Origin of the sequence: Bacteroides intestinalis (assembly GCF_003464595.1) — a bacterium.
Lineage (GTDB): Bacteria > Bacteroidota > Bacteroidia > Bacteroidales > Bacteroidaceae > Bacteroides > Bacteroides intestinalis_A.
Map to the genome: position 1 here is coordinate 115,344 of NZ_QRZF01000011.1, position 57,671 is coordinate 173,014.

51 protein-coding genes (2 of these 51 cut by a window edge) are annotated in these 57,671 nt (G+C 45.0%); 34 read left to right on the forward strand and 17 right to left on the reverse strand.

Going from position 1 to position 57,671, the window contains the following annotated elements:
- From DWW10_RS16015 to DWW10_RS16030, 5 genes are all read left to right on the forward strand, one after another.
- Positions 1 to 1,722: the 3' portion of an AAA family ATPase gene (locus DWW10_RS16015; protein WP_118421826.1), read on the forward strand. 93 nt of this gene lie to the left of the window's left edge; the window shows 1,722 of its 1,815 coding nt (coding positions 94–1,815); the start codon falls outside the window, past its left edge; the stop codon is at positions 1,720 to 1,722.
- A 54-nt stretch (positions 1,723 to 1,776) separates the two neighbouring features.
- Positions 1,777 to 2,022, forward strand: coding sequence for a DUF4248 domain-containing protein (locus tag DWW10_RS16020; RefSeq protein WP_118421827.1), 246 nt, complete (start codon positions 1,777 to 1,779; stop codon positions 2,020 to 2,022).
- A 162-nt stretch (positions 2,023 to 2,184) separates the two neighbouring features.
- Positions 2,185 to 2,700 carry an HU family DNA-binding protein gene (locus DWW10_RS16025; RefSeq protein WP_118421828.1) on the forward strand — a complete coding sequence of 172 codons (516 nt, stop codon included), beginning with the start codon at positions 2,185 to 2,187 and terminating at the stop codon, positions 2,698 to 2,700.
- 103 nt (positions 2,701 to 2,803) lie between these two features.
- Positions 2,804 to 2,899 carry a smalltalk protein gene (locus DWW10_RS26085; RefSeq protein ID WP_149934701.1) on the forward strand — a complete coding sequence of 32 codons (96 nt, stop codon included), beginning with the start codon at positions 2,804 to 2,806 and terminating at the stop codon, positions 2,897 to 2,899.
- Positions 2,900 to 2,904: 5 nt separating this feature from the next.
- Positions 2,905 to 3,348, forward strand: coding sequence for an N-acetylmuramoyl-L-alanine amidase (locus DWW10_RS16030; protein WP_118421829.1), 444 nt, complete (start codon positions 2,905 to 2,907; stop codon positions 3,346 to 3,348).
- 613 nt (positions 3,349 to 3,961) lie between these two features.
- Here the strand turns inward: DWW10_RS16030 and DWW10_RS16035 are convergent.
- The gene (locus DWW10_RS16035; RefSeq protein WP_118421830.1) at positions 3,962 to 4,456 is read right to left on the reverse strand and encodes a hypothetical protein; all 495 of its coding nucleotides are present in this window, start codon (positions 4,454 to 4,456) and stop codon (positions 3,962 to 3,964) included.
- 253 nt (positions 4,457 to 4,709) lie between these two features.
- On the opposite strand from DWW10_RS16035, the gene DWW10_RS16040 reads away from it, so the two are divergent.
- From DWW10_RS16040 to DWW10_RS16070, 7 genes are all read left to right on the forward strand, one after another.
- A complete protein-coding gene (locus DWW10_RS16040) occupies positions 4,710 to 4,973 on the forward strand; it encodes a hypothetical protein (protein WP_118421831.1) in 264 nt (87 codons plus the stop codon).
- 1 nt (position 4,974) lies between these two features.
- Positions 4,975 to 5,181: a hypothetical protein gene (locus DWW10_RS16045; RefSeq protein ID WP_118421832.1), complete on the forward strand. Its 207-nt coding sequence runs from the start codon at positions 4,975 to 4,977 to the stop codon at positions 5,179 to 5,181.
- A gap of 18 nt (positions 5,182 to 5,199) precedes the next feature.
- The gene (locus DWW10_RS16050; RefSeq protein WP_118421833.1) at positions 5,200 to 7,299 is read left to right on the forward strand and encodes a DDE-type integrase/transposase/recombinase; all 2,100 of its coding nucleotides are present in this window, start codon (positions 5,200 to 5,202) and stop codon (positions 7,297 to 7,299) included.
- 78 nt (positions 7,300 to 7,377) lie between these two features.
- Entirely contained in the window at positions 7,378 to 8,271 is an 894-nt protein-coding gene (locus tag DWW10_RS16055; protein ID WP_118421834.1) for an AAA family ATPase, read from the forward strand.
- Positions 8,268 to 8,927: a P-loop NTPase family protein gene (locus DWW10_RS16060; RefSeq protein WP_118421835.1), complete on the forward strand. Its 660-nt coding sequence runs from the start codon at positions 8,268 to 8,270 to the stop codon at positions 8,925 to 8,927. The genes DWW10_RS16055 and DWW10_RS16060 overlap by 4 nt, the downstream gene beginning before the upstream one ends.
- 24 nt (positions 8,928 to 8,951) lie before the next feature.
- The gene (locus DWW10_RS16065; protein ID WP_118421836.1) at positions 8,952 to 9,248 is read left to right on the forward strand and encodes a hypothetical protein; all 297 of its coding nucleotides are present in this window, start codon (positions 8,952 to 8,954) and stop codon (positions 9,246 to 9,248) included.
- Between the two features lie 146 nt (positions 9,249 to 9,394).
- On the forward strand, positions 9,395 to 9,631 hold the full coding sequence (locus DWW10_RS16070) for a hypothetical protein (protein ID WP_118421837.1): 237 nt from the start codon (positions 9,395 to 9,397) through the stop codon (positions 9,629 to 9,631).
- On the opposite strand, the gene DWW10_RS16075 is transcribed toward DWW10_RS16070, so the two are convergent.
- Positions 9,618 to 10,076, reverse strand: coding sequence for a hypothetical protein (locus DWW10_RS16075; RefSeq protein ID WP_118421838.1), 459 nt, complete (start codon positions 10,074 to 10,076; stop codon positions 9,618 to 9,620). The genes DWW10_RS16070 and DWW10_RS16075 overlap by 14 nt on opposite strands.
- Before the next feature lie 265 nt (positions 10,077 to 10,341).
- Here DWW10_RS16075 and DWW10_RS16080 point away from each other — a divergent pair, with 265 nt between their 5' ends.
- From DWW10_RS16080 to DWW10_RS16135, 11 genes are all read left to right on the forward strand, one after another.
- Entirely contained in the window at positions 10,342 to 10,737 is a 396-nt protein-coding gene (locus DWW10_RS16080; RefSeq protein WP_118421839.1) for a structural protein P5, read from the forward strand.
- A complete protein-coding gene (locus DWW10_RS16085) occupies positions 10,722 to 11,237 on the forward strand; it encodes a hypothetical protein (RefSeq protein ID WP_259320496.1) in 516 nt (171 codons plus the stop codon). The genes DWW10_RS16080 and DWW10_RS16085 overlap by 16 nt, the downstream gene beginning before the upstream one ends.
- Positions 11,238 to 11,530: 293 nt before the next feature.
- The gene (locus tag DWW10_RS16095; RefSeq protein ID WP_118421841.1) at positions 11,531 to 12,031 is read left to right on the forward strand and encodes a hypothetical protein; all 501 of its coding nucleotides are present in this window, start codon (positions 11,531 to 11,533) and stop codon (positions 12,029 to 12,031) included.
- Positions 12,031 to 12,516 (forward strand): hypothetical protein, encoded by a 486-nt coding sequence (locus DWW10_RS16100; protein WP_118421842.1) that lies wholly within the window; start codon positions 12,031 to 12,033, stop codon positions 12,514 to 12,516. Before DWW10_RS16095 ends, DWW10_RS16100 begins: the two co-directional genes overlap by 1 nt.
- A gap of 334 nt (positions 12,517 to 12,850) precedes the next feature.
- Entirely contained in the window at positions 12,851 to 15,937 is a 3,087-nt protein-coding gene (locus DWW10_RS16105; protein WP_147350473.1) for a hypothetical protein, read from the forward strand.
- A gap of 2 nt (positions 15,938 to 15,939) precedes the next feature.
- A complete protein-coding gene (locus DWW10_RS16110; protein WP_118421844.1) occupies positions 15,940 to 16,407 on the forward strand; it encodes a hypothetical protein in 468 nt (155 codons plus the stop codon).
- A gap of 17 nt (positions 16,408 to 16,424) precedes the next feature.
- Positions 16,425 to 18,659, forward strand: coding sequence for a hypothetical protein (locus tag DWW10_RS16115; RefSeq protein ID WP_118421845.1), 2,235 nt, complete (start codon positions 16,425 to 16,427; stop codon positions 18,657 to 18,659).
- A 2-nt stretch (positions 18,660 to 18,661) separates the two neighbouring features.
- A complete protein-coding gene (locus DWW10_RS16120; protein ID WP_118421846.1) occupies positions 18,662 to 21,106 on the forward strand; it encodes an SDR family oxidoreductase in 2,445 nt (814 codons plus the stop codon).
- A gap of 4 nt (positions 21,107 to 21,110) precedes the next feature.
- Positions 21,111 to 21,386, forward strand: a complete 276-nt coding sequence (locus tag DWW10_RS16125; protein ID WP_118421847.1) for a hypothetical protein — start codon at positions 21,111 to 21,113, stop codon at positions 21,384 to 21,386.
- A gap of 1 nt (position 21,387) precedes the next feature.
- Positions 21,388 to 21,606 carry a hypothetical protein gene (locus tag DWW10_RS16130; RefSeq protein ID WP_118421848.1) on the forward strand — a complete coding sequence of 73 codons (219 nt, stop codon included), beginning with the start codon at positions 21,388 to 21,390 and terminating at the stop codon, positions 21,604 to 21,606.
- Between the two features lie 5 nt (positions 21,607 to 21,611).
- Positions 21,612 to 26,885, forward strand: coding sequence for a leucine-rich repeat domain-containing protein (locus DWW10_RS16135; protein WP_118421849.1), 5,274 nt, complete (start codon positions 21,612 to 21,614; stop codon positions 26,883 to 26,885).
- Here DWW10_RS16135 and DWW10_RS16140 read toward each other — a convergent pair.
- The 6 genes from DWW10_RS16140 to DWW10_RS16165 all read right to left on the reverse strand — a co-directional run bounded on the left by DWW10_RS16140 (position 26,880) and on the right by DWW10_RS16165 (position 34,920).
- Complete coding sequence (locus DWW10_RS16140; RefSeq protein ID WP_118421850.1) at positions 26,880 to 27,665, reverse strand: leucine-rich repeat domain-containing protein; 786 nt, start codon at positions 27,663 to 27,665, stop codon at positions 26,880 to 26,882. The genes DWW10_RS16135 and DWW10_RS16140 overlap by 6 nt on opposite strands.
- 392 nt (positions 27,666 to 28,057) lie before the next feature.
- Positions 28,058 to 29,230 (reverse strand): glycosyltransferase family 2 protein, encoded by a 1,173-nt coding sequence (locus tag DWW10_RS16145; protein ID WP_118421851.1) that lies wholly within the window; start codon positions 29,228 to 29,230, stop codon positions 28,058 to 28,060.
- Between the two features lie 508 nt (positions 29,231 to 29,738).
- Entirely contained in the window at positions 29,739 to 30,842 is a 1,104-nt protein-coding gene (locus DWW10_RS16150) for a cytochrome-c peroxidase (protein ID WP_118421852.1), read from the reverse strand.
- Positions 30,843 to 30,952: 110 nt separating this feature from the next.
- Entirely contained in the window at positions 30,953 to 32,878 is a 1,926-nt protein-coding gene (locus DWW10_RS16155; protein WP_118421853.1) for an LruC domain-containing protein, read from the reverse strand.
- Positions 32,879 to 33,207: 329 nt separating this feature from the next.
- Positions 33,208 to 33,876: a bifunctional 4-hydroxy-2-oxoglutarate aldolase/2-dehydro-3-deoxy-phosphogluconate aldolase gene (locus tag DWW10_RS16160; RefSeq protein WP_009127171.1), complete on the reverse strand. Its 669-nt coding sequence runs from the start codon at positions 33,874 to 33,876 to the stop codon at positions 33,208 to 33,210.
- Positions 33,877 to 33,894: 18 nt separating this feature from the next.
- Positions 33,895 to 34,920 carry a sugar kinase gene (locus DWW10_RS16165; RefSeq protein WP_007662276.1) on the reverse strand — a complete coding sequence of 342 codons (1,026 nt, stop codon included), beginning with the start codon at positions 34,918 to 34,920 and terminating at the stop codon, positions 33,895 to 33,897.
- 257 nt (positions 34,921 to 35,177) lie between these two features.
- Here DWW10_RS16165 and DWW10_RS16170 point away from each other — a divergent pair, with 257 nt between their 5' ends.
- The 11 genes from DWW10_RS16170 (at position 35,178) to DWW10_RS16220 (ending at position 47,151) form a co-directional block, all read left to right on the forward strand.
- Complete coding sequence (locus DWW10_RS16170; RefSeq protein WP_118421854.1) at positions 35,178 to 36,236, forward strand: LacI family DNA-binding transcriptional regulator; 1,059 nt, start codon at positions 35,178 to 35,180, stop codon at positions 36,234 to 36,236.
- 11 nt (positions 36,237 to 36,247) lie between these two features.
- Positions 36,248 to 37,738 carry a UxaA family hydrolase gene (locus DWW10_RS16175; protein WP_022391767.1) on the forward strand — a complete coding sequence of 497 codons (1,491 nt, stop codon included), beginning with the start codon at positions 36,248 to 36,250 and terminating at the stop codon, positions 37,736 to 37,738.
- 386 nt (positions 37,739 to 38,124) lie between these two features.
- The gene (locus DWW10_RS16180; RefSeq protein WP_022391613.1) at positions 38,125 to 39,432 is read left to right on the forward strand and encodes a Na+/H+ antiporter NhaC family protein; all 1,308 of its coding nucleotides are present in this window, start codon (positions 38,125 to 38,127) and stop codon (positions 39,430 to 39,432) included.
- Between the two features lie 229 nt (positions 39,433 to 39,661).
- Positions 39,662 to 39,907, forward strand: a complete 246-nt coding sequence (locus tag DWW10_RS16185; RefSeq protein WP_007662267.1) for an RNA recognition motif domain-containing protein — start codon at positions 39,662 to 39,664, stop codon at positions 39,905 to 39,907.
- A gap of 166 nt (positions 39,908 to 40,073) precedes the next feature.
- Positions 40,074 to 40,628 (forward strand): 30S ribosomal protein S16, encoded by a 555-nt coding sequence (locus DWW10_RS16190; protein WP_022391612.1) that lies wholly within the window; start codon positions 40,074 to 40,076, stop codon positions 40,626 to 40,628.
- Between the two features lie 123 nt (positions 40,629 to 40,751).
- Complete coding sequence (locus DWW10_RS16195; RefSeq protein WP_022391611.1) at positions 40,752 to 41,846, forward strand: TlpA disulfide reductase family protein; 1,095 nt, start codon at positions 40,752 to 40,754, stop codon at positions 41,844 to 41,846.
- A 306-nt stretch (positions 41,847 to 42,152) separates the two neighbouring features.
- Positions 42,153 to 44,360: an anaerobic ribonucleoside triphosphate reductase gene (locus DWW10_RS16200; protein ID WP_118421855.1), complete on the forward strand. Its 2,208-nt coding sequence runs from the start codon at positions 42,153 to 42,155 to the stop codon at positions 44,358 to 44,360.
- Between the two features lie 106 nt (positions 44,361 to 44,466).
- Positions 44,467 to 44,976, forward strand: coding sequence for an anaerobic ribonucleoside-triphosphate reductase activating protein (gene nrdG, locus DWW10_RS16205; protein WP_022391339.1), 510 nt, complete (start codon positions 44,467 to 44,469; stop codon positions 44,974 to 44,976).
- A 162-nt stretch (positions 44,977 to 45,138) separates the two neighbouring features.
- A complete protein-coding gene (locus DWW10_RS16210; protein WP_007662252.1) occupies positions 45,139 to 45,906 on the forward strand; it encodes a threonine/serine exporter family protein in 768 nt (255 codons plus the stop codon).
- Positions 45,903 to 46,397 carry a threonine/serine exporter family protein gene (locus DWW10_RS16215; RefSeq protein WP_022391340.1) on the forward strand — a complete coding sequence of 165 codons (495 nt, stop codon included), beginning with the start codon at positions 45,903 to 45,905 and terminating at the stop codon, positions 46,395 to 46,397. Before DWW10_RS16210 ends, DWW10_RS16215 begins: the two co-directional genes overlap by 4 nt.
- A 31-nt stretch (positions 46,398 to 46,428) precedes the next feature.
- Complete coding sequence (locus DWW10_RS16220) at positions 46,429 to 47,151, forward strand: DUF6064 family protein (RefSeq protein WP_007662247.1); 723 nt, start codon at positions 46,429 to 46,431, stop codon at positions 47,149 to 47,151.
- A gap of 53 nt (positions 47,152 to 47,204) precedes the next feature.
- Here the strand turns inward: DWW10_RS16220 and gpmA are convergent, their stop codons facing one another.
- The 9 genes from gpmA to DWW10_RS16265 form a co-directional block, all read right to left on the reverse strand.
- Positions 47,205 to 47,948 carry a 2,3-diphosphoglycerate-dependent phosphoglycerate mutase gene (gpmA, locus tag DWW10_RS16225; RefSeq protein WP_118223189.1) on the reverse strand — a complete coding sequence of 248 codons (744 nt, stop codon included), beginning with the start codon at positions 47,946 to 47,948 and terminating at the stop codon, positions 47,205 to 47,207.
- Between the two features lie 73 nt (positions 47,949 to 48,021).
- Entirely contained in the window at positions 48,022 to 48,684 is a 663-nt protein-coding gene (locus tag DWW10_RS16230; protein WP_118421856.1) for a hypothetical protein, read from the reverse strand.
- Positions 48,685 to 48,780: 96 nt separating this feature from the next.
- Entirely contained in the window at positions 48,781 to 51,345 is a 2,565-nt protein-coding gene (locus tag DWW10_RS16235) for a glycosyltransferase family 1 protein (protein WP_118487132.1), read from the reverse strand.
- 37 nt (positions 51,346 to 51,382) lie between these two features.
- Positions 51,383 to 53,044, reverse strand: coding sequence for a glycogen/starch synthase (locus tag DWW10_RS16240; RefSeq protein ID WP_118223186.1), 1,662 nt, complete (start codon positions 53,042 to 53,044; stop codon positions 51,383 to 51,385).
- Between the two features lie 316 nt (positions 53,045 to 53,360).
- The gene (locus tag DWW10_RS16245) at positions 53,361 to 53,825 is read right to left on the reverse strand and encodes a V-type ATP synthase subunit K (RefSeq protein WP_007213461.1); all 465 of its coding nucleotides are present in this window, start codon (positions 53,823 to 53,825) and stop codon (positions 53,361 to 53,363) included.
- Positions 53,826 to 53,867: 42 nt separating this feature from the next.
- The gene (locus tag DWW10_RS16250; protein ID WP_022391974.1) at positions 53,868 to 55,673 is read right to left on the reverse strand and encodes a V-type ATP synthase subunit I; all 1,806 of its coding nucleotides are present in this window, start codon (positions 55,671 to 55,673) and stop codon (positions 53,868 to 53,870) included.
- On the reverse strand, positions 55,670 to 56,275 hold the full coding sequence (locus DWW10_RS16255; protein ID WP_007213463.1) for a V-type ATP synthase subunit D: 606 nt from the start codon (positions 56,273 to 56,275) through the stop codon (positions 55,670 to 55,672). Before DWW10_RS16255 ends, DWW10_RS16250 begins: the two co-directional genes overlap by 4 nt.
- A gap of 70 nt (positions 56,276 to 56,345) precedes the next feature.
- Positions 56,346 to 56,702 (reverse strand): four helix bundle protein, encoded by a 357-nt coding sequence (locus tag DWW10_RS16260; RefSeq protein WP_118421858.1) that lies wholly within the window; start codon positions 56,700 to 56,702, stop codon positions 56,346 to 56,348.
- A 30-nt stretch (positions 56,703 to 56,732) separates the two neighbouring features.
- Positions 56,733 to 57,671: the 3' portion of a V-type ATP synthase subunit B gene (locus DWW10_RS16265; RefSeq protein ID WP_022391716.1), read on the reverse strand. Its footprint extends 384 nt past the window's final position; 939 of the gene's 1,323 nt are visible here — the last part of the coding sequence; its start codon lies off the right edge, out of view — the gene reads right to left on this strand; it ends in the stop codon at positions 56,733 to 56,735.

Sequence of the window (57,671 nt, forward strand, 5' to 3'; positions counted from 1 at the left end):
CACAAAGGAGACAAATCGCTCTCCGTCAACCTGAGCGAAGGAGTATGCTACTGCCATCACTGTGGCTACAAACTCTACGTGCCCGACGATGCCGAAGAACGCCAACGTCAACAACGCCAGGAACAACGCCGGAAAGCCAGCCAACTGCCCTCGCACTTCCGCCGCCCCACATTCGACCCCGCAAAAGCAAAGTTGAGTGAAAAGCTGGAAAAATACTGGACGCAAAAACGCTGTCTCGCCCAGCACCTGCTCGCCGAACTGCGCATCACTGAAGAATGCATCAAACTACCGGGTAGCAATGAAATAGAGAATTGCCTCTGCTTCAATTACTTCGAGAACGGTGTACTCATCAACACCAAATACCGCAGTGCACTGAAACACTTCAAAATGGTGACTGGCGCCGAACTTATTCCCTACAATATCGACGCCATTGCCGACACTCCGGAGTGCATTATCACCGAAGGCGAATTTGATGCCTGCGCCTTCATGAGTGCCGGGCGGAAAGACGTCATCTCCGTGCCCGCCGGTGCACAGAGCAACCTCACATGGATGGACAGGTTCGTGGAGACGCACTTCGAACCAAAGAAAGTGATTTACATCGCTGCCGACGAGGACGGAGCCGGACAATCGCTACGCCATGAACTCGTCCGCCGCCTGGGAGCGGAACGTTGCCGCCTGGTACACTTCGGTCCCGGATGCAAGGACGCCAATGAACATTTAGTTCTTTATGGCGCTCAAAGTCTTCTCATCACTCTGGCACAAGCCGAAGAAATTCCGCTGGAAGGCGTATTCACCGCCGAGGACTACCGGGAAGACCTGCGTGCGCTCTTTGAGAACGGACTGTGCCGCGGTGCCGATACGGGGTGGGAAAACTTTGATGCGAACTGCACTTTCGAAACGGGGCGGAACGTAGTGGTATCGGGAATGGCGGGACACGGGAAATCCGAATTCGTCGACGAACTTGTCCTGCGTCTCTGCCTGCGCCATGAGTGGAAGATAGCCTACTTCAGCCCCGAAAACTTGCCGGTCAATTACCATCACGCCAAGCTGATTGAAAAGTTGACCGGACTGCAATTCGGACCCGGTCCGGGCATGACGGAAGAACTGTACAACCACGCCGTGAACTGGCTGACAACCAACGTGACGCACATCTTGCCGGGCACCGAGGCCTACACCATCGACCACATCCTGGAGAAAGCCCGCCAACTGGTGTACCGCCGCGGAGTGCGCATCCTCGTCATCGACCCGCTGAACCGCCTGGACCAGCAATTGGAGCCGGGACAGACGGAACTGATGTACATCACCGCGCTGCTGGGCAAGCTGGGACGCTTCGCCGCGCAACATAAATGTCTGGTCATTCTCGTGGCGCACCCGCGCAAGATGAACCGCAACACCGCCACCGGAGAACTGCGCCGGGTGGAGATGAACGACATCAACGGTTCGGCCAACTTCGGAAATATGTCCGACTACTGTCTCTGCGTGAACCGCGACGATGCCAAGCAACTCGTCACCGTCTACATCGACAAAGTCCGTTTCAAGCACTTGGGTAGCGGTTATACCCATGCCAAGTTCGTCTACAACCGCATCAACGGACGCTACTGGCCTTGCGAGGAAGACATTGTGCACGGACCGGACGGCGACAAACCGGGACCGGTAAACACCAAATTCGACAACGAAAATTGGTTAAAAAACAATCCCGATCAAGGTTGTTTATTCGATTAAAAATCAGTATATTTGTACATATTTTAAAGCAGTAAATAACCTAAACTTTAACGCATGAAAGAAGAAGATGATTCACGCCTTGACGCCCACTTCCCGATACGCACTTACGGGAAAGGCGAACTGGCGATGTGCTACATTCGCGGGGTGTGCCAGCATACCGCTGTCAAGCAATTCAACGAATGGATACGCACAGCTCCGGGACTGGAACAACGTTTGCTGGCCACGGGTATGAAGCGCGGTAGCAGGCATTATACGCCTGCACAAGTACAACTCATCGTCAATGTTTTCGGGGAACCTTAGGGTTCCCCGCTTTTTTTCCGTACTCTATGGTCCTTTATCGTCCCTTATTCTCCCGTAACGTCCTGTAGCGTCCCTTAACGTCCCTTCTCCCTTGCCTCATGCTGTATCTTTGTTGCATCAACGTTGAAAAATTAATTATTAACGATTAAAACATTACTCAACATGTCAAACGCTTTAGTAGTGCGCACACAGCGCCACAAAAAAATCGGAGATGCAGATTCTCCAATGGTTTTCACCTTGAAACGCAAATCGAAAGATGCAAAAATCTTCGACCTTGAACGCATCGCACAGGACATTGAAGCCCTGGGCGGAATGTCGGCAGAGGACGTAGTACACGTGGGCAAAGCCATCGTGCGCCAGATGCGCCAGGTGATGACCGACGGTAACAGCGTCCGCCTGGACGGTTTCGGGATTTTCCACACCACCTTTAAATGTCGCGCCACCGAAGCGGCGAAGGACTGCACGGTGAAGAATATTGAACGTGTCAACATCCGTTTCAAGGTGGCCAACACCTTACGTCTGGTGAACGACAGCAATGCCAGCACCAGAGGGGGCGCCAATAATATCACCTTCGAATTAGTGTCCGAAGACGGCAGCTCGTCCGGTGGAAATTCCGGTGGCGGAAATTCCGGCGGTGATGGCGGCGACGGCGGGATTGAAGATGATCCGCTGGGATAGGATCCAAAGCCGGAGGCTTGGGAAATTAAAAATTAAAGAATTAAAAATTAAAGGCTGCGCAGCCTGCTTATCATTTATCGCTAATCACTAAAAAAACTCTCTTATGAAAAAAACGACTTGGGACAAGATTTTGAAGGTAATTATCGCGGTGGCTTCGGCCGTAATAGGCGCTTTTAGCGCGAATGCGATGAATTTGTAATACGTATGAGAAGGATTGATTTAATCGTCATCCATTGTAGTGCCACCCGTGAGGACCATCCCTTTACCGAGCACGACTTGGACACCGCCCACCGCCTTCGTGGCTTTGATGGCATTGGCTATCATTTCTACGTTCGCCGTAACGGTGACATCAAGTCCACACGCGCGGTCGAGAGGGTTGGTGCCCACGTGCGTGGGTACAATGCTCACTCGATTGGCATCTGCTACGAGGGTGGACTGGACAGTCACGGGCTGGCAAAGGACACCCGGACGGAATGGCAACGACATTCGTTGCGGGTACTGGTGCGGGCGTTGAAGATGGATTATCCGGATGCACGGGTGGTGGGACATCGGGATTTGAGTCCGGATGTAAATGGAAATGGAGAGGTGGAGCCGATGGAGTGGACGAAGGAGTGTCCATGCTTTGAAGTGAAGGGAGAGAGGTGGTGACACCTCTTTTTCTTTATTATTCTTCTATCCTATGTGCCATATAAAAGAAATAAAACATTCTGTATATAAACTCAGGAGAGAGAAAAACAGAAATATCAGCTAATAATCAACAAGTTAAACAGAATAGTCTCTTACGAATGAAATCAAATCGAATGGTTGCACCAGACTACATTGTTATCGCTAAATACAGAAATAAGCAAAAGGAGGATAAGGGTACAAAATACCATAAGTGTTAAATGAGGAGTTGAGGATACTGTTGGGGATACTTAGTTGGGAAGACAATTATGTCTCGATCAATTACCAAGATGAAAGTTGGGGATACTTTTTTACCATTAAAAGCGGAGTGTTCTTGAAGTGATATTTCTTTCGGCACAGTATCTTTAAACGCTTTAAATGAACTTTTGCAGGGGGATAATATAGCACCGCAAGAGAAAGAATAGACTATAAAATTAATATAATTGATTGATTTTGAGTCACCATATACGTTTTAGATGGCATTATTGTGATGAAAAAGTGTGCGCTACAAGGTATGCAGATTAATTATCACATGAATCTACAATCTGTTCAAAAAGACAATAGCAGAAGCGGCAGAGTCGGAGTCGGCTGCAAAGTGTTACTTTATAGTAGCAGGTATCACAGTCTCCGACGAGGCTAAAACCGGATGACGCTCCTTATACTTTTCCGGTTGTGACTCATATTGCGATAGCTCGAATTCAAAATGCCGGAGACGTTCTTTCAAACCACCAAGCTCTTCTATAAGGGATTTATTCTCATCGTCTTTCTCTTTATACATCCTATATAAAAAAGAAGCACTTTCAGGTACGGATAAGAAGTCTGTCTGAAGAGAACCTGATGCATCTCCTGTCTCTTCACTATCACGGAACATACAGCCACGGCCAGTAAGGAGCCAATCTGAATCAATGGGGAACGCTAATACAGTGTTTTGGATAGCCGTCAATCCAACATTACTCCTTCCTTTTGAAATTTCTGTAATCAAAGAAGCACTGACTGATATTTTTGACGCAAAATCTTTATTATCAGACACATATTTTTTATCAATCAGGAATTCCAATACCTTCAGAAAACGCACAGAGAGCTCATTTAGCATATAAAAATACAGTTTACTGTAAAAATAATTATCATCCCCTTTTGTTTGGTACAGAATACTGTATACCTTTGCATCAGGTTAAACGTTTACAACGCACAAAGAAACAAAAAAAGGCGCATAAAAACAATAACCAAAGAGGGGAATATGAAAAAGAAAAAAGGCGGTTGATGAAAGAGACTTAACATGGGAGAAAAAGAAATAAACCCATAACAAGAAAGAATGATAACAAACGAACAATTAAACCATTGATAGTATGAAGAAAATAGAATGGGAAAATCCTAAAAAGAAGGGTGAAGCTTATACTCACCTTATGAAGGTATTTAAAGTGAGCAGACCTACCGTCAGCCTGGCGATGAGCTTCAAACGGAATAGTTTGGAAGCGGCACGCATGAGACATGTGGCACTGACACAACTTGGCGCGAAGCTGCTGAGTGATGATGAAAAGCCCCCACAAATAGTCAGGATACTAAATGCAAAAGGAGAAACTGTAAAAGCGGTGGTAATGAAAGAATTGTAATATGGACAGGAAACTGACAGGTAAAGAGCGGGCATTTCTCACAGATCTGGCTGCATTGTTACAGCAATATGACTGCCTGATGCATATAGAGAATAATGAAATCTGCTTCGATATGGAAGAAGAAACGGACGATGAACGAAAGGCGATACACTTGCCGGGAGTGTACGCTTGGTTTGATATTGAATATTTCATGAATAAGAACTCTTGAAAAATAAAATTTCTGACTATGGAAATGTTTGGAAAAATACCGTGTGTGACGTTTGACGAGCTTGTAGGAAGCGGAATAATGAGTCAGGCGAATTACAAAAAACATGTTCGTGACGGGAAGTTCCGCGTACTCAGAAGAGGAGGAAACGGTCGGAAGGCACAAATTGCCTACGAAAGTCTGCCGGAAGCCATCCGTGCCGCTTATGACGCAAGAAATCCACGGGCCAAAGAACAGTTCATACAACCACAGCTCTCCATGAACGAGCGTTTGAACAGTGACAGCAAAGCTGTGGAATTCTTTAAAAGGTACACGCCGAAAATCACACTGGAACGGCAGGCGGAATATACACTGAATGCTAAAGTATTAAACGCCATGAAGGTCAAAGAAGCGGACATGACCTGTCGGCACAGTACTTGCGGATTTAGGAACAAGAAACTGGTACGCAACACTCTCCTCGCCCTTTGCGAGCACCTGCGGCAGCGATACGGGCACACACTGCCTCGAAGTACACCGCGTCTGTTGGAAAAATTCGATGCATACAAACAGTATGGCTATCAGGTACTTGTGAATGGAAATTCGGGTAACCAGTCCGCCCGCAAGGTAGGCATGCGCGAAGGACGCCTGTTACTGAAACTGAAACGTAGCAAGTTTCCGGTATACACCGATATGCAGATATTTGAAGAGTACAACCGGCAGGCGAAAATAAGAGGGCTGAACCGGATTGAATCTCCGCAAACTGTGAACAATTACCTCTACAAGACCAATATTAAGCTGTGGTGGTATGCCGCAGTCCACGGCGAAGTGGCCTTTAAGAATGAGTTCATGCCGCAGTTCGACACCAAGTTACCGGAAATGCCGAACACGCTATGGTATGGCGACGGTACAAAACTCAACCTCTATTATAAGGCATATGACAAAAAGCAGAAGCGCATGGTGGCACGCACCACCGACGTATATGAAGTAATGGATGCCTGCACGGAAGTCTTTCTGGGCTACGCTTTCGGGACGGAGAATTTCCTCACCCAATACGACGCCTACCGCATGGCACTGGAAACCTGGAAGGTGAAACCGCACGAAATTGTGACCGATAACCAAGGTGGGCACAAGAAACCTGAAGCACAAGCTTTCTTCAGTAAGATATGCCATCTGCACAAGACGACCATGCCCCACAACGGCCAGTCCAAGAGCATAGAGAGCGCCTTCGGACGTTTCCAGCAACAGGTACTCCACAAGCTGTATAACTTTACCGGGCAGAACATCACCGCCGTGAAACCGAACAGCCACATCAACCTCGATCTCGTGATGGCCAACATTTCCCAATTACCCACACTGGAAGAAATGAAAGAACAGTATATCCGTTGCCGCCGGGAGTGGAACGACATGGAACACCCTACTTCGGAAACCGGGATGACCCGCATGGAGATGTACACTACCTTCAACAGTCCGAATGCCGAACTGCTGGACGCCTATGAGGTACAGGAACTCTTCAAACTCGTCAGCCGAGACAGCGTGAAATACAGCAAACAAGGCTTCATCTTCGAACAGAACCGCCAGCAATACCGCTACATGGTGTATACCGAAAGCGGGCTGGTGAACATGAACTTCCACATCCAAAATGTGGGCAACAGTTTCCATTATCGCTACGACCCACAGGATATGACGATTATAGAACTTTGGCAGAGCACTCCCTCCGGACTGGTTTATGCCGCCACCGCCACGCCCAAAATAGTCATCCATCGCGCCACAGCCGACCGCACGCCGGAGGAAAACACGCTCCTATTCGCCCAGATACGCGAAAATGAACGTACCCGCGCCGCCCACCACATTGCTTGCGAAGAGCTGATGCTGGAAGAGTGCATAAGCGATGCCTATGTTCGGCTAAGGGTACCACGTCCCATAGGCATCTCTCAGAAAGGCATGGAAGACTACCGAGAAGAGTACGCTGACGAGAGATTAATTCCACCGGTAGAATTCCCTGAAGGGATGGGGCCCGGAACTTACGAAGAGGAAGAAGCTGAAACAGAGAGGATTGAAGGAATCGCTTCCATAGGCGAATATACCAAGGCAACATCTCAACTGACGAAAGCGGACTTCTACCAAAGCTTTTTTAATAATTAACGTGAATTCGATAATAGTAGAATCATCTTTTTCTTACAATTAACCCCATTTAGTAATCATTTATATATTATATAAGCCATGAAAGAACTTACCAAGCAGGATAAGGACTCTATCCGCGACGCCCTAATAGAGTATTGCAGTAACTACCCCTCGCAGAATCGTGCCGGCGAGAGTCTGAACGGAGTGAGTACCGCCACAGTATCACAAATCTGCAATTCGAAGTACACCAGCATCAGCGATGACATGTTCAGCCGGATAGCTGCACAGATAGGCCATAACCTTGAGCGTTGGACACTGACCGAGAGCAGCACCTTTTCGCGCATAACTTTTGCTATGAACGATGCACAAGCTTATAAAAATACCACCTGGATAGTGGGCGATGCCGGTTGCGGCAAAACCACGGCTGCAATCGAGTACCGCCGTGCACACCGCAACGTCTTCTACCTCCTTTGCAGCGAGGACATGAAGAAAAGCGATTTCGTGCGGGAGATAGCCCGCCAAGTGGGTGCCCCCACCGATGGGACTAATCTGAGAGACACGCTGGACTACGCCATCTCCCTCATCACCTTCCTCAACACCCCGCTCATCATCTTCGACGAGGGAGACAAACTGACTGACTCCGTTTTCAGCTACTTCATCAGCATTTATAACCGGCTGGAGAACAAAAGCGGCATTGTCTTCCTCTCCACCAATTACATCAAACGACGCATAGAGAACGGTCTGCGCTACAACAAGAAGGGATATAAGGAAATACACAGCCGCATCGGCCGAAAGTTCTTCGACATAAATGTGGTCACCGAACAAGACGTCTACGCCATCTGCCGGGCAAATGGCCTGACGGATATGACCGAAATAAAACGGGTACAGCGCGAAGCTGCACAAGGCGAATACGACCTTCGACGGGTGAAGCGTGTGGTGCATGCCTGCAAGCGCATCCTTGAAGCCAAACGGATGGAAGGGGGACGGACATGAGCAAAGAAGAGAGCAGCAAGAAAACCTTTGTACGCAACGCCAAAGGTGTGCGCGAGGTACTGAATATGAAATTCAACACACTTGCCTTCGAAGGTGCATGGCATGATGCCTTCGGCACTCCCGAACGCCGGGGTGTGTGGCTCGTATGGGGCAATACCGGAAATGGAAAGACTTCTTTCGTGATGCAGCTCTGCAAGGAATTGTGCCGCTTCGGTCGCGTAGCCTACGACAGCCTGGAAGAAGGAGCCTGCCTGACGATGCAGAACACCCTGAAACGCTATAACATGCAGGACGTCAACCGCCGCTTCCTGTTGTTGGATGCCGAACCGCTGGACGAACTCAGTCTGCGCCTGAAACGCCAGAAGGCTCCCGATTTCATAGTGATAGACAGTTTTCAATATACACAGATGACGTATGCCCAATACATCAAGTTCCGCGAACAGCACCGTAATAAATTACTCATCTTCATCAGTCACGCCAGCGGTCGAAACCCGGACGGGCGCAGTGCCAGGAAGGTGGCATTCGACGCTTCATTGAAGATTTATGTGGAAGGATACCGCGCACATTCCAAGGGGCGTTTCATCGGTCCAAAGGGCCACTTTGATATCTGGCCTGAAGAGGCAGCCAAGTATTATGGGGAAGACTTGAACGATTAACTATTATAGAAAAGGAGGTTTATCATGGGATTTGTGAAACGTTATGGCAATAATGCCGATTATCGCCGCCGACTGGAGGTAAAGTTGCAAAAGAGCACCGAGCACATCGAAGAGTTGGCCGAATGGCTGTATGTGCACACGTCGGATATTGAAAGCACGGAATATGAAAGGCGATATGCCGAGTATAATTCGGAACTCCGCCGTCACGACATCTTCTCCGATGAACTGCAATGCTACGACAACCCCGCCCAAGCCTGGCGGGACAATCCGGAACGATGGCAAGGCCTGAATTGGGATTGCAGGAATAAAATCAGGTATTAGCTACCCGGTAAAAAACAATCCGGTAGTAGTGTCTCCATCCACTACTACCGGATAATTTCCTGCGCCTCCTTCTTGCAAGCGTACATCATTTCCGGTACCTTTGCAATAGAGAGCTAACTGACAAAATTAACATCAACTTTCAGATTATGAAAAAGAGACGTAACATCATCGGAATGAGCTATGCGCATAGAGTGACGGAAGTGCTGCGTATATACGAAGAACATGCACGTAGCGGATTGTCGAACCGCGAAATCCTGCGCCGCTACATCTGGCCTGTGTATCCCATCTGCGAAAAAACATTCTACAACATCATCAATGCCAGTGCCGACCCGCGTATCAAGGCCCGGCAAAACGAACTGGATGCTCAACTCACGCTGTTCTGACTTCTCTCTCGATGACCATGACAGCATATTGCTGTTCGTACACTTTGACATTACCCGGTTCCACAGTCTGCACACTCTTGGTACGCACCGCCGCCGACCGGCAACCTTCAAAGCCCCATCCTTGTACCGCGTCGTTCAGGCGCTTCACCAACTGATAACGTTGCATCGCACGCTCCACCGCCGTACTTTCGTCGACAGGCGGCTGCACTCCGCAGTCGAAAGCCAAGCGTACGCTCAACGTAGGTTCACCGCGCTGCGTGTCGGCCTTAAGATTCCCCCAAACCGTTTCGGGAATACCCACTAATACACACGGAAAAGCAACCGGATAGACCGGCTCCCCATTCTTCAGGGCATCAAGCTGCCCGTAATCTTCGTCCACCACCTCTACAAGGTTTCCCATCTTCTCGGCAATCTGCCGCAGTAAGTCACTCATTAATTGTTCCATATCAGGAGATTTTTAATTGAAAAAAATAAGTATTTCACTTTTGACATCTGCGAAGTACGGCAATACCCGCCTGAAACGGAAAAAACAGTGTACCCCTTACCCACAACACTGCAACCGTTACGCAATGTTTGGAAAGCGTTACACACTATTTTGCACCCCTCCACCCTACATCGTATGTTTGCAGCAACAAAATCGCAACCGATATGATACAGAAAAGGATTCATCATAACTCCCCCATCGGGGAAGCAGGGAAAGGAGGCCGGTCATGACCCGTGGACTAAGGAACAACAACCCCGGCAACATCCGCCTCTCCGCCACTCCGTGGCAAGGTGAGATACGCCCCTCACAGGACAGCTCGTTCTGCCAATTCACCAGTATGGGCCACGGCTACCGTGCCCTCCTCAAACTGCTACGCAACTACGGCCGCCTGCACGGTTGCCGCACGGTTGCCGACTTCATCAGCCGCTGGGCCCCCCCGCACGAAAACAACACATCGGCCTACATCAGCCGGGTGTGTTCCACCATGCACGTGCCTGCCACCTACCAGCCCGACACGGACGATCACGACACTCTGTGCGCCCTGGCCGCCGCCATCTCGCTGGTGGAGAACGGCACCCCCGCCCTTATGGCGGACGTAGAGGCCGGATGGGCATTATTATAAGAGAAAAGGCGGAAAATATGAATGCACTGGAATATACGAAACTTGCCTGCGGGTTGCTCACCGCCATCATAGGCGTAGGAGGCTTCAAGGTGTACACCGACAAGCAACGCTACCTGCAGGAAGTGGAGAAACTCAAAGCCGACGTCCGGGCTGCCGATTCAAACGTGCGCAGCAACGAACTGGATAATGTGAAAAAAGCCATGCAGATAGTCATGGACGAAATAGTGGAACCATTAAAAGAAGAGATCAATGCCATCAGAGAAGAACTTGGCAAACTGCGACGGGCAGTGGAGAAAGCAGGCGATTGCCGCCTGGCTACTGATTGCCCTGTGCGCATCGAGTTGCAAGGCACCACTGAAAGTGGAGCAGAGCTACCTCGGCGACACACTGCACCGGGTGGACGGGTACGCGCTAATACAGCAGCCCGTGCCGCCAAGCATCGCCACCACAACATTTCCGGCCGGGACGTTGAAGGCGATACCAGTGGGAACAGGGTTTAGCTTCCGCAGCGGGCAGGCCACGGTCAGCGTGAAGCGCCTCACGGGCGACTCCATACAGGCCACAGCCACCTGCGACAGCCTCGCACGCCAGGTCATCCTCCTGAGCCGGGAACTCTCCCGCGTCAGCCGGCAGACTGCAACCACGGTCAGCCAAGTGCCGCCACAGGTGATTCGCCAACCCTCAGCATGGCAATGGTTTTGGATAAGGACAGGGCAGATAGCCGTTGCCGCCCTCCTCCTTATATTGATTAAACGGCGACTTTTTTAATTATCTTAAATTAATAAACAAAATTATGGCAGTAAAAGAAAACAACGGCCTCATCTACGGTGTAGGTAAAGTCATGTTCAATGGTAAAGAAATCGGCTGGGTCAGCCAAGATGGTTTGCAACCCAAAGGCGAAGCAAAACAGACAACTCCTGTTTACGCAGCACAAGTGCACGACGGTCCGGTGGACGAATTGGTGAGCACCCCAAGCACCATAGCTTTCGGTTTCAAGCTGATTCAGTTGATTCCCGAAATGTGTAAAGACTTGTTTGGCGGCACTATCAGCAGCGTAGACGGCGCTTACGAAGCACCCGAAGGATTCAAAGACCTGGAAGGCGCCTTCAAGGTAGAGTGCGTCAGTGGCCACACTATCGAAATTCCGCGTGCCCGCCTCAGCGGCGAACTGGCCGACTCCATCAACATGAGTGGCGTATTGAGCTACGACTGTACGGTGAAGTGCCTCAAGCCGACTGAAGCCGGAAAAGCCCGCTACCGCATCGTGCCTCCTCAAACCGAAGCAGAAGGATAATGATGGAAAGCCGACTGAAAGAACAACTGAAAGCGTCGGCGTTGATACTTGACATGGGTGTGGCAGTTCCTGTCCGCCCATTCAAGTACCTCACCCGCAAGCGCAGCCCTATGCACGTGGTGATGCGTACCCCCGGACTGGGCGGACTGATGCGCATAGCCAACCTCTATCTTTCGATGGGTGTCAGTTACGCAGAAATAAAAGACTACGACTGCGAGCAAAACATGCGCCTGATGCAGCAGCATGGCGTCACCATCAGCCGCATAGTGGCCTACGCCCTCGTTCGCGGTAGACTTACGGGCCGATGTCTCAACCGCCTTGTAGCCTGGTGGCTTCGCTGGCGCGTGCATCCCCTGTTCCTACAAGAGGCCATGTTCCAGTTACTTACCATGCTCAACCCACAGTCTTTTCAGACTATTATCAACTCGGTGGAACTCATCAACCCGATGAAGCCGAGTTTGAGCCCATCAGAAAGCGGGAGTTAAAAGGCTACACAGAAGGCCCTCATAGCCCGTTCGGTTTAGTATGGCAGGTGGCCACGGCAACCGGTTGGAGCCTGCGCTACATCTTGTGGCAAGTGCCCTACCCCTTGCTATTACTCATGGCTCAGGATGCCCCACGCTACATTTCGCCCGAGGAACAACAACGGCGCAATATGATGAAAATGATTAAAAACCAGAAGAAGGTCCCCGAAGCAACAGATCCGGTGGCATTTTTCCAAACCCATATCTCAAAATACTAATGGCCCCTGTAAATTTAACTCAAATACAGCGCAATGATCTCACAGAGAAAATAGCGCTTGATGAAGCCAGAAAATCAATGGAAAAGTTGGCAGACAGTAGCAGGCATATCAAAGCCACTGAAGAAGCTCTCAGCGGATTATCGGCTACCATCAAGGCTACCAATAGCGCCGCCTCCCTTCTGGGACTCAAATCGGACAATCTGACTCACGTGCAAGCCAAACTGAAAACGGCCGTCGAAATGACCTCGGCAGCCCAGCAAGTGGCCGACACCGTGACCAAGAACAGTTACTTCAACCTTGTCATCGTAGATAATGCCAAGAAAGCACTTGCCGCCACCAACACCTATCTGGCCCGAACACTCAACATATCCACCGTGGCCGCCAAAGCACTGACGGGAACCCTCACACTGGGGATATCGGTTGGCATCACAGCCGCCATTGCCGCCTGGGACAAGTACATCGACAACCAGGAAAAAGCAGCCGAAAAAGCTCGCGAACAAGCTGAAACCGAACGGCAGGCAAACGCCATAAAGCTACAAACCCGCGTGGAACTGGACAGGCTGACAGACTCCCTGAAAGACTTTGACGGAACCAAGGAGCAGGAGAAAGCCAAGATTGACGAGCTGAACGATAAGTACGGCGAAACCTTCGGGCAATACGATACCCTGGCACAGTGGTATCAGGTGCTCTCACAGAAAGGCGAAGCCTACATCCAGATGCTGTATCTACAGGCAAAAGCGCAAAGTCTCGTAAGCAAGGCAGTGGATGCCGATGCCAAAGTGAACGAAATAGAACTCACACCCGAAGGTAACTTCGATACCAAATGGATTGGCAATAATGGCAAAGAGAAGAAAGAAGAAGCACTGAAAGCTGCGAAAGCCAAACGCGACGCCTATAAGGAACAGGCGGAAGCTGCCTATAACGAGTCGGTAAAACTCAGCAAAGAAAGCGGAATAGGCGATTTCTCCCCCAAGAAAAGTAATACCGGAAGTGGTAACAGCAACGCATCCGCCGAAGCGAAACAGAAGCAGGAAGAAGAACGCCAGAAGCGGCAAGCCGAATGGCGGCAAAAGATAGCGGACGACGACCTCAAAGTCCGGAAAGAAATTCAAGACAAGCTCCTGGCAGCTATGAAAGAAGGTGATGAAACCGAAGAAACATTAGCCCGGGAAGCCTTCGACAAAGAAATGGACCGCATAGAGCAGCAACGCCAGGAACGGCAAGCCAAACTGGAAGAAGCACAGAAAGACGGCGTAAACATCACTCCCGAACAAGTGTCCAATGTGGACAACGAGGCGGTACAGCAAAGCAACATCGCCGCCGCAAACTACCAGAAGACACTTGACGACATGGAGAAGCGCCGCCAGCAGGAAGAGCTACAGGCAAAGAACAATTACCTCAAAGAATATGGCTCGTACGAACAAAAACGTCTTGCCATCACAACAGATTATCAGCAACGCATAGCCGATGCCAAGACTCAGGGTGAAAAAGACACCTTGCAGAAAAAAGAAACCGAAGCCGTAGACGCACTGGACAAAGGCATGCTCCAGAAGTCGGACCTCTGGACACGCCTCTTTGAAGAAGCCGGTACCCACACCAGCGGCTACATACAGCAAACCATCGACCAAGCCCGGCTACTGCTGGAATATCTCGAAGACGTAGATGGCAAGAAGAACATCCAACTTCCCGACAGCATCAAGGATTACGCCAAGTCGCTGAAGCCCGAAGATGTGAAAGGCATCATAGCCGCAATGACGAAACAGAGCGCCGCCCTGAACAAGCAAAACCCCTTCATGGGACTCATCAACGGTTTCAAGGCCCTGAAAGATGCCGGTAGCGACACTGAAAAGCAGTTTGCCGCCACCCAAAACATCCTCGAAAGCTTTAAAGGAGCATCCGCCATCGTCAGCGAAGTGGGCGGTGCCATCAGTAAAATGGGCGGTTCCGCCGGAGAAACTATGCAGAAAGTGAGCGGCGTCGCCAACTCCACCCTCTCCATGGCATCCACAGGAGCTTCCATAGGCGGCCCGTGGGGAGCAGCTATCGGCGGCGCACTGGGACTTGCCTCCGGACTGGTGGGTGCATTCGGCGCCGACTACTCCGGTTACAACGCCATGGTGCAGAAGTACGATGTCCTGATGGATGTGTGGGATCAACTTCTCGACAAGAAGAAAGCCTACATCAAAGAGTCCTATGGTGCCGAAGCCACCCAAGCCGGGTCCGAAGCTCTACAACTGCTAAATTCGGAGAAAGAAGTCACCAAGCAACTGGCCAAATCCCGCCTGAGTTCGGGTAGCAGCGGCGGCAGCCACTCCCTATGGTATCGCATGTGGAAAGGCTCCTATAAATGGGAGGGTCAGAACTGGCGCGACGTGGCAGGCGACATTTCCCAGTCATTGGGCGGCGTGAAGTTCACCCAGATGGAAGACATGCTTAACATGAGCAGCAAACAACTGGAATGGATCAAGACTAACTACAGCGGCCTCTGGTCGGCAATGGATGGTGACTTTCGTGGTTACCTGGACAATATCATCCAATACGGCGACACGGAAAAAGAAATCATCGCCTCGGTCAAGGAACAGTTGACGGGCGTCTCCCTCGACAGCTTCCAGGACAGCTACCTCAGCCTGCTGGACAACATGGACAGCAGCAGCGAAGACTTTGCCAACAACTTCGAAAAGTATCTGCGCAAGTCCATCTTGCAATCCGTCCTTGCCACGAAATACAGTTCGCAGATAAAATCCCTCTACGATAACTGGGCAAAGTATGGCGAAAACGGCACCCTCACCGAAGAAGAAGTGAGAAGACTGCGTGAAGAGCAACAGAAGATAAGCGACGCCATGCTGGCCGAACGTGACCGGCTGGCCGAAACCTTCGGCTGGGAGTCGGAAAATAGTGCCGGAGGCTCGTCACAGTCGGGACACACCGGTGCCGTGACCACCGTCACCGAAGAAACAGCCGGCAAACTGGAAGGCATCGGCCTCTCCATCCAGACCCACGTGATAAGCATGGACGAGAAGATGGCCGACCTCTCGCGCTACTCTTACGAAGCCATCGGCCTGCTGGGCAGCATTGCCGAAAACACCGGATACTGCCGCTGCCTGAAAGACATAGCCGAGATAGTGAACAGATTGGAAAGAGACGGAATGAAAATAAAAGGATAATTATGGAAATACTTGAATCATTACTTACCATCAATGGTAAAGACATCTATAAGGAATATCGCGCCTTTCTGGCCGAAGACAAGTCAGGAGGACACGATAACTACAACGCCCTCCTGCAAGTGCCCACCATGAAAGCCTACACTGCAGTGACATTCCGCGAGCAGAACGGCGAAAACCTGCCCGACTCCCTACCCGCCCCTCACTACGAGGCACGCGACGTAACCCTACAGTTCGGCATCTTGGCAGACACCCCGGCAGAGTGGTACACCCACTACATTGCCTTCATCAACTTCCTGAAAAGCGGATGGTTGGTGTTTGCCCTACCCGAACTGGGCACCCAATACCGCATGTATTTCAAGAGCGCCGCCTCGCACGACATGTCCTCCCCGCTTACAGTAGAAGACAAAGTGTATGGCAAGATGAAACTGAAGTTCAGAGAACCGAACCCTTATCAGGCTATTGACCTTTAAACAGCAAATAAACGAGTATGGAACTGAAAATATACAACCAGAACGGAAAGCTGAAACTGACCGTGAACACCGCCGACTCATCAACCTGGAACACCGAGCTGATGGCGGAGAACACTGTGTCCGCCACCTTCACCCATCCCTTCTTCGTAGCGCTGGACGTGAACGACTACGTGATGCTGAAAGACGTAAAGTTCAGCATCAACAAGGAGTACAAGCCCAAGCAGGTGTCTACACAAGAATACAACTACACGGTTAAGTTCTACGGCCCCGAGCACGATGCGGAACGGGTGATGTTCCTCAATCTGACGGACGGACAATATGAATTACAATTCTACCTCGACGACAGTCCCGCGATGCACCTTCAGAGGTGGATAGACAACATGAACCGTGTGTACGGCGAAAAGCGATGGAGCATGGGAGACGTTCTCGACGCCCCGAAGAAGACCGTTGAATACAACAACACAACCTGCTGGGACGCCCTCTCGTTGATATCAGATGCCTTCGAGGCTGAATGGTGGACGGACGGTTTCAAAATAAACCTCACTCGTTGCGAACGTGGCGACCGCGTGGAACTGGGCTATATGCAAGGGCTCACCTCACTGACTCAATCAGAAAACAGCAGTGATGTGAAGTTTTTCACCCGCCTCTTTCCGCTGGGCAGCACCCGGAACATCGACCGCAATCGCTATGGTTTCTCCCGGCTGCAACTCCCGAACCGGGCTAAGTATGTGGACAGGAACACCCGATACGGGCTTTACGAATACGTGGAAGAGGCCGCATTTGCAGATATCTATCCACACTACCGCGGTACTGTCCACACCGTGCGCCAAGAGGAAAAAACGGATGAAAACGATAAGAAGATTACAGTCTATTATTTCGACGACATCGGTATGACGTTTAACCCGAACGACTTTGAGATAGGCGGGTTAGCCAAACATATAACCTTCCAAACAGGCGAGCTTGCCGGACGAGAGTTCGAAGTGAAATACGATTCGAAGGCGATGGAGTGGGAAATCATCAACACTTATCCTTCGGAAACAGAGCAGATACCAGGCAAAAACCTTATCCCCGCCCCTGAAGATGAATATATTCCCTGGAACTTCAGTCTGCCCACAGGGCTTGAGAAAGAAGCAGAAGCAGCGTATGAAACCGCCGTCAACAGCTATCTGGAAAAGTACAGCGAAGACATGTCTAAATATGGAGGTGAAACGGACTACACCTATATCGACAAGAACAACATCCCGTTACAGTTAGGTCAAAACGTGCGTTTACTGAGCGACAAGTTCTTCAACGAAGGGTTCAGTGATACCCGAATCACCAAAGTTGTGCGTAAGCTGGACAACCTGAGCATGGCCACCATAGAATGTACCAACATGGTGGGCAAAGGTTGGAAGCGAACGGTGGATGCCAGTTTGGCCCAGTTGCAATATGTGATGTCTTCAGGCAGTAACCCTTCTTCCGGAAGCAGCTCCTCCACTTCAATCGAAGTCTCGGACAAGTTGAAAAAGAACATCGTTGTCAACTCTAACGATGTCGGCTATTTCAAGAAAAAAGATGTCCTGCTTGCCGGTCAAACCTGGGAAACCATTTTCCGCAAGATGCTGTACAAGCCCATGGGCGGAGAGTTGAGCAGCAGTATATCCACTTCCGACAGTGTGGAATATGGCACAAAAAAAGGACGCATCACCTACACCGCTACCCGCAACGGACAGGGTGAGATGACCAAAGCTTTCTATGATGACAATGAAAACAATAAGCTGGTCTTCTCAACAGAGAGCCAAGGCATTCAGACAGCCGTACGGACACTGTCGGGTACCTATATCCAACGGGAAACACATAAGGCGACAGTGGTATATGCCTCCAGCGACATACTTCCCGAAAAGACATTGACTGATACTATCACTGTGAATGTATATCGAAAATGGTTTGCAGGAGTGGTCAGTGCGATTCCTACGACATCAGCGCAGGTACGTGCGTTGTCTGCAAGTGGGTTATTTGACGGTAGTTCATACGGATTCACGATAAGCAATTATAGGACCTTTGTCATTTGCATACCATCCGGAACAATCAAGGAGGTATCATTAGAAGAGAGGTATCAATACAACTTTATGGATTTGGATTCGGCTGCCAATCCAAAAAAAATCAGCGTGGAAGGTGCTAACGGGTCGGCAGCAATAGAATACACCATGTATATATTCACCACTACCACAGCAAGTACCGAGACGGACAAATTTACCTTTAAAATGAATTAGTTATGGAGATAAAAGGAGACAGCTTTGCAGGTCGATACAAAAGAGTGAATGATTACCCTATTGATACTACAGATATATGGGATACATACAATCACGCTCTTGTATATGCACGTAATACAGATAGTGTAGCGTATGTGCCTTATGCCGGGCAGATTATTTCCGTGGTGGAAAATGGGGCGATTTATAAGTTGGAGAAAGATGACAGCATACCGGAAACTGACGGTAAGAAACATTTTAAACTGGTTCTTATTGGTAGCAAAAATGATAATGATGACCGCTATCTACGTCGGGATGTAGCAGAAACAGTTCAAAAGCTGATGACCTTTTTGGAAGGTATCAATGTGAAAGGTACTGCTACACTTGAAGAGATTACTTTGCTAAAGAATATGGTATCGAAGAACTTTGCTGCCGGTGGTAGTGGTTTTGGCATCTATCAGGATGCGGATGGAAACTATCATCTGGATATTGACTTCGTGGATATCAGGAAGAAATTAAATGTCGAAGAGATCCAGGTCCAACGTTCAACCTATATCGGTGGAAAACAATACAATACGGCCGCAGGTATTATCTGTAAGAAAGTGGAGGATACAGGTGGAAGTTACAGATGCTATTTTAGCACAACAGATGCTGAGGGTAGAACAGTCAGGAATACTTTTGCAGTAGGCGACCTGGCGATCAGTGAGACTTTTGCCTTAAAAACCGGAACAACTTTTTATTGGCGTTACGTGAGTGGCTGTGGCGATGACTACATCGACTTATCCAAGACAGATTGCGCATCAGGAAGTGATGTGCCTGCGGTGGGAGACAATATCGTACAGTTGGGCAACCGGACGGATACAACTCGTCAAGGTGCAATCGTCTGGGACAGCGTAACGGCAGGAGGTCCTTATGTGCGGATATATAATGGAATTGGAGCTGACAAAACTTACACGATGCCGAAACCGCAAATTGATTTCAATACGGTGCTGAGTGAAATTGCGGCAAAGTTCGTAAATCAGGCAACCGGAAAGGATATCGACGAAACCATTGAAGACTTAAAAACTGATGTAGACCTTGTTAAGGAACAAACAGACAAGGAATATACACTTTGGTTTTTTGATTACGTTCCGACACTAAATAATATACCGGCTTCAGAATGGACAACAGAAGCTCTAAAAACGATGCACGACCAAGACATGTTTTATAACCGTTTGACTGGGAAAGGTTATCGCTTTGAATCAGGAGTTTGGAATGAAATTACCGACCATCTGACGTTGAAGGCTCTGGAAGATGCTGCCAAAGCTCAAGATACAGCCGACGGTAAGCGACGGGTTTTTGTGGAGCAGCCTACTGATTCACAAGAATATGACATGGGTGACATGTGGGTAAATGCAACTTATTCTGATGGTACGGTTAAGTATAAGAATGATTCACTTGTCTGTAAGACAGCAAAGAAAGCAGGAGCAGCTTTTAGCATTTCACATTGGGAGCCTTCGTCTACTGCTACAACGGCCTATCTTGAAAACCTTAGCGATCAGATTATACTTGCTGTGAGTAATGCCGATGATGGGATTGCTGCCGCAAAAGAGCTTGCCAGACAAGGCATCAGTGATGCATACAACGCTGCTCAGGATGCCTTGAGTGCATTGGGTATAGCAAAAGGAGCGCAAAGTGCAGCAGATAAGAATACTGCCGCTATCCAAGTGACAGAAAAATCCATTGCTGCACTTGTGGAAGGTATTCATTTCAATAGCGCAGGCAATATTACGAATATCAATACATCCGGTCTGGTTACGACGGATGATTTCAATGTGCTGCTATCGAAGAAGGTCAATTTCGATAGTGGCGGACATATCACCAATATCAGTACCTCCGGTTTGGTCACTGAGGCCGGCTTTGCACAGATGTTCTCGGAGAGGGCCGAGGATGGCGGCTATGTAAAACGTGCTGAGATCAGTACATTTATCACAGAGGATGATGCTGGACAGTTGATATCGAATGCCGTTATCGAAGCGGATAATATCAATTTTTTAGGGAAAGTTCTAATGAATGGGAAAATGCTTGTAGATACTGAAGGTAATATGGAAATTAATAATCTAACAGCCAATAATGGAAAATTTAGTGGTGAATTAGTTGGTGTTTCTGGGACTTTTTCAGAATTAAAAATGGTTAGAGGAGTCGAAATGATGGTAATGGGTCCCAGTGGAATGTATTTCGAATCAAATGGCCCAAGAACATCAGTTGGAGGATGTCTCTCTTGGGAAATAAACCACCCTGATCGACCTTTAAAATTTTATGTAAAAAATGCTGGATTTGGTGATTATGTGGAAGGTGACTTGATAATTATGATGAAAGGGATACCCTCCAAGAATGACTTGTCACAATACACATATCATTATTATAATTTTATCTATGAGGATAATGGATTTTTAAAGATCGGAAATATTAATAGACAAACTAAATACTAAGTTTATGAAAATCAATTTTAGACAGATCGAGGCACAGACCTCTTTCGAAGGTGGAAAACAGACCTTCGATGCTGCCGAAACAGTCGGCAATGAAATGATGTACAACGGAAGTATTCTTCTGGATATTGGATTTGAAGAGCTTGCAAAGGAAATCTATTATTCAAAAGATGAAGTAGAAATTCCGGAACGCTACTGTAAAGCCCTTGAACTTGTCGTGAAGAACTCGCGTCTTATCGCCGCCGTAAAGCGTGAAATAATAAATCAGCTAAACAGCAAGTAAGATGGGATACATCAAATTCATATTGAGCACCCGTAAAACGAACGCCGATGGCAACGCCACCTATGCCCGAATCAGCCGTATCGAATCGGATATGGCTGATACAAGCATGCTCGAGACGAATTTAATAATGCATGCGCTTGCGGCCCGCGGGGGAAAAGTAATTGAAACGCTTGAATTCATATTGGACTCGAGCAGATTGGACAACGATATATTAGGATAAACTGTATGGACAAATTAAATAAGAATTTCCTCAAAGGCAATGTGCTTAAAGCTGAGGAGTTGAACGAGATTGTTACTAAACTGAATGAGTTTGCCACGTGCATCAATGACAACGATGTTGAGACCAGCAAGGCTACAATTCAGAGTATAAAGAATAAGATGCTTGTCATCGGTGATACCGCAGGTACTGCCTATGATGGTGCCGCCGGCGCCGCATTGGAACAAACCGTCAGAGAACTGGCAGGCGGAGCAGGAACCATGTATAGTGTATACGTTAGGAATAATCTGAATTCACTGGGCTTTGCCGCACAATACGGAGAAGAATGTGTCTTGGATTTCACCTTCGTCTCCCAGTATCGGGATAATATCAATGAACCGTACAAGCCGACGGGAGAACTCGGACTGTGTACAATCATGATAAAGAACTCGAAGTTTGCAGACTTCACCACAGTGAAGCAAATGGAAGTTTCTTCTAATGTATCCATCAAACAGGACATAACCGAGTGGCTGACAAGCGGCAGCAACAATATCAAAATAAGTATCAAGGGAGAGAACACCGACCAGACTACGGCCCCGATCACCTATGTTGTACAACTCACTTCATTGGGAATCAGTGCCCCTAACTTCGCTTGGTGGACCGCCTTTGCCGGGGATATTTCAATTCCAATGATTATCAACGGTAATATCAACAAAGTGCTTCATGTCACCGTTACCGGTGATAATTACAATCAAGGCTATACCCAAAATCTGGGAACAGCCATCTATATGGATACACCTTATAACTATGTACTTCCTCATCCCGAAGCAACCGGAATATACAATGTGGATTTCTATCTGTCCAACTCAGATAATACCATTCAGACCAAATCTGTATCGGTAAATATCATGTGTATTGCCACATCCGGGGAAATAGTGAAACTGATGTGCGTGAATAACGTGACCTCACAGCTCATCAACTGGCAGGATAATGTGGTATTTGATTATGCGATTTATGACGGACAGGCTACTCTTACAGATGCCATCTTCACCATTACGAAAGACGGAACAGAAGTGTATAGTTCTGAGAATGACACCATAGTGGCAAACTCCAAAAACACATTTACTTATCCGATGGAGGTGGAAACAGATGACGACAGTAACTTTGAAGTCATTATAAAGGCAACCAGTGGAGAAGACGCTCTGATAGATCCGATTATGGTAGCTGTCAATAACTCACTGGGATATTCGGCTACAGCAGGTGCAGTACTCTATATCAATCCGCGCACCCGTAGCAACTCGCAGACAAACTACAAGAGTATCGTTAATGAAGTGGATAAATCAGTCATCCCCGTGACCTGGAATAACCTCAACTGGGGTAACGACGGCTGGGTGACCGATGATAATGGTGTGAAAGCACTGAAGATATTTGCACGGAGTTCGGCCGTGATAGATTACCAACCCTTTGCCACAGAACCGGCCCGCAGAGGTAAAACAATCGAAATCGATTTCAAGATTGAGAATGCTTCGGATGCTGGAAAGAATATTATCAACATCGCAGAAGATAAGCCGGACGGCAACTACGTTGGATTAAAGGTATCCGGTGAGAATATCTCTCTGTTCTCACAATCTGAACACGAAAGTACTAAACAGGATGTTCCTACCGATAATGGGGTACGCCTACGCCTCACAGCAGTTATCATGCCTGACACTTATGGTAATGCCGGCTTCAACATTGTTGCCATATACATCAACGGAAAGAAGAATCGCCAGTATACCTACGAGAGCAACGATTACTTCCGCAACACCGGCAAGATAACGTTAGGGAATGATTATGCCAATCTCTATTTATATGGATTGCGTGTGTATGACAGTGCATTGACTTCCGAGGCTGTCCAGAAGAATTACATAAACCAGCTTGTGACGACCAGCGAGAAGCAAATGGAAAAGAATATCAATTCGGTACTGGACGGCGAAGGTGTAAACATTGACTTCAATGCCACAAAGCTGCTCTATAATGTATTTGTAGTGAACAAGCCCTTCCCTAACCTAAACAACCCTTCAGGTGTAGCAGGTGATCTGGAAGTACTCTTCAAGAACAAACCGGAGCGGAACTTCACGCTCACCAACCTGTTGATAGAAGGTCAGGGAACTTCATCAAAGAAATATCTGGAGTGGAACATCCGCTTCAAAATGAAGGGATTGAAAGATACAGAGGGTAACAAGATAAACTCCATTGCCACGTATGCCGATGGAACGACGGACAAGAACAAAGTCCTTATGTTTGAAGGTGTGCCTAAGTCCGGGCGCCTGACAGCCAAGAAAAACTGGGCGAGTTCCATGCAGGACCACAAGGCCGGATCTGTGGCTGCATTCAATGATTTATACAAGGAAATAGGCATGAGAAACGAGGCTATGGCAACTGATAGCGAAATACGTGTCGCGGTGTACCAAGAGCCTTTCATCGGTTTCTCAAAATCCGTCAATGAAGAAGGCCAGGATATATATACCTGCATGGGAGAATTTACATTCGGTCCGGATAAAGGAGATGATCTTTGTTTCGGCTATAACACAGAAGTTTTTCCGACCTTGCTATCCGTGGAAGGTTCGGACAATGCGCCGTTGGGTGCGCTTTTCCGCGTTCCCTGGAACAGCGATAAACCTTACTGGGCATATAATCCGGAGGAAGAGGCTTTTCAGTATAACAACACTAATTGCTGGGATTTCGATGCCGGTGAACTGAATGTCGATGAAACGGAACCACTCTCTGCACAGAAATGGATAGATGCTTACAACACCGTGTATGTATGCAACAACCGTATCCGTCCATTCACCGGTACTCTGGATGAATTAAATGCAGCCGTAACTGAATACCGCAGTACAGGTTATGAGTACTGGATTGCCAAAAGTGGTGATGCTAACCAGTACAATCTCTACTATTATGAAGCTGCCGAAGGAAAGTTCATACCCTCCGATATAGGTGATGGTGCAATAAATCTGAGCACACAGTTAACTGCATACCTTCCATCAGATCTGAGTACATTCACTGCTGACCAGTTGAATGAGAAGTTTATTTCAGCCCGCACAAGCTTATTCCATGCAACCATACCCGCTATATTCGATATTGACGATGCAGTATTCCATCATAACTTTGTGGAGTTCACTGCCGGAACCGACCAGCGTGCCAAGAATACTTATCCGTATAGCTTCTGCCAGGAAGGTAGTAAATGGAGGTGGAGACTGGATGATGCCGACACTATATTCCCGATTGACAATCAGGGACAGGATCGGAAACCCTATCACTGCGAAATGCATGACTCTTACGACAATGACCAGCCAATTTGGAATGGTGAGACATCTGTCTTCTGGAATCTGCTGGAGCAGGCTTTCAGTGCTGAAATTACAGCCGGAATGCGCAAAATGTTCACAGCAATGGAAGCATTGTGCGGCCAGTCTTCAGGTACGCCTTATGACAAGGTTTATGCTTTCTATAAAAAGTATTTCCTTGGCATAAAAGAGTATTTCCCCGCTACGTTGGTGAATTCTGATGCCAAACGATATGAACTCGCAAAGATAGCATACAATAATGGTTCCTATACTAACGATACTGACCCTATAACACAGAGCCACGGTGATTTCTATTCCGCAGAAACTGCATGGGTGAAGAAACGTATCATGTACATCATGTCGAAGTATAATTATGGCTTGTTCTCTGCCAATGGCACAGATACAATCATCGTACGTGCTGCCGGCGATCTGATAGACTACGATATAACCCCGGCTTTCGATATGTATCCGGCCATTGCAAATGGTACATCCATTGTACAAGGAAAACGCACTAAAGCAGGAGATATTTGTAAAATAACCATTGACCTTGGTGGTAGCGCTGACCAGCAAAATGCCATACAAGCAGCAAGTTGGTTATTAAGCATCGGAGACTGGCACAAAAAGAATGTTTCCGGTACCATGGTAGTACGCGGAAAACGATTGAACGAACTCATACTCGGTAGTAAGGAAGACAACGTAATCATCTCTATTACAGGACTTACACTTGCAGATTGTAGTAGTATGCAGAAGCTACTTCTATCCAATATCACCACATTACAAGGTACACTCGATTTAAGCACAATTATCAACATTCGTGAGATATATGCCGACGGAACGAACTTAAGTCAAATAAAGCTTCCGAATGGTGGCGGACTTGAAATCATCGAATATCCGGCCAACAACAGATACATAACTTTTCAGAACTTCCCGATGCTGACAACAGAGGGCTTGAGAATCGGTCAATGTGCTGAAAAAATAACCGACTTCTTAATTGAAAACTGCCCTAAATTAGAGCCTATGCGATTGTTATCTAATATTATAGAGGCACAGCAATCACAAGGTACCGAACATGCACTAAAACATATCCGTGCAGTAGGCTTCGAGGAAGAATATTACACCGCCGACGCCCTTGATATGCTTGCAAAACTTGCTGATGGAACCTACGAAGGTTTATCCGCAGAAGGAATTGCCGGAAAGGATGAAATTCCAGTATTGGAAGGTAAGATAACTGTACACTCAAAGTACTATCAGGACTCTGTGGAAGAGCTGCGTAAAATATTTAACAAATTAAATTTGGTGATGAATGGAGAACCGGCCATTCGATTTACCGAGACAGAAATCTTACGGTTGCTGACAACAGAAAAAGCATATTGTGATTATGTAACTTCTGGCAATATTGGCTATCTGAGATTGATCGATATAGATGGGGATGGAATGATTACACCGGAAGAAATTAATAATGTAAAATCACTAAGTAATAGACCTGATAACAATAGTAGTATTTTTGCCGGAAATTCCAGAATTGAAACATTTCATGAATTTCGCTATTTTACTGGACTCAATATGATCAATAATGGTTGTTTCAATAATTGTAGCTCATTGAAAGAAGTAACGCTTCCCGTATTAACTCAAATGGGAAATGATGCATTCCAGAGTAGTGGCATAGAAAAAGTGATTATTCCAGAAGGGTATCAGACTATAGGAGATACTATTCTCAACAATGCTCAATCTTGCCGTTTACTGGATATTCCTTCAACAGTAACATCAATAGGAAAGAATATATTATGGGGAGTGAAAGAGATAACAACTATTGTGTGTCGTGCAATCATACCTCCTGCACTCAACGGTAGCTTTGGATATAATGGTATACCTGTAGCTATATATGTTCCTGATGAATCGGTTGCAGCATATAAGGCTGCAACCAATTGGAGTTCACAAAGTGGTAAGATATATCCTTTATCAACCTATTCTTCATAACTTTCCATTATAAGATGATAATGGCAATATTCTACTTGCCAGACCGCTCCAACCGCTTGCAGCTTTATATACATCTACAGCGATATCAGGTACGTAGATTTTACATGTAGTACCGTTAAGCATCCAGAAGCCAAACCCCATTGGCTTCTCGGATAGCATGACAAAAGATTCAAGTCCTGTACAATTTTCCCAGCACTTGAACATACTTCCGTCAGAAGTTCCATCTTCCTTTATTGTATTTCCTCTGATAATTATTGTTTTTAATGTTATCAGACCGTTGAACACAGACGAACCTATTGAAGTAACGCTTTCCGGTAAGTCTATCTCTTCAATTCCAGAATCAATGAATACTGCTCCACCTAATTTGATAACCGTATTGGGTATTATAATCTTTTTCAAAGATGGACATTGGCGGAATGCGCTTGCTCTGATCTCTGTAATTCCCTTGGGTAATACAACATTAGTTAGATTTGTACAACCTTGAAAGCAGGAGGCAGGTATAAAAGTTACTGTATGAGGTAACTTTATACTTTTCAATGCAGTACATTCGCGGAATAAATTAGGACCATCATAATTATTATCTTTAAATGCAACATTCATTTTTTCAAATTCATCGAATGTTTCAATTATAGTATTACCCTTAAACCAGTATATAGTAACTTCTATTTGGTTTTCAATATATTTTTCACTAATTGCTCCAATTCCATCTACATCTAATCTTTCAATCAAAATTCTCAGTATCTCTGGGTCTGATATTCTCACACAAGTAATTCCCTCCATTATCAAGGTCAATCGGTTAAAGATTTCCCTCAACTGATCCACAGAGTCCTGATAGAACCCCAAATATACCGATAAAATTAATCAAAAAGAATTTCTGATTTTTTTAGAAGTAAAAAAGAATATGATCTAAAAAAAAATATCCTTAGAAAAAATTGCTAAGCAGGAAAGAAATAAAGTAAAATTTCACAAATCATTTTATAGTAACAATTGCAATATCCTCACAAATCATTTTTGGAAAGAAACACAAACCATTTTCACTGTGATATCAAGCCCACCAATCCAATATGGAAAAAACAATCTCCACATACATAATATAACTTCAATTGGAATTTGTTATGAAAACAGTATTAGCATTAATATTCCCGAGAAGACAGCAACATTTATTAAGTTTATTATTCTTCTATCCCATGTGCTGTATGAATAAACTTTTTATTCGCCTCTTTCAACCGGAACAAATTGATAAACATCAGCAAAAATGAATAAGGAATAAAACATATAGCCTTTACCAGACGCCACTTCCAGAAACGACGGGGAATAGCAACAACCAACGCCAATAACAGTACCCCCAATATGACCCACCATTTATAAGCCAATGCTGGGTACCATATAGAAAAAAACACTGAAAAGATAAAGGTAAACCCCAACAATAACACCCGCGAAAACGAGGCTTGCTGAAAGAGTTTATCACAAAAATCCCATTTCCGATCACGAATAGCCGGAAACAGGTGATTCACAAATTCACCAAAACTATAATATTGGGCAGACAGCCAACGGCGGCGCTGTTGATAAAAATTTTTCGTTTTCTGTATTTTTTCATCCAGTACATACGTATCAGGCAAGTAATGAAAGAAAACACGGTGATAAAGCAACTTCATTTCTAAAACCCGATCAAAACCTCCAACCGAAGTATTGCTCATCATTGCTTTATAGAATAGTGAATATTCAAACGCCATGCCGGAACCAATCAAAGCTGCCGACATGCCTAAATTCACATGTCCTAAACGGAATATAGAATTATTTATTTCTTCACTGATAGCATCTAAATAGGCCATATTGGTATTCAAGTTCTTTGCAACCCGATGCGTTTGAACCACCTGCACTTTGGAATCAGCAAAAGCATTATTTAATTCCACAAGATAGGAAGAATTGATTATATTATCAGCATCTATTATCAAAGCAATATCATAGGAATCCTTACCCAGATATTCAAGGGCAGCTTTCAGAGATTTTGTATTCGTACTTTTCTCGAAATCTACCTGAAGCAGTTTTACAGGCAACGCACGCAGTTTTTCATTCGTTGAAGGTTGCATGTGATCCGAAATCACTACCACATCATATCTGTCACTCGGATAATCTTGTGCCAAACAAGCTTGCACCGTATCCATAATAACAGCATCTTCCCGATACGCCGCAATCAATAATGCAATCCGTTTATATTCCTTCGCCGGAGCCATTTTAACTGGCCTACGGCGAAGTGATGCTAAGCTATAAACTAATAAATACAATATGTTTATCGCAAACAATACATATAAAACCCAATCGAGTATAAGCAGTATCTGTTCCAAAATTAATTTTTTATGTAGATGATGCCACAAATATACAAAGAATGACTGGAATAATCATCATTTCTTAAAAAAAGAAAATGTCCCATTTTTCACTTTGGGACACAAAAAAACGAGCAAGCTCTCACGAACCCCTCGCCTCTGTAAGAAAAGCCTTAGAGGCTTTTCTTTTAAACTGCATCATTGTTACCTAAAAATCAATCTTCTTTTTACCCAAAATAAACTTCTAATTACCTATAAAAACAAACTTTTTTCTTTTACCTTTATACCTAATTACCTATTTTTTAATCCAAATTTTAGCCTATGAAAAAACTATTAACTAAATCTTTTTACCCTAACTAATCCTTTATTGAAAACTAAAAACTAATTTATTTAAAAGTCAAAATCATGAGCAGTTTCCCAACTGCGATACAAAGGTATGAAAAAATTCCGTGTACGCAAACAGCCGCACGAAAAAACATGTGTTTTATAACATCTTTTTAAGATTATCCAGCTTTGTTTACGGTTACAGCTACTTTTGAACGCCTTTAAAATCATCTGTTAACGTTTTCATAAATGCTACGAGGTCGGCCTCTTCTTCAGGAGTTAAACCAAGATTTCCCAGCTCATCACGATTGACTGTAGCAGGACACTCGGCAGGAGGAAATTCATCGCTCACATCACGTACATTATAGAAGTGAACGATCTCTTCAAGGGTTTTGAAATAGCCATTATGTCCATAAGGAGCGGTCAAGGCAATATTACGCAAAGTAGGGACACGAAATTTGCCATTTTCTTCTTCCTTGCCCACAATGGGACCTAATCCCAAGTCAATACTATCCGGAGTAAGAAGAAAATAGTCGGCCGGCACACGAAGATGCGGATTTTCCGGATTACGCGGAATGCCAAGATTGTCATAGGTATGATCGGTAAAAAGAACGCGTCCGGCACACTCATCTTTATCCAGGATATGGCATTCAGCACACATTCCTTTATCTTTAAAAAGATCCATGCCGCGTGATTCTGTTTCAGTAAAAACATATTCACCTCTCTCCCAAGCATCATATTTGGAAGAAAAAGAATTCACTTCTTCGGACTGCTGGTAAATGGAAAGTGCATCTGTTATATGAGCATAAAGAGAATCAACATTAGCAGTTTCACCATAAATACGCACTAATTCAGGATAATACGATGCACGACGCACCTTTTTCACAACAGAACTCCTATCAGGGTTTCCCATCTCTACAGGATTAAGAAACGGTTCACCCGCCTGATGCTTCAATGAAGGGGAACGTCCATCCCAAAAGAGTCCACCTACATAAGTTTTCTCTTCATCATCAAAATAGAGCGAGGGAACATACATAGAGTAGCAGATGGTCATAGAATTACGCTGAGAGTAGAGACCACGAACAGCACCTTCGGATACAATACGGGAATCACGATCTGCAAATCCTTTATCGGCTGTATGGCAAGTTGCACAAGACTGTCCTGCAGGCTCAGATAACTGGGTATCTTGAAAAATGAGTTTACCTAAAGCCTCCTTCCGGGTCCGAAGTGAAGAAGAATGATCACAAGAGATAAACCCTCCAATTACTCCGCCACAAAATAAGATAGAAAATAGTGTTTGCAGTTTCATACAATAGCATTTTTTCTGTTATTCATCATTGACAAGGCAAAAATATAAAAAAAGAGTTTTATCTATGACAAAACATAGATAAAACTCTTTTTACTTAAAGAAGGTGTTATTTACTTCTTATTTTTGTACCAATTCGTATTTGATGTTCCTTTTGATTTTACCCAACCAATAAAATCAGGATAGGTATCATAAATCTTCACACCTTCCGTAGGAATACTAAAATCGAGAATAGGAAGATTGATAGCAAATGGCATGATGTCCACTTCTTCTCCATAGCGGGTGATATAATAAATACCTTCATCGACATTCGACATATCATCACTCGTATTAAAGAATGACTTATCAGCTTTATCCGTAGGTGCATAATTTACCAAATGCACTTCCCTGCTTCTACCATTAACGAATATAAAAGGATTATAAGGAGGCATCACCTGACTTAACTCCACATCTGCCAATTCAATGGTAACGGTAAATTTCTGATTTAAAACACTCTTAATATTATCAAACAAGATAACAGTAGGATGTGATTGATCTGTCTCTATTTTCCAACCGTCAGGACCTGAAACCTCAATACTCATTACCCTCTCAGGAGTCAGATTATGGAGTTGATATCCAAAACCACAGATATGTGTACCTCCACTATGAATGGGAGTAAACTCATCTACTATTTTATAAATTTTGCTGCTTACAACATTCCGGTAAAGAGTAGATTGATAAGTCATCATCACATCATTCATATCATAATCTCTTTGCGCCGGCCATTGGTCTTCGTAAGCTAAAGTTCCCTTATAGGTAGTGGTAACATTGCTAGGAGGATCTACCGGAGGCAATTCCGGACCACCCGGATCAATAGCATTTGCTTCTGCAATCTTCAGATAGAAGGTGGCATCACAATAATCAAAATCTACATTATCCTCAAAACCTATAGCTACAATCTGATCCGTACCTCCATCACGCAAAGCTACTACCCGCTGTGAATTATCATAATTCATAGTACTATATGAATAACGAATTCCAATACCTTTCAAAATATCACCAGATTTAAATGCATTTGCCTGCAAAGACCACCCAACAGTAACACCAGCAGGAAATTTATCCTCAAATTTCTGCTCAACTTCATTCCAATATTTAAGTTTCACCTCATGTCCACACAGTAACGATCCTGCACGCTCTCCACCAGAAAGTTTAGAAATAGGAGAAGCATTGGGGAATGCAATCACTTTTTGAACTGTTTCCGGAGTAGGAACAGTTCCTGATTTATAAGTGAAATATCCTACTGTATTGTTAAAACTGGCACTACTTGCAACAAAAACAAGGCTCAGCTCTGTATCTTTGATTATTTTAATTTCAGAAGTAGTATTATTATTGAGCCATTCAGGATGTAAATCTTTAATTTTTTTTCCACTGATATTACTATATGTACTCCGAATACTATATAAGATTTCTGCCGGTGGCGCACTCAAGGTAGCCTCCATATTATTGGGCATGCCGTATCCATCCCAGTCTACACCAGGCATAAGCATCCAATCATCCAAATAATTATGGCCACCAGTCGTTGTGCCCCTTGTCTTGGTTTGCAGCGATGCAATGTACGCGCTCTGATTATAGCTTATCTCACCATTAGAAATAGTCAACTTAACCGGTGAAATAGCACCTAAATAATCAGTGTAGAGCCATACTTCCGTAATGTCTGAAGGGATTTCAACCGTACCTGAATATCGTCCTTTCTTGTCAGTAGGAGCCGAGTAAACAGGGGACAGTGATTCATCTTTTATCCATGAATCATTTTCTTCCCTCATAGGGTCTTGACTATAAAGGTCAAAAGTGATATAATAATCACTTGTAAACCCGTAGTCCACATTTACTTTTACCTGCTGCATCATGCTGAAGTCAAAAACTTCCGAAGGCTTGAGAGGGGTATTCTTACCGGTCTCCTCTCCTCCTCCCTGATACACATCTCTATCCGTGCAGCTACCCAGTAGAAGCACTGACATAAGGGACAGGAACACAATCTGTTTCATCTTTCGTTGTTTCATACCTATATATTTTAGTACTGTAATTCGACAAACTCTTATTTGGCTACAAATATAAATAGAAATAACAAGATATACAACTTTTGGTTCAAATAAAAAAATAGCATATACAAGTTATAAAGAAATGAATATAACAAAATATACAAGTTTATTAGAAAGAAGAGGGATTCGATGAGAGTTTCTCAGATAAAGGCGGAAAAAGCTGATAAATTCAAAATATAGCCTCTTTTAAAAAAACTATATATTATAAAAAAACAAACCATTGGAGTAGCAACAATCTGCCAACTCCAATGGTTGTCCCCTTTAAACACCTTTAAACAAAATGAAATATCTTATTTTCTTGCTTCTGCTATATAAGCCAGCGCTTCTTTACATTTTTCAGTAACATAAGCCCAATCTTCTGCAGCAACTTTATCGTTCGGGAAGAGTTTTGAGCCCATACCTACGCAGAATACACCTGCTTTAATCCAGGAAGTCAAGTTTTCCTGAGTAGGTTCTACTCCACCGGTCACCATCAACTTAGACCAAGGCATCGGAGCCAGCAAACCTTTTACAAGTTTTGCACCGAGAACATCACCCGGGAATATCTTGCAGAGATCGCAGCCTGCTTCTTGTGCAAAGCCAACTTCCGACACACTTCCGCATCCCGGAGTGTAAGCCACCAGACGACGGTTGCAAATCTTAGCGATTTCAGGATTGAACAACGGACCTACAACAAAGTTAGCACCCAATTGTAAATAAAGGGCAGCCGTTGCAGGATCTACAATAGAACCCACACCCATTGCCATTTCAGGACATTCTTTTGCTGCAAACTTCACAACTTCTGCAAATACTTCATGAGCAAAGTCGCCACGATTGGTAAATTCGAATGCACGAACACCACCTTCGTAACAAGCTTTCACTACTTTTTTTGCAACTTCTGCATCTTTATGGTAAAATACAGGAACCATGCCGGTTGAACCAATTTTGTTCAGCACAGCTATTTTATCAAACTTTGCCATTTTCTTATGATTATTTTTTTAGCGTTGAACACGTCCACTTGCGTCACCACCAGCCAGTGATTCAACTTCTTCTACAGATACCAGATTAAAGTCACCATTGATAGTATGCTTCAATGCAGAAGCGGCTACTGCAAATTCAAGAGCTGCGCCCTGATTAGGTTTCGTCAGCAAACCGTGAATGATACCACCAGAGAAAGAGTCACCACCACCTACGCGGTCGATAATCGGGTTGATATCATAACGCTTGGATTCGTAGAATTCTTCACCATTATAAATCATTGCCTTCCAGCCATTGTGACTTGCAGAGAATGATTCACGCAAAGTAGAGATTACATATTTAAAGCCGAATTCTTTAGCCATTGCCTTGAAAATACCTTTGTATCCTTCAGCATCCGTCTTTCCGCCTTCTACGTCAGCATCGGGTTTAAAGCCCAAGCAGAGTTCTGCATCTTCTTCATTACCAATACAAACATCTACGTACTGCATCAAAGGCTTCATGATAGACTGAGCTTTCTCTTTTGTCCAGAGTTTCTTACGGAAGTTGAGGTCAACAGAAACCGTAACACCGTGACGTTTTGCAGCTTCACAAGCCAATTTGGTAAGTTCGGCAGCTTTATCAGAGATAGCAGGAGTAATACCTGACCAGTGGAACCAATCGGCACCTTCCATGATGGCATCGAAGTCGAAATCAGCTGCATCAGCTTCAGCGATAGCAGAATGTGCACGGTCGTAGATAACTTTGCTGGGACGCATGGAAGCACCTGTTTCAAGATAATAGATACCCACGCGATCGCCGCCACGGGCAATGAAATCTGTTTTTACACCATATTTGCGCAATGCATTTACAGCAGATTGTCCGATTTCGTGTTTCGGCAATTTAGTCACAAAGTAAGCATCATGTCCGTAATTGGCACAGCTGACAGCAACGTTTGCTTCACCACCGCCATATACTACGTCAAATGAATCAGACTGAACAAAACGAGTGTTTCCCGGAGTGGACAGTCTCAACATGATCTCGCCTAATGTAACGACTTTCTTTCCCATAATCTTATTTATTTTTTAATATGTGATTAATTTAGAACTTTCAATTTGTCATTTTAGAGCCAAAAACAGCCTTAATCACCTGATACTATGGAGAGTAAACTAAAATACGGTTCGTTCTTCATAGCCTTCGTGTGCGGGCACAAAGATACAACAATTTTCGTAATTACAAAAATTGTCATATATTTGTGCTGAAAATATTAAGATTATTATTGTGTGCGAACACATGGTAAATTATAAATCGTCAAATTGTAATTGATATGGGGTCTGAAAGAATACGTATTAAAGATATCGCCAAAATGGCGGATGTATCAGTGGGGACAGTAGATCGTGTGATACACGGCCGTAGTGGTGTGTCGGAAGCCAGCCGGAAACGGGTGGAAGAAATCCTGAAGCAACTGGATTACCAGCCTAATATGTACGCCAGTGCACTGGCATCCAACAAGAAATACGCATTCTCCTGCCTGCTGCCGCAACATGAGGAAGGCGAATACTGGACTGCGGTAGAAGCCGGCATTCACGATGCACTGATAGCATATTCGGATTTCAATATCTCCGTAGACCTCTCCTTTTATGATCCGTTTGATTATCATTCATTCGTAGATGTTGCCCAAGGCATCCTGGAACAGGAACCCGACGGAGTCATGTTTGCCCCCACCGTTCCGCAACATACGAAATCTTTCACAGAGGAATTGAACCGACGTTCTACACCTTATATATATATAGACTCAAATCTGAAAGATCAACCCGCCCTTTCCTTCTTTGGACAGAATTCTCACCAAAGCGGATACTTCGCCGCAAAAATGATGATGCTACTTGCAGGAAGCGAGCAGGAAGTAGTAATCTTCCGCAAGATAAACGAGGGTATTGTGGGATCTAACCAGCAGGAACGCCGCGAAATCGGTTTCCGGGAGTATATGTTGAAGCATCACCCCCACTGCCGCATTTGGGAATTGGACTTACATGCCAAGCGGGACAGTGATGATGCACAGATGCTGGACGATTTTTTCAGAAAACATCCGAATGTAAAGAATGGTATCACTTTCAATTCAAAAGTGTATATCGTTGGAGAGTACTTGTTGAAACAAGGAAAAACAGCTTTTAATCTGATGGGGTATGACTTGCTGGAACGTAACGTGAAATGCCTGATGGAGGGCAGCGTATCTTTCCTCATAGCCCAACAGCCGGAGTTACAGGGATTCGACGGAATCAAGGCACTATGTGATTACCTGATTTTCAAAAAGGAAGTTCCAAGAGAGAACTTTATGCCGATTGACTTGTTGACGAAGGAAAATATTGAATTTTATCATCATAAATAATAAGAGTAATTATGGAAACTAAGTACCTTAAAATCAACCCTGCTGATAATGTAGCTGTAGCTATTGTGACGCTGCCGGCAGGAGAAAAACTCACTGTGGACGGAGTGGAAATCACTCTGAACGAGGAAGTACCCGCCGGACACAAATTTGCATTAAAAGATTTTGCAGAGGGCGAAAACGTCATTAAATATGGGTACCCTATCGGCCATGCACGTATGGCCAAGAAACAAGGGGACTGGATGAACGAAAATAATATTCAGACAAACTTGGCAGGATTGCTGGACTATACTTACAATCCGACAAGTGTTACGCTGGATATTCCGCACAAAGATCTGACATTCAAAGGGTATCGCCGCAAAAATGGCGAAGTGGGCATTCGTAACGAGGTTTGGATTATACCGACTGTAGGTTGTGTGAATGGTATCATCAACCAACTGGCCGAAGGTTTGCGCCGGGAAACAGGCGGTAAGGGTGTGGATGCAATCATGGCTTATCCGCATAATTATGGCTGTTCACAGTTGGGTGACGACCATGAAAATACAAAGAAGATTCTGCGTGACATGGTATTGCATCCCAATGCCGGCGCAGTTCTGGTAGTGGGCTTGGGTTGTGAAAACAATCAGCCGGATGTATTCCGCGAATTCCTGGGAGAGTACGATGAAGATCGCGTAAAATTCATGGTTACTCAAAAAGTGGGCGACGAGTACGAAGAAGGTATGGAGTTGCTGCGCGAGCTATACGAAAAAGCAAGCAAAGACGAGCGCGTGGATGTTCCCCTGAGTGAATTACGCGTGGGTTTGAAGTGCGGTGGTTCGGACGGTTTCTCAGGTATCACAGCCAATCCGTTACTGGGAATGTTCTCCGACTTCCTGGTGGCACAAGGCGGTACAAGCGTATTGACGGAAGTTCCGGAAATGTTCGGTGCGGAAACCATATTAATGAACCGTTGCCGCAACGAGGAACTATTTAAAGAAACAGTGAAATTGATTAATGACTTCAAGGAATATTTCCTCTCACATGGCGAACCGGTAGGCGAAAACCCATCTCCGGGAAACAAAGCGGGAGGCATCTCTACTCTGGAAGACAAGGCACTGGGATGTACACAGAAATGCGGCAAGAGCTATGTGGAAGGCGTATTACCGTATGGTGAACGTCTGAGAGTGAAAGGCCTGAACCTGCTGTCGGCACCGGGAAATGACCTTGTTGCTGCCACAGCACTGGCTTCCTGCGGTTGCCACATGGTATTGTTCACTACAGGACGCGGAACCCCGTTCGGAACCTATGTACCGACCATGAAGATTTCAACGAACTCCACATTGGCAAAGAACAAACCGGGCTGGATTGATTTCAACGCAGGAGTCATCGTAGAAAATGAACCGATGGAAAAGACTTGCGAACGGTTCATTGATTATATAATCCAGGTAGCAAGCGGCGAATTCGTAAACAACGAAAAGAAAGGTTATAAGGAAATTGCGATCTTCAAGACAGGAGTAACTTTATAAAGAAAAGAAAGGAAGGGAACCAGTTGACCAGTTGACAAGGAAACAAGGGGCTGCGCAATGCTTCTGTGCCGCATGGAACCTTGTCCCCTTGTCAACTGGTTAACTCGTCAACTTTCCCTCAAAACCCTATAGAAAGAAATTAATTCCGCCAACGGGTAATTAAGAGATAGAGAGCGGGCAAAAACTATTTTGCTCCGCTCTTTGTTTTTTATAATTTTGCAACGAATTAATGGCTCATTCTGGAAAAGAAAGGAAGGAAACCAGTTGACAAGGGGACGAGTTAACAAGGGAACAAGGGGGCTGCGCAATGCTCCTATGCCGCATGGAACCTTGTCCCCTTGTCAACTGGTTAACTCGTCAACTTTCCCTCAAAACTATATATTAAGATGACAGATACAACAAATAAACAAAAGGGTGGATGGTGGGCACTAAGCCCGCTGGCAGTATTTTTATGCCTTTACCTGGTGACGTCACTGATTGTAAATGATTTCTATAAGGTACCCATTACAGTCGCATTTCTTCTGTCATCCTGCTATGCCATTGCACTGACGCGCGGACTGAGCCTGGAAAAACGGGTGTATCAATTCTCCGTGGGAGCCAGCAACAAGAATATCATATTGATGATATGGATATTCATTCTTGCCGGAGCCTTTGCCCAAAGTGCCAAACAAATGGGAGCAATCGACGCCACAGTAAACCTCACCCTGAGTATTCTGCCGGATAACCTGCTACTGGCAGGTATTTTTATAGCCGCATGTTTCATTTCACTTTCCATAGGCACCAGTGTGGGAACAATTGTAGCCCTCACCCCTGTAGCCATCGGATTAGCGGAAAAGACCGGCATCGACCTGCCATATATGGTTGCCATTGTAGTGGGCGGTTCATTCTTCGGAGATAATCTTTCGTTTATTTCGGATACCACCATAGCTTCCACCAAGACACAGGATTGCGTGATGCGGGACAAATTTCGCGTAAATTTCATGATTGTGGTTCCGGCAGCACTGATTGTGCTCTGCATCTATATATTCCAGGGATTGTCCATCACAGCTCCTGCACAAACACAAGAGATAGAATGGATAAAGGTTATCCCCTACCTCATCGTGCTGGGCACAGCAGTGGCAGGTGTGAATGTAATGTTAGTCCTTCTCTTGGGTATACTGAGTACAGGTATCATCGGTATCTTCACAAGCGAAACAGACCTGAGCACAGCTTTCTTCGACTGGTTCGGTTCCATGGGAACCGGCATCACAGGAATGGGTGAACTGATTATCATCACCCTGCTTGCCGGCGGTATGCTGGAAACAATCCGCTACAATGGCGGAATCGACTTCATCATCTCCCGCCTGACGCGCCATGTAAAAGGCAAACGAGGAGCAGAACTGAGCATCGCCGCACTTGTCAGCATTGCCAACCTCTGTACGGCAAACAACACCATCGCCATTATTACCACCGGACCGATAGCCAAAGACATTGCCCAACGTTTCCACCTGGATCGCCGGAAGACAGCCAGCATCCTGGACACATTCTCCTGCCTGGTGCAAGGCATCATTCCTTACGGTGCGCAACTACTCATTGCCGCCGGATTGGCAGGCATCTCTCCCATCAGTATCATCGGCAGCTTGTACTATCCGTTTACAATGGGAATTTGTGCATTATTAGCAATATTATTGAGATATCCGAAACGATATTCGTAAATATTCGCCCATATTCGGCAAAAAATGAAATTATCGCAAAAAAATATGGTAAAAGATGATGCATTATTGAAATAGAATGCGTTACTTTGTAGCCGAACAATAAAGAAGTTTATTTGATTTGATTATTTCACGTATGTATTTCCTCTGTATTGAGTATTTCCATTTCTGACCTAACAACTTCCAAAAACTTTGTTTATTGAATTATTAATTTATTATTTTATTTAGATTTATGAATTTGTATGTAGGTAACCTGAATTACAGGGTTAAAGAATCAGATTTAAGAGAAGTTATGGAAGAGTACGGAACAGTAGACTCAGTAAGAATCATCACTGACCGTGAAACAAGAAGATCTAAAGGATTCGCATTCATCGAAATGCCGGATTCTTCAGAAGCATCTAACGCTATTAATGCATTGAACGGCGCAGAATACGCAGGTCGTCCGATGGTAGTTAAAGAAGCATTACCGAAGAATTAATTATTCTCACGATAATACGTTATTAAAAAGAAGGATGGGTTTCTGATGAAATCCATCCTTTTTTTGTTAGGAACTCTTTGTCAATCAAAATAAAAACCATACCTTTGCAGCCGCTATTACGAGATAGTAGCATAATTCAAATCATTTATTTAAAACATTATTTAAAATGGCAACAAAAATCAGATTGCAAAGACATGGACGTAAGAGCTACGCTTTCTACTCTATCGTTATTGCAGACGTAAGAGCACCACGTGATGGTAAATTTATTGAGAAGATTGGTACGTACAATCCGAACACCAATCCTGCCACAGTAGATTTGAAGTTCGACCGCGCACTTGACTGGGTTATGAAAGGTGCACAACCGACTGACACTGTTCGTAACATCTTGTCAAACGAAGGCGTTTACATGAAAAAACACCTCATGGGTGGTGTTACCAAGGGCGCATTTGGCGAAGCTGAAGCAGAAGCTAAATTCGAAGCTTGGAAGAACAACAAACAAAGCGGTTTGGCTGCTTTGAAAGCTAAAGACGAAGAAGCTAAAAAAGCTGAAGCAAAAGCACGTCTGGAAGCTGAAAAGAAAGTAAACGCTGAAAAAGCAAAAGCATTGGCTGAAAAGAAGGCTGCTGAAGAAGCAGAAAAAGCTGCCGCTGAAGCTCCTGCTGAAGAGGCAACAGAGACCCCTGCTGAAGAAGCTCCCGCTGCTGAAGCTGCTGCTGAATAATAGTAAGCACAGTACGATTACAAAAAATGGGATTAAAACTATAAAATCCTCTCCGGTTATGCCGGAGGGGATTTTTTATTGACTATCTTTGTAGCCATATATTTTTACTTAATAATAAAAGCAATGAAAAAATTTATCTATCTGCTCGCTGTGGCTGCTATCGTTGCTGCCTGTAGCGGAAACAAAGGTTACGTGGTAACCGGAACCGTAGAGGGTGGAGCTGACGGCGACACTGTATTTTTGCAAAAAGTAGACGGAAGAAATCTTGTAAAAGTAGACTCCGCAGTAATCACCAAAGGTACATTCACCTTTAAAGGCGTACAAGATACTGCTGTGAACCGTTACGTAACCTACAGACCGGCAGGAAAAGAAGGTATCCTGATGGACTTCTTCCTTGAAAACGGTAACATCAAGATGAACCTAACCCGCGATAATGACTCTGCTACCGGTACGCCGAGCAACGATGCTTATCAGGAAATCAGAGCTCAACTGAATGATCTGAACAAGCAAATGATGACTATATATGAGTCTATGTCAGATACTACACTGACTGACGAGCAGCGCGAAGCCAAAATGAAGGAAATGAACGATCTGCAAGAAAAATCAATGGAAATCACTAAGGCAGGTATCGCTAAGAACATCACTAACCTGGTGGGCGTTCATTTGCTGAAGAATAACTACTACTACCTTGAAGTAGACGAACTGGATCCGTTGATGCCGCAAATTCCCGCTGAATTTGCTAACGATGAAGTAATCATCAAGATCAAAGGAAACGTAGAAAAGATGAAAGCTACTGCTGTAGGCCAGAAGTTCACAGATTTCGAAATGGCAACTCCTGACGGAAAACCGGTGAAACTGTCTGACTATGTAGGTAAAGGTAAAGTGGTACTCATCGACTTCTGGGCAAGCTGGTGTGGTCCTTGCCGTCGCGAAATGCCGAACCTGGTAGAAGCCTATGCTCAATACAAGAACAAAGGTTTTGAAATCGTAGGTGTATCTTTGGATCAAAGTGGCGAAGCATGGAAAGATGCTATCGAGAAGCTGAACATCACTTGGCCACAAATGTCTGACCTAAAATACTGGAATTGCGAAGGCGCTCAGTTGTATGCAGTAAGCAGTATTCCTCACACTGTATTGATCGACGGTGAAGGAACTATCATCGCACGCGGATTGCACGGTGAAGAGTTGCAAACAAAATTGGCAGAAGTTTTGAAATAATTTTCGTACGGGAAAGAATAATCCCTATTCAAGATTATTTTTTATAGTACAACCTCGCCTGTTACATGGATGTGTAGCAGGCGAGGTTTTTTGTATCTACTTACTACATAGGGTTTTCCATTTCGAACAACTTTTAAAAGACCTACAAAATAAAAAGTTTTCCATTTCCCTTTTAATCATTACTGAATATCAATTGATTAACATATTTTACAGACACAAAAGTTTTCCAAAAATAAAAACTTCCAGATTAGTTTATATCTTTGTGCTCCCAATTCAAATGGATAACAAAATAATAAGAATGAGACCATGATACAGACTGTAATCAAAAGAGACGGACGAGTAGTCGGCTTTAATGAAGAGAAAATAGTAACTGCGATCCGTAAAGCAATGTTACACACGGACAAAGGTGAAGACCTGCAATTGATACGCCAGATCACAGATCACATATCCTTCAAGGGAAGTGCACAAATGACGGTGGAAGCCATTCAGGATGCAGTAGAAATGGAGCTGATGAAGAGTAGCCGGAAAGATGTGGCACAAAAGTATATTGCTTACCGCAACCAGCGTAGCATTGCCCGCAAAGCCAAGACACGTGATATGTTTCTGGAGATTATAGAGATCAAGTCCAACGATGTGACACGGGAAAATGCCAATATGAATGCCGATACTCCGGCGGGCATGATGATGAAGTTTGCCAGTGAAACCACCAAACCGTTTGTAGACGACTATTTGTTGAGTGACGAGGTACTGGAAGCTGTACACAACAATTATCTGCATATTCATGATAAGGACTACTACCCTACCAAAAGTCTGACATGCGTTCAACACCCGCTGGACCGCATTTTGTCCTGTGGCTTTTCTGCCGGACATGGCGAATCACGTCCTGCCAAACGCATCGAAACAGCAAGTATCCTGGGATGTATCTCACTGGAAACTGCCCAGAATGAAATGCATGGTGGACAGGCTATTCCTGCATTCGATTTTTATCTGGCACCTTATGTACGCAACAGCTACATCGAAGAAATCAAGAATCTGGAAGAACTGAACGGAAAAGATTATTCACATCTTTATCAGAAGGAACTTACAGACTACCTGCAACAGCCGTTGGATGGTCTGTCCGACGAAAAACGCATTGTACAACATGCCATCAACAAAACTGTAGCACGTGTACACCAGTCCATGGAAGCATTCATCCATAATATGAATACCATTCACTCACGCGGCGGCAATCAAGTCGTATTCAGCTCTATCAACTACGGCACGGATACATCAGCCGAGGGACGTTGCATCATCCGCGAGTTACTGAAAAGCACCTATCAGGGCGTAGGCAATGGCGAAACTGCCATCTTCCCTATCCAGATATGGAAAAAGAAACGTGGCGTAAGCTATCTGCCGGAAGACCGCAACTATGATCTTTACCAACTTGCCTGCAAAGTGACCGCACGCCGTTTCTTCCCGAACTTCCTGAACCTGGACGCTACATTCAACCAGAGTGAAGAATGGAGAGCGGACGATCCTCAGCGTTATCAGCACGAAGTGGCAACCATGGGATGCCGCACACGTGTATTCGAAAACCGCTTCGGGCCGAAAACATCCATCGGACGCGGAAATATTTCTTTCTCCACCATCAACATCGTACGCCTGGGCATCGAATGCATGAAGATAGAAGACGAAGAATTGCGTATAGCCAAATTCTTCGCCAAACTGGATGCAATGCTCGAAGTTACAGCCCGCCAACTCCACGAACGCATGGAATTCCAGAAAACAGCATTTGCCAAGCAATTTCCGCTGTTAATGTCTGCTTTATGGGTGGGTAGCGAAAAGCTGAAACCTAACGATACGATTGCTTCTGTTATCAATCAGGGAACACTGGGTATCGGTTTCATCGGTCTGGCAGAATGCCTGGTAGCCCTTACAGGAAAACATCATGGAGAATCGGAAGAATCACAAAAACTGGGAGTGAAGATAGTAACCTATATCCGTGATCGTGCCAACCAGTTCTCCGAACAGTATCACCATAACTACAGTGTGCTGGCCACGCCTGCCGAAGGTTTATCGGGTAAGTTCACAGGTGCCGACCGTAAGAAATTCGGGGTACTGCCAGGTATTACAGACCGGGATTATTATACAAACTCCAATCACGTACCCGTATATTATAAGTGCAGTGCCCGCCATAAAGCTGAAGTAGAAGCACCGTATCACGATCTGACACGTGGCGGACACATCTTCTATGTAGAAATAGACGGTGATGCAACACATAACCCCGAAGTTATCATGCGTGTAGTAGATATGATGGATCAGTATAACATTGGATACGGTTCAGTAAACCACAACCGTAACCGCTGTCTGGAATGCGGCTACGAAAATTCAACTCCGAATCTGGAAGCTTGCCCTAAATGCGGAAGTACCCACATCGATAAATTACAGCGTATCACCGGTTATCTGGTAGGTACTACCGACCGCTGGAACAACGCTAAATTGGCGGAACTGAACGACCGTGTCATTCACAATTAAAAATTATAAATTTAAAATTAAAGGGCTGCGCAATAACGAAGCAGCCCCTTAATTTCATTCCCTCTCACCAACCTTTAATTTTTAATTCTTAATTTTTAATTGAATCATGCTTTCTATTCTTGATATTATAGAAGATACCACAGTGGACGGTCCGGGTTTCCGGACCTCCATTTATGCTGCCGGATGCCCGAATAGATGCCCGGGCTGCCACAATCCCGAATCCTGGGATATCGATCGGGGGCATTGGATGTCAACAGACGAAATATTGGAAAAAGTACTTGCCGACGACTTTGCAGACGTAACATTCAGTGGCGGAGACCCGATGTACCAGCCGGAAGGATTTGCAGAACTGGCATGCGCCATTAAGGAAAAAAGCGGTAAAAATATCTGGTGTTATACCGGATATACATTTGAAACTCTGCTGCGCAACCCTCTACAGGCCAAACTATTGCAATACATCGATGTACTGGTAGATGGAAAATTCAAACAAGAACTGTGGGATGAAAGCCTGTGCTTCCGCGGAAGTAAAAACCAACGCCTGATCGACGTACAGGCTTCACTGCGGACAGAAGAGGTAGTGGCCTACAACTATAACCCTGTACCTCGTATCGCTTAATAATCAGCAAACATAAGGAGGTGCTTCTGATGCATCTCCTTCCCTGTCCACCTTCTCAAAAATTCCCGCAATTATACCTTGCATCACTTTTTTGTTTTCTCAAAAAGCCGTACCTTTGCGGCGCTTTTCAAGAACAGATAATATTAGGATAACATTTTAAGTATGAATTCGCCAAACGAATTAAAAGAAATTACCCGGTTTTTACTGGAGTATGCCAATCGTCTTATGGGTTCCGGTGTACACACTTCACGCGTGATACGAAACACTCGCCGCATCGGAAAGTCACTGGATGTAGACGTGAAAATGAGCCTTTTTCAAAAGACCATGGTAGTAAGCGTATGCGACATCGACAGCACTGAAGTTTATAATGAAGTAGCCATCATCCCCGCTTTTCCCATCAGTTTTGAGCTGAATGCCGAACTGAGTGCACTCAGTTGGGAAGCTTATGACAACCATCTGCCTCTCGACACCCTGTGGGAAAAATACGAGAAAATCATTGCACGCCCCAAAATGGACCCGCTTTGCACACTGTTCCTGGTGGGATTTGCCAATGCATCATTCTGCGCCCTGTTCGGTGGCGACTGGACTGCACGCCTCATTGTATTCTCTGCCACTCTCATAGGTTTCTACGTCAAACAAATTATGCAGAAAAAGAAAATCAACCATTACCTTGTTTTCATAGTCTCTGCATTCATCGCTTCTATGGTTGCTTCTTCAGCTTTGACACTGGAAACCACCGCCGAAATTGCCATCGCTACAAGCGTTCTTTACCTGGTACCCGGAGTACCTTTGCTGAACGGTGTTATCGATATTGTAGAAGGGCACGTACTCACCGGATGCACCCGCCTTATTCAGGCTTTATTGCTGGTACTATGTATTTCCGTAGGACTTTCCTGTACTCTTATGTTAATTAGAAATAGTTTATTATGATACTTGTTGATATACTTACAGACGGCATATTCGCCGCTGTCGCCGCTATCGGTTTCGGAGCGATTTCAGATCCTCCTTTGCGTGCTTTCCCTTCCATTGCTTTGCTTGCCGCCATCGGTCATGCCCTGCGCTTCTGCCTGATGACGTATCTGGGAGTGGATATTGCTACTGCATCCCTATGTGCTTCTTTCAGTATCGGTATGGGAAGTTTGGTTCTGGGAAAACGTATCTATTGCCCCATGACTGTACTTTATATTCCTGCATTGCTGCCCATGATTCCGGGTATGTATGCCTACAAAATAGTATTCTCGCTCATCATGTTCATGCAGAACCTGAAAGTGCCCGAATTACAGGAAAAGTATCTGATTGACTTATTTACAAATTCAATCATTACCTGTAGTGTTATCTTCATGTTGGCAGTGGGCGCTACTATACCGTTGTTCCTGTTCATCAAACGGGCCTTCTCCATGACAAGACACGAGAAAAAATAAAAGTTGAAAATTAAAAATTAAAAGATTGCGTATGGAAGTTTTTTGGAAAACAATCGCACAATATAATGAAGGAACCTGGATAGCCCAGATCGTTATAACCGTTGTAGGCATCTTGCTGACCATACTTCTCTATCAGAAACCGACACTACTGGTCAAGCGGCTGATGAAGGGATATATGGTATTTTTAAATAGCTGGATTTCTATCGTCTACTACATGATTTATTGTGGTGACCGGAATTACAATTATATACTTGCCATATTCTGGGGCATAATCGCACTTATCTGGCTATGGGATCTCATTACGAACTATACGCCGTTTGAGCGTTACCACAAATATGACAAGCTGACTTACATATTGTATGCCATGCCGTTCCTTTACCCTCTCCTCTCATGGGCACGGGGCATGGAATTCCCGATGATGACTACCTGTGTGATGCCTTGTTCCGTAGCCGTATTCACTATCGGATTGTTGTTGGCGTTTTCCCGTAAGGTCAATCTATTGGTGATCCTTTTCCTTTGTCACTGGGCGCTCATTGCTTTCTCCAAAGTTTACGTCTACAAAATTCCGGAAGATTTATTGTTGGCCAGTGCAACCGTACCTGCCATCTATCTCTTCTTCAAGAACTACTTCGACCAGAATCTGCATAAGGAAACAAAACCAAGTGCCAAATATACAAACTGGATATTAATAGCACTTTGCTTAGCAATCGGAATATTTCTGAGTATTACGATATTTCACGAGCTGGCAGGATAATAAAAAGAGGAATGATGAAACGGAGCGTTCATCATTCCTCTTTTTATCTTAAATCATTTCTTTCCTTGGTTCGCCACCGCTTCCATCAACTTCTTTATCTCCTCCGGATCTCCCAGAAAATAATCCTTCGTCAAATTCAGGTCGTCATCGAATTCGAATACATAAGGCACAGCAGTCGGCAGATTCAGCTTTACAATATCTTCATCGGAGATACCTTTCAGGTGTTTGATAATTCCTCGCAAACTGTTGCCGTGCGCTACTACAAGTAGCTCATCTGCAGTCTTCAGATTCGGGAAAATCACACATTTCCAATAAGGCATAATGCGTTCTATTGTATCTTTCAGCGACTCTGTACGAGGCAATTCGGCATCGGGCACTTCATTGTATCGAACCTCAAAACGCGGGTTACGGGGATCATCTTCAGCCAATGCATGTGGAGCCACATCATAGCTGCGACGCCAGACTAACACCTGTTCTTCACCATATTTTTCAGCAGTCTCCGCCTTGTTCAACCCCTGTAGCTGCCCGTAGTGCTTCTCGTTCAGACGCCAGGATTTTTCTACCGGTATCCAGTCCTGATCCATACGATCCAATACCACATTCAGCGTCTTTACTGCACGCTTCAGGTAAGAGGTATAGGCCTTATCAAACTGAAAGTCATTATCTACCAATAACTCTCCTGCCTTCTTAGCTTCGGCAATGCCTTTCTCTGTTAAATCCACATCGGTCCAACCTGTGAAACGATTCTCTTTATTCCATGCGCTCTCACCGTGGCGGAGCAATACAATTTTCTTCATACGAATTTCTATTTTATTAGTCGTATAAATAAAACACGTATCTACCGGAACTTGTTCAACAGAGAAATACGCCCTACTTCGTCAGCGAATCAGCATATATATACAAAATCAACATCTGCTGTGCATCGTCAAACTTCACACCATTTTCCTTAATGTAACGTTCCAAGTCTTCCCGATAATCAGAGTTCAGTTTCAGGAATTGCTTCATATTGCGAATTTCTTTCTTCTTTCCCTTTTTCTCCACCCAATACACATTGTAGCGTCTGCCCAACTCCAGGCGTCCGGGATCATACACGGCAGTCATCCTACCACTGTTACTGCCTACCATAGAGTAGGTCGTAGTATTGGAAACGGAAGAAGTACCGCCATATCCTGCTGCTTTCGGTTTATCGCGTGCAGTTCCTTTGTACTGTACATAGAATGGAGGTTCGGAAGATAATATCTCGACTCCGGCACCTTTTTCAGGATAAAACGTCCGTTCACCGAACTTTATAATATTCACCTCATCAACATTCGACAAGATCTTGACTTGCTGCCCATCCCGTTCATCAATAAAGTAGAATTTCTCACTTACCAGATTATAGTTCATTTTGTTGCGAACCTGCCTGCCGTTTTTCAGGTAAACGGTAGCCTCCTGATAATCACCAAAAAGAAACGAGGAATTCTCCCCACTCTGTGCATATCCTTCCGAAACCGCACAAAACAAAACGCTCAGAAAAAGAAGTAACTGTCTCATAGCACATTATTTATAAGGTGAATAAAAAACAAAAGCTGCTCCGAGAGGTTTGACAACCTCCCGCAAGCAGCTTCACTATGTTGATATATTAAACTCTTACACGAACCAGCGAACGTAACAGAAATCCTGACGGTGAGGCAGGTCAGAGTTTTTCGGGAACATGCGGTAGGATACCTTGAAGCTACCTGCGTTCTCTAATTTATGTTTCACCTGGAAGGTATAGAGGTTACCCTCTTTCTTCACTACGCTAAACGGCTCAACAGAGTAAACGTGTTGTTTACCGTCACCGGCAGTGTAAGTAATTACCAGTTCCAGACCGATTGCATCGTTCAAGCCCTTCTCATCAATAACGTAAGTAATGGTGTATTCCTTACCGCTTTCGATGGTAGCCTGCAGCAATTCTTCACACTTGTCATAAGATACGACCTCGATGCTGTCCCACTTAGAAACCACTTCTTCTTTCCAAGCAGCAATTTCCTTAGCTTTGGCATTGTCATTGGCAGACAGTGCGCTGAAACGTTTAGCCAACTTAGTATAGAACTTGCTATAATAGTCGTCCAACTGACGTTTCATTGTATAGTGAGGTGCAATCTGTGCGATAGAATTCTTGATAGTCTTCACCCAACCTTCAGAGTATCCCTTCTTGTTGCGTGCATAGTACAACGGCAAAATCTCAGTTTCAAGGATGCTGTAGATAGTAGCTGCATCGAGCTGATCCTGATGATCCTGGTTCTGGTAAGTACGCTTTTCTGTCAGCGCCCAACCTGCACCTTCGCGGTAGCCTTCCAACCACCAACCGTCGAGTACGGAGAAGTTTACAACACCGTTCATCAACGCTTTCTCACCGGAAGTACCGGATGCTTCGAGCGGACGAGTCGGAGTATTCAACCAGATATCCACACCGGATACCAGACGGCGAGCCAGCTGCATATCATAGTTTTCCAGGAAGATAATCTTACCCAGGAATTCCGGACGACGGGAGATTTCGATAATTCTCTTGATCAGACCTTGACCCGCTCCGTCATGCGGGTGAGCCTTACCGGTGAACAGGAACTGTACCGGATAGTCAGGGTTGTTCACAATCTTAGCCAGACGGTCAAGGTCAGTGAACAGCAGGTGAGCACGTTTGTAAGTAGCAAAACGACGACCGAAACCAATCAGTAATGCATTCGGATTGATCTTATCCATCAACGAAACGATACGTGAAGGATCACCCTGATTCTTCAACCAGGTTTCGCGATATTGCTTGCGAACATAGTCGATCAACTTGTTCTTCAAAGCCATACGTGTTTCCCAGATTTTTTCATCGGGCACATTATAGATAGCTTCCCAAATCTTCGGGTTAGACTGATCGTACAAGAAGTTCTCGTCGAAGTTAGCAGCATAGAGATGTTTCCATTCAGTAGCGCTCCAAGTTGGGAAGTGTACACCGTTGGTAACATAACCCACATGCATTTCTTCGGGGAAATAGCCCTTCCAGATAGTAGAGAACATTTCCTGAGAAACTTTTCCGTGCAACCAGCTTACACCGTTCACTTCCTGTGAAGTGTTGCAGGCGAAGATAGACATACAGAAACGTTCGCCTTTATCACCCGGATTATTACGTCCGAGATCCATCAGGTCATCCCAGCTGATACCCATCTTGGCAGGATAACCGCCCATATATTTGCCGAAAAGACCTTCGTCGAAATAGTCGTGACCGGCAGGAACCGGAGTATGTACAGTATACAGAGAAGATGCACGCACCAGTTCGATAGCCTGATCGTAAGACAAACCTTCTGCTACATAGTCACAGATACGCTGAACATTGATCAATGCTGCATGTCCTTCGTTACAGTGATAAACTTCTTTCTTGATACCCAGTTTCTTCAGGGTCAAGATACCACCGATACCGAGCAGAATTTCTTGTTTCAGACGGTTTTCCCAGTCACCACCATAAAGCTGGTGAGTGATAGGACGGTCGAATTCACTATTCATTTCATTGTCCGTATCCAACAGATAGAGAGAGATACGTCCCACATTCACGCGCCATACAAACGCATGAACAAAGTAATCCAGATAAGGAACATCCACAATCACCTGATTACCATTCTCGTCCATCACACGTTCGATAGGCAACTGGCCGAAGTTCTGAGCTTCGTAGTTGGCAATCTGCTGACCATCCATAGAGAGAGTCTGTGTAAAGTAACCATAACGATACAGGAAACCGACTGCGCAAAGGTCTACATTGCTGTCAGAAGCCTCTTTCAGGTAGTCGCCGGCAAGAACGCCCAAACCACCTGAATATATCTTAAGTACCTGGTTCAAACCATACTCCATGCTGAAATAAGCAATTGAAGGGCGTTTTTTATCAGGTTCTACATCCATATATGCTCTAAACTTAGAATACACATCATTCATTCTTTTCAGAATAACTTTGTCGTTTGCGAGTGCTTCGAGCTTAGCATAACTCATTCTTTCTAACAAGAGTACAGGGTTATGACCAACTTCTTTCCACAGAGCGGGGTCAAGATCTCTAAACAGTTCAGTAGCTTCGTAGTTCCAAGACCACCAAATGTTGTGTGCCAATTCAGACAATTTCTCCAACTCAGCAGGAATATGAGATTTCACATTCACATCTTTCCAGTTCGGAGTGTTTACATTACTAACTTTAATCTTCATTGTATGATAACTTGATTGATTAATATTCTATTTCTATTTAACCCAGCTGACGCTCCATCGCATGGCGAAGGGCGAAATCGTAGGCCTCATAATAATATTCGATAAAATGCTTCCACAGAGCCTGCTCAGCCACTTGGGAAGCACGCTTGCGAATGTTTTTCACTTCTGCATCCGTCTTTCCAGAGAATGCGGAAATGGTGTCCTTGATGCCATCAGCCACTTCGGAATAGTTATAATCCGAACGGTGAAGTACCTCTACTCCATCATCGATGCCATGCTGATTCTTCAGGCTGTTTACCCAAAGTCCGAATCCAGCCAGGTCGGTCGTGATGGTCGGAACATGGAAAGCAACACTTTCCAACGGGGTATATCCCCAAGGTTCATAATATGAAGGGTAGACACTGAGGTCTTCTCCCAGTATCAAATCATAATATTGCTTGTTTATAATGCCATCTTTTCCATCGAGATAGCAGGGAACAAAAATAATCTTCACCTTATCCTCAGGATGATTACTCATGCCCATGTACTTCAACATATCCAGCACCTGATCGTGCGTCATATTATGCAGCCAGTGGGTAATCAAAGGTACTTCCAACGGAGTAGTGAATTTCTCCTTGCTCTTAAGACGTTGTTGCAAGTCTTCACGGGCATCGCCTACCCAACCCGGCACGTTGATGAAAGCCAATACATTCTTCTTCAGGTTCTTATCACGGTTCAGCCGGTTCAGCGATTCAAGGAAGACATCAATGCCCTTGTTCTTGAATTCATAACGGCCACTGGTACCGATAATCAATGTATCATCTCCCATATCCGTACCCATCAAGCAATTGGCAACGCGCAACATAGTAGATCTCGCACGTTTACGCTTTCCGGTAAATGTAGCGCCCTTCGGCACAAAATCATCCTCGAAACCGTTCATAAGCACTACATCGGCAGGCTTATCGAGCAATTCCTTACACTCGTTATTCGTGATTTCGCTCACAGTCGTAAAACAGTCTACATAATGTGCAGTTTGTTTTTCAATGGAGTGTTTGGACTGCATGTTGAGCTCTCCCGCCATCTGATCGCCGTTATAGGCAAAGAGATAATCGTACAGAGGTTTATTGTTACCCGCAATGGAGCGTCCGATAGACGTGGCATGCGTGGTAAAGATCGTTGCTATTTCAGGAACGGCAATCTGCAGGTAGAGGGCCCCCATACCGGTCATCCACTCATGAGCCTGATAAACCACCTTATCCGTTTCCGTCAGGTTATAGCGATAGAAACTCTCTACCACCTTTCCGGCAGCATACGAAAACATAGATGCTTCATCATAATCACCGTATGCATGTAGCGAATCCACCTGATAGTGGTTCCACATCTCTGTATAAATTTCATTCTTCTGTGCGAAAAACGGTTGGAAATCAACCAATATAACGATCGGATTGCCCGGAATGTTCCAGCGCCCTATGCGGACGGAAAGGTTATCTTTTGTAAATGCATGCTTTTTCCATGCTGCACAAAGGTTATCGGACTCGATAAACAAAGGGTTCTCTTTCCCCTGCCAAAAATCAGGCCCTATGAAAAACAATCTATCATGAAATCTTGCCTGCAAGGTATTTGCTCGCGTGGACAAAACCGTATAGATACCTCCAACCTTGTTACATACTTCCCAGCTTGACTCGAAGATGTAGTCGGGGGTTAACAGCTCTTTAGTCATATTACTTTTAATCTCTATTACTTAATACCGGCTGCAAAATTACACATTATTCTTTGAAAAATAGCCTATTAATCGAAAAAACTAATGAAATATGTATAAACAATCGTTTGCGAAAAATAGTTAGATGGACTGACTATCGTTTCAAATGCCACACTTTAACAAGGCAAATGCCACACTTCGCGACATACCAAGTGTGGCATTTCACTTGCCGAGGTGTGGCATTTACCTTATTCAAGTGTGGCATCTGGAAACAATTAACCCGGAGTTGACATCAAAAAGGCAACCCCGGGTCAGCAAATTATTCAGAAATAGATTCTTATGCAACCAATGCGCTACCGATCAAGAATGTTGCAGCCAAAGCAACAATAGCGTAAAGTTCCGGGAATACAGCGAGGATCAGCGTGTTGCTGAATACATCGTGACCTTGTCCGATAGCTGCAATACCATTCGCACAAACCTGTCCCTGGCGGATAGCTGAGAACAAAGCAACCAATCCCAACGCGATACCTGCACCGAGGATAGCAGCAGCCTGGATAGCAGTCATCTCAGGAGTAAGGATACCGAAAATAGTCTGGAACATAAAGTAACCGGCAAAACCATACAAACCCTGTGTACCGGGAAGTGCGGTCAATACGAGGAAGTTACCGAATGCACCGTCGTTCTTCTTTAAAGCGCCGATAGCTGCGTTACCGGCAATCGTCACTCCATAGGCACTACCGATGCCAGACAAACCAATCATTACTGCGATGCCGATGTAGGCAATCAATAAATTCATTTCCATAATCTTACGTTTTTATTGTTTTAATTTTTAATTCTATAATTGTTATTTTTTGAATGGCTTATATTCTTTTCCGCCACCTTCGTAACCGGAATTCTTGAAAAACTCCACAAAGGTCAGACGCATAGGGTGAACCATCGCACCCAGTACATTCATAAACATATTGATCGCATGTCCGATAACGAATATCAGTACCATCACAATCGGTCCGGCAATCACATTGTCGGGGCTCATACCCACAGCCAGACTGTTGAATACTCCTGCAAGGATACCTCCCGACAGACCGAGGGCAAACAAACGAACGTACGAAAGCACGTCGCCAAGTAAGCCTGTAGCCATGTTGTAAGAATCCCACAATCCCAGCCCGATGTTCAGGAACACGTTCTTACCGGGACTATTGAAGAGGAATATCATGGCAGCAGCCACACCGAGGATACACAGATGTACCGTTCCGCCCAGCGGCATGATTTCGGGCAATAAGGCTCCTACTCCGCAGGATACCAGCAGTATGATCCAACCGATCGTAGCTACGGCATACTTGAAGCCGAACTGTATCGCCTGATTCACAGCTTTCAGTATCATACCGAAGAGAATCTGTATCACACCCAATATCAATGAGAGCTGGAACATGGCATTGTTGTCCATGAACAAATGCTCCTTCATATACTGTAGGAAAGGTATATTGATGTCATAGAGACTTACCCCGAAGAACGTACCGGTCAGCATTCCACAGAAGAATGTAGAGGCAGCCAGTATCTGTACCAATGAAAGAATCGGCTTCATCGTAGCACTGATGTTCTTGGCAAACATACGGTACAACGTAGCAGCAAGGAACAGGAACAACCCGTAACCGGAGTCACCCAGACACAGTCCGAAGAACACCATAAAGAACGGTGCAAAGAACGGCGTCAGGTCCAACTCACTGTATTTCGGAAGCATATAGAGCCTGCATATCGGTTCAAACCATGCAAAGAAACCTTTGTTGTTCAACTGAATAGGTACATTATCTTCCGGTGTCGGATTCGTAATTTCATAATAAATATGCTGTTCATCCAGCCATGCAGCGATTTCCTTTTCTTTGGAAGCCGGTGCCCAACCTTGCAGTAACATCAATTTCTCTCCTGCCGTAGCCTCTGTATTCAGCATAACTTTGGAGAACTCTATTTCAGTGTTCACCTCTTTCAGTGCAGCCTGCAATGAAGGTTGTTCTTTTCCGGCAAGTACCGCCAACTTCTGGTCATTGTCTGCCAAAGCCTGTTCAGTCTCCTGGCAAAGTATCTGCATACGGGTCAACGAGTAAGAAGGCAACTTTATCTGTTCTGCATCCAGGTCCACTTCCACTGCATTTTTAGTTACAGTAATGAAATAGATACGCGAGGATACACGATTGATAATCATCGCATTATAAATCTCTTCCCAAGTCTCGTCATAGCTACCCTCCGAACAACAATAGAAGTTTACCGTGAAACCGGCATCGTGCAGTTTACTAAGGCTTTCGGGCTCAAAATCACCCCAGGGTTCCAGGGCGGCTCTCTCCTTCTGATAGTTCTGCAACTGTTGTTGCAGCTTCGCCTTTTCACTTTGCAGCACATCTACTTCGTCCAGAACTTCCAGTCCGCGGGCAGCAGAAGCGGGTGTAGTCTCCTTCGCTTCGCTCAAGCCATGCAGCATTTTCAGTGTCGCCTGCAGACGTGAGGAAAGCCGGATGCTATCCTGCAATTCTGCATTATCGGCTACGCCTTGTTGTTTTTCGGCCACGTGCACTACTCCAAGTTCGCGCACTCCGTTCAGAAATGCTTCGTACTCCTTATGATATACAAGGAATGTGAGCTTCTTCATTTTTGTAATCATGCTTCTGCCTCCTTCCTACTCTCTTGATGGGATTTCATGATTTTCTGCGATGACTTGGAGAGGTTCTCCTCGTCTTCCATGAAGCGCTTGATCTTTCGCAGAGCATCCTGATAGCCTGGAATCTGCACTTTCTCAAAGAGGTTTACCTTTTGGGTAGTCTTCTTACGTGCATGTTCCAGCAAGCCCAGTTTGGCGACGATAAACTCCCGCTCGATAGCCGTCTGTGCCAACACCTTGAGCAAATGTATGCCGTCGGCATACCATTTGGGGGCATTGAACAGGCTGTAGGGACGTATTTCGAAATCAACGTTTTCGAGCAACGGCACCCGTACACCGGCAATCTTTTTCACGCCGAGATGTACATCGCTCACCTTTATCAATGAGGAGTCAAACTCATTCCAAAGGGCAAACATCGCTTCGTAGGCCTGGATTTCCCGTTCCAACTTCTCATCCAGCGCGGCAGCTTCTGATTTGCAGCGCTTCACTTCCATGCGTAGTGCGCTCTCCTTATTCTTTATAATAGGGAGTGTACGGACCCGCACTTTCAGTTGCTTTTCCAACTGCTGGAGGGAAGTTTTATTATATTGAAACTTTATAGCCACTTTATTAATTAAAAATTTAAAATTAAAAATTAAAGGCTCATACTTATCACATTATATATTAATAAAAAAATCAAGCTGCGCATTTCATTCGTTTAATAATAGAAACAAGTAAACGAATCAAATTCAAACAATCTTCATTAACCGATTCATAAGAACTATCATCTAAATATTCACTTTCGTGCAATAAAAGCAACCAATATTTCGTTTCATTTGCCTCTTTCAGTGCAATGCTTAATTTATGAACAAAATCAGCTTTACTCTCAGCAAATTCACTCTCTTTAACCATAGCTCCTATTGCTGTTCCTGATCGAAGGACTTGTTTTGATAACACAAATTCCTTTTTTTTTTCTTGTAAAAACCTGCAGGCTTTCACAATCCTAACCCCAAAAGCAACAGCCCTCTGATCAATCACATTATCCGTCCTCACCGCGTAGCTTTAATTTTTAATTATTAATTTTTAATTTGTGGGCCAATATTGGTCCACAAGTTCTTTCTTGATATTCACTTCTTCCGGACGGAAATACTTGCCGAACAGGCTCCAGGCCACGTCGAGCATTTCTGTCGTATCGAGGTTCACATCGATAGCCAGCAGTTGGTTGGAGTAATCCTTGGCAAATGCAAGGGTACGTTCGTCATAGTTCGTCAGGTCGAAACCGTTCTCCAACTTCGTCTTGGCATTGGCAGCATCGGCGTACAGACGTACAGCAGCATTCATCACCTGCGGATGGTCCTTACGGGTCTTCTTACCTGTAACAAGCTGTTTCAGACGGGATAGTGAACGGAATGGGTCAACGATAACCTTACCGATATCCGTATCACGACGCAGGAATAACTGACCTTCCGTAATATAACCCGTATTATCAGGCACAGCATGCGTAATGTCGCCACCGGACAATGTAGTTACCGCAATAATGGTAATGGAACCGCCACTCGGGAACTGTACAGCCTTCTCATAGATCTTAGCCAAATCCGAATAAAGAGAACCCGGCATAGAGTCCTTGGAAGGAATCTGGTCCATACGGTTGGATACGATAGCCAATGCATCGGCATAAGAAGTCATATCGGTCAACAGTACCAGCACCTTTTCATCATTGTTCACAGCGAAATATTCGGCTGCCGTCAATGCCATGTCCGGAATCAGCAAACGTTCTACCGGAGGATTCTCCGTTGTATTCATGAAGCTGACGATACGGTCGAGCGCACCGGCATTGGAGAACACATTCTTAAAGTACAGGTAGTCATCGTTCGTCATACCCATACCACCCAGAATAATCTTGTCTGTCTCGGCACGAAGTGCTACATTCGCCATTACCTGGTTAAACGGCTGGTCAGGGTCCGCAAAAAATGGAATTTTCTGTCCGGATACCAGCGTATTGTTCAAGTCGATACCTGCAAT

What these genes read in the sequence shown, in the direction of transcription:
- DWW10_RS16025 (WP_118421828.1), top strand. Translation starts at nt 2,185, where the DNA reads ATGTCAAACGCTTTAGTAGTGCGCACACAGCGCCACAAAAAAATCGGA.
- DWW10_RS16105 (WP_147350473.1), top strand. Translation starts at nt 12,851, where the DNA reads ATGGAAAAGTTGGCAGACAGTAGCAGGCATATCAAAGCCACTGAAGAA.
- DWW10_RS16055 (WP_118421834.1), top strand. Translation starts at nt 7,378, where the DNA reads ATGAAAGAACTTACCAAGCAGGATAAGGACTCTATCCGCGACGCCCTA.
- DWW10_RS16190 (WP_022391612.1), top strand. Translation starts at nt 40,074, where the DNA reads ATGGCAACAAAAATCAGATTGCAAAGACATGGACGTAAGAGCTACGCT.
- DWW10_RS16060 (WP_118421835.1), top strand. Translation starts at nt 8,268, where the DNA reads ATGAGCAAAGAAGAGAGCAGCAAGAAAACCTTTGTACGCAACGCCAAA.
- DWW10_RS16045 (WP_118421832.1), top strand. Translation starts at nt 4,975, where the DNA reads ATGGACAGGAAACTGACAGGTAAAGAGCGGGCATTTCTCACAGATCTG.
- DWW10_RS16195 (WP_022391611.1), top strand. Translation starts at nt 40,752, where the DNA reads ATGAAAAAATTTATCTATCTGCTCGCTGTGGCTGCTATCGTTGCTGCC.
- DWW10_RS16030 (WP_118421829.1), top strand. Translation starts at nt 2,905, where the DNA reads ATGAGAAGGATTGATTTAATCGTCATCCATTGTAGTGCCACCCGTGAG.
- DWW10_RS16125 (WP_118421847.1), top strand. Translation starts at nt 21,111, where the DNA reads ATGAAAATCAATTTTAGACAGATCGAGGCACAGACCTCTTTCGAAGGT.
- DWW10_RS16140 (WP_118421850.1), bottom strand. Translation starts at nt 27,665, where the DNA reads ATGGAGGGAATTACTTGTGTGAGAATATCAGACCCAGAGATACTGAGA.
- DWW10_RS16235 (WP_118487132.1), bottom strand. Translation starts at nt 51,345, where the DNA reads ATGAAGATTAAAGTTAGTAATGTAAACACTCCGAACTGGAAAGATGTG.
- DWW10_RS16155 (WP_118421853.1), bottom strand. Translation starts at nt 32,878, where the DNA reads ATGAAACAACGAAAGATGAAACAGATTGTGTTCCTGTCCCTTATGTCA.
- DWW10_RS16040 (WP_118421831.1), top strand. Translation starts at nt 4,710, where the DNA reads ATGAAGAAAATAGAATGGGAAAATCCTAAAAAGAAGGGTGAAGCTTAT.
- DWW10_RS16080 (WP_118421839.1), top strand. Translation starts at nt 10,342, where the DNA reads ATGACCCGTGGACTAAGGAACAACAACCCCGGCAACATCCGCCTCTCC.
- DWW10_RS16095 (WP_118421841.1), top strand. Translation starts at nt 11,531, where the DNA reads ATGGCAGTAAAAGAAAACAACGGCCTCATCTACGGTGTAGGTAAAGTC.
- DWW10_RS16240 (WP_118223186.1), bottom strand. Translation starts at nt 53,044, where the DNA reads ATGACTAAAGAGCTGTTAACCCCCGACTACATCTTCGAGTCAAGCTGG.
- DWW10_RS16075 (WP_118421838.1), bottom strand. Translation starts at nt 10,076, where the DNA reads ATGGAACAATTAATGAGTGACTTACTGCGGCAGATTGCCGAGAAGATG.
- DWW10_RS16150 (WP_118421852.1), bottom strand. Translation starts at nt 30,842, where the DNA reads ATGAAACTGCAAACACTATTTTCTATCTTATTTTGTGGCGGAGTAATT.
- DWW10_RS16115 (WP_118421845.1), top strand. Translation starts at nt 16,425, where the DNA reads ATGGAACTGAAAATATACAACCAGAACGGAAAGCTGAAACTGACCGTG.
- DWW10_RS16170 (WP_118421854.1), top strand. Translation starts at nt 35,178, where the DNA reads ATGGGGTCTGAAAGAATACGTATTAAAGATATCGCCAAAATGGCGGAT.
- DWW10_RS16230 (WP_118421856.1), bottom strand. Translation starts at nt 48,684, where the DNA reads ATGAGACAGTTACTTCTTTTTCTGAGCGTTTTGTTTTGTGCGGTTTCG.
- gpmA (WP_118223189.1), bottom strand. Translation starts at nt 47,948, where the DNA reads ATGAAGAAAATTGTATTGCTCCGCCACGGTGAGAGCGCATGGAATAAA.
- DWW10_RS16200 (WP_118421855.1), top strand. Translation starts at nt 42,153, where the DNA reads ATGATACAGACTGTAATCAAAAGAGACGGACGAGTAGTCGGCTTTAAT.
- DWW10_RS16165 (WP_007662276.1), bottom strand. Translation starts at nt 34,920, where the DNA reads ATGGGAAAGAAAGTCGTTACATTAGGCGAGATCATGTTGAGACTGTCC.
- DWW10_RS16085 (WP_259320496.1), top strand. Translation starts at nt 10,722, where the DNA reads ATGGGCATTATTATAAGAGAAAAGGCGGAAAATATGAATGCACTGGAA.
- DWW10_RS16110 (WP_118421844.1), top strand. Translation starts at nt 15,940, where the DNA reads ATGGAAATACTTGAATCATTACTTACCATCAATGGTAAAGACATCTAT.
- DWW10_RS16065 (WP_118421836.1), top strand. Translation starts at nt 8,952, where the DNA reads ATGGGATTTGTGAAACGTTATGGCAATAATGCCGATTATCGCCGCCGA.
- DWW10_RS16175 (WP_022391767.1), top strand. Translation starts at nt 36,248, where the DNA reads ATGGAAACTAAGTACCTTAAAATCAACCCTGCTGATAATGTAGCTGTA.
- DWW10_RS16070 (WP_118421837.1), top strand. Translation starts at nt 9,395, where the DNA reads ATGAAAAAGAGACGTAACATCATCGGAATGAGCTATGCGCATAGAGTG.
- DWW10_RS16035 (WP_118421830.1), bottom strand. Translation starts at nt 4,456, where the DNA reads ATGCTAAATGAGCTCTCTGTGCGTTTTCTGAAGGTATTGGAATTCCTG.
- DWW10_RS16135 (WP_118421849.1), top strand. Translation starts at nt 21,612, where the DNA reads ATGGACAAATTAAATAAGAATTTCCTCAAAGGCAATGTGCTTAAAGCT.
- DWW10_RS16020 (WP_118421827.1), top strand. Translation starts at nt 1,777, where the DNA reads ATGAAAGAAGAAGATGATTCACGCCTTGACGCCCACTTCCCGATACGC.
- DWW10_RS16130 (WP_118421848.1), top strand. Translation starts at nt 21,388, where the DNA reads ATGGGATACATCAAATTCATATTGAGCACCCGTAAAACGAACGCCGAT.
- DWW10_RS16245 (WP_007213461.1), bottom strand. Translation starts at nt 53,825, where the DNA reads ATGGAAATGAATTTATTGATTGCCTACATCGGCATCGCAGTAATGATT.
- DWW10_RS16185 (WP_007662267.1), top strand. Translation starts at nt 39,662, where the DNA reads ATGAATTTGTATGTAGGTAACCTGAATTACAGGGTTAAAGAATCAGAT.
- nrdG (WP_022391339.1), top strand. Translation starts at nt 44,467, where the DNA reads ATGCTTTCTATTCTTGATATTATAGAAGATACCACAGTGGACGGTCCG.
- DWW10_RS16160 (WP_009127171.1), bottom strand. Translation starts at nt 33,876, where the DNA reads ATGGCAAAGTTTGATAAAATAGCTGTGCTGAACAAAATTGGTTCAACC.
- DWW10_RS16120 (WP_118421846.1), top strand. Translation starts at nt 18,662, where the DNA reads ATGGAGATAAAAGGAGACAGCTTTGCAGGTCGATACAAAAGAGTGAAT.
- DWW10_RS16180 (WP_022391613.1), top strand. Translation starts at nt 38,125, where the DNA reads ATGACAGATACAACAAATAAACAAAAGGGTGGATGGTGGGCACTAAGC.
- DWW10_RS16100 (WP_118421842.1), top strand. Translation starts at nt 12,031, where the DNA reads ATGATGGAAAGCCGACTGAAAGAACAACTGAAAGCGTCGGCGTTGATA.
- DWW10_RS16250 (WP_022391974.1), bottom strand. Translation starts at nt 55,673, where the DNA reads ATGATTACAAAAATGAAGAAGCTCACATTCCTTGTATATCATAAGGAG.
- DWW10_RS16050 (WP_118421833.1), top strand. Translation starts at nt 5,200, where the DNA reads ATGGAAATGTTTGGAAAAATACCGTGTGTGACGTTTGACGAGCTTGTA.
- DWW10_RS16220 (WP_007662247.1), top strand. Translation starts at nt 46,429, where the DNA reads ATGGAAGTTTTTTGGAAAACAATCGCACAATATAATGAAGGAACCTGG.
- DWW10_RS26085 (WP_149934701.1), top strand. Translation starts at nt 2,804, where the DNA reads ATGAAAAAAACGACTTGGGACAAGATTTTGAAGGTAATTATCGCGGTG.
- DWW10_RS16210 (WP_007662252.1), top strand. Translation starts at nt 45,139, where the DNA reads ATGAATTCGCCAAACGAATTAAAAGAAATTACCCGGTTTTTACTGGAG.
- DWW10_RS16215 (WP_022391340.1), top strand. Translation starts at nt 45,903, where the DNA reads ATGATACTTGTTGATATACTTACAGACGGCATATTCGCCGCTGTCGCC.